This window comes from Ignavibacteriota bacterium (assembly GCA_016707525.1).
Classification (GTDB): Bacteria; Bacteroidota; Ignavibacteria; order UBA10030; family UBA6906; genus JAGDMK01.
In genome coordinates this window covers 57,672-115,342 of sequence record JADJHP010000002.1, presented here as the reverse complement: position 1 = coordinate 115,342, position 57,671 = coordinate 57,672, and the positions used below count along the sequence as shown (strand labels likewise).

Here is a 57,671-nt window from a genome sequence, read left to right as displayed (position 1 = left end):
GGATCTCTCCCGCTGCGCGTAGTCGTACCTGTTCACGCAGATCGGCGCCGCTCGCTTCCCGCGGACCTCGTGCCAATGGAAATAGTTCTCCCGATAAAATGACCAAACCCCGCCGGGAGGTACCACGACGGGAAAGAAAATCTAACGGTTTTTCCCCCGAAAGTCAAATTTGACTTTCCCCCCTGTTTCCGGTATATTTTTCCACACTTTCACCTCTTGAGGAGCAGTATGGCAGGCCTTCCGAACATGGCGGGGATGATGAAGCAGATCCAGAAGATGCAGGAGAAGATGGCACAGGTGCAGGAGGAACTGGAACACAAGACGGTGGTCGGCGAGGCGGGCGGAGGGTATGGTCAAGGCCACAGCCAACGGCAAGCAGCGGTTGACTGCCCTATCAATAGAGAAGGAAGTGGTCGTCCCGGATGACAAGGAGATGCTCGAAGACCTGGTCCTGGCCGCCGTCAACAAAGCCCTTGAGGAATCGCAGCAGCTCGCCGCCAGTGAGATGGCGAAGGTCACGAATGGGATGATGCCGAATATCCCCGGACTGAACCTCCCCGGCCTCTGAGAAGAGACCTCTACCTCTCGCCAGGGCGCTAAGGCGCAGTTCATTGGCTCTTTTCCAAAAGAGCAGCCCCTCTCGTAAGGGCGCCAGTGTGCTGTGTTCGTGCCCCTGTATCTGCATGTTCGTTGAGCGCCTTTAGAGAAACACGTTGTCTGGCGCTGAGCGCCTTTGCTGAGAGAACCGGGGCTTCAGCCCGGCGTTCTTCGTCCTTCTCTTGGTCTCAAGAGCCATCAACCTCGATACATAATGATCTATACGTCTGAAGCTCTCCAGCAACTCGTCGAAGAATTTGCCGGACTCCCTGGCATCGGCCGGAAGACCGCCCTCCGCCTCGCCCTGCACATTCTCAAGCAGCCCCGGGAAGACGTGGTCAAGATGGCACGCGCACTCGTGAACGTGAAGGACAGGATCAGCTGGTGCTCGGTCTGCTCCAACATCACCGAGACCGACCCCTGCGTGATCTGCTCCAGCCCGAAACGTGACCCCGGTATCATCTGCGTCGTGGAAGAACCCAGCGATGTGCTCGCACTCGAAAAGACCAATGATTTCAAGGGTCTCTATCACGTCCTCGGCGGCGCACTCTCCCCGCTGGACGGCATCGGGCCGGAAGAATTGAAGGTCGGCGAACTCCTGAAACGGCTCCCGGGCGAGGTCACCGAAGTGATCCTCGCACTGAACCCCAACGTGGAGGGCGAAGCCACGACCATGTACCTGACCCGGCTGCTCAAACCGCTCGGTGTCCAGGTATCGCGCCTCGCACGCGGACTCCCCGTCGGCGGCAACCTGGAATTCACGGACGAAGCAACGCTGTCGCGGGCACTCGAAGGAAGGATCACCCTGTGAGACGCCACCTTCCCGGTGCGTGGATCTCTGCGATCATTCCGTTGCTGCTCCTTGCCGGTACGGCCGGATGCGGCCTCTTTGAACCGCGCGACCCGGAGGATCCGAGCCAATCGTCGCTGAACTACCGCCCGCCCACCGAGCCGGCGATTGTGATCGCGAATCTCCAGAGCGCGGTGGACCAGCGGAACCAGGCGAATTACATCAGCTGCTTCAGCGATGCCGCCCGCGGCGCACAGCCCTTCGTCTTCATCCCATCCGCCGATGCGGCAGCCGCCTACGGCGGCACTCTGGCATTCTGGTCCCTCGACGATGAACGGTCGTATTTTCAGAACCTGATCGCGCGCAGCAGCCAGCAGGCCTATGCCTCGCTCACCCTGACGCTCAAGACCACGACCGTGACGTCGGACTCGGTGATCTCGGCCTACGATTATGTGCTGGTGTTCGAACACAATGAAGCAGCGTTCCCCCGCACTGCGCGGGGAAGCCTGCAATTCACCTTCCGCGAAGACGCGAGCAACTTCTGGGCGATCCAGCGATGGGTGGACTTCAAGACCACGAACGACGTGTCGTGGAGCGACTTCAAAGGGAAGTTCAGCAACTGACACGCTTACCTCTCGCCCGGGCGCTACGTCGCCAAACGGAGAGGTAGTGTACGCATTGGCGCCGGCGCCTGACGCAGAGCGTGGAAACGCCTCGCGAGATCATCGTTGCTTGTCATCATGCTCGGACTGACCGCCGTCTCGTGCATCAATCCGTTCGCACCGGGGTGGGACCTCTCACCGGCGGAGTCCACATGCGACCCGAACACGATCGAGGGGATCTTCCAGTGTTTCCAGGCCTCGTACACCTTCCGGGATACCACCGTGTACGGACAGCTCCTGGCCCATGATTTCGTGTTCATCTACCGGAACTACGACCTCGGCATCGATGTGACCTGGGGGCGTGACGACGAGATGCGGTCCACCTACGGGCTCTTCCGGAATGCACAGAAACTGGACCTCATCTGGAACAACATCATCTCCACCTCCGCGGAATCCACGAACGTGAACGTGATCCGCAGCTTCAATCTCACGCTCGTCTTCAATCCAAGCGACATCGAGCGCATCGATGGACTGGCGAACCTGACACTCCAGCGGAACCGCGTCACGGATCCCTGGCGTATCGTCCGGTGGCGCGATGAATCCAATTTCTGAGGAGGCGCACGCATGAGTCTTTCTTATACGCTCCGCGAAAGCATGTCGGGGTTCCGCCGGACGAAGCTCTCCAGCCTCCTGTCGATCATCACCATCGCGATCTCCCTCCTCCTCCTCGGCGTGTTCGCCGTGCTGACCATCCACGCGACACGCTTCATCGACGAGATACGCGCCCGCGTGGAACTCGAAGTATTCCTGGAAGAACCCATCACGCGCCACGACATCGATAGCCTGCGGGCGGTCATCACCGGCATCGACGGCGTGGGGTCCGTCGTGTACGTCTCCAAAGCCGATGCCGCAGCGATCTTCAAGAAGGAATTCGGCGAAGACATCATGAGCGTGCTGGACTTCAACCCCCTCCCGCCGTCGTACAAGATCGGATTGGCGGATGGGTACCGTACGGCGGCCCATGCGGAACGGCTGGAGCGCCGGCTCGCCAGCCTCACGGGCGTGGAGAGCGTGAAATACCGGAAGGAATTCCTCGAGATCATCGACGAGCGTGCGCGCATCGTCCACAATATCTCGCTCGGCCTGGGCGTGCTCGTCGGACTCTCGGCGATCGTGCTCGTCTCCAACACGATCCGCCTCGCGATCTCGGCGAAACGGCAGATCATCCGCACGATGGAGCTCGTCGGCGCCACGCGCATGTTCATCCGGACGCCGTTCCTGCTCGAAGGCATCATGCAGGGGCTCCTCGGCGGAGCGCTGGCGGCCGGGATCCTGTACCTCCTGCTTGCCTATGCTGTGCGGATCATTTCACCGGACCTTCCCGGACTCCTGCGCATCGAGAATGTGTATTATGCCGCGGTGGTCGTTGCCGGTGGCCTCCTCGGTTGGATCGGGAGCAGCATCTCGGTCATGCGGTTCATCCGTCCGCAGGGACGCTGAGGCACCTTTGTGGTTGCACTAGGAAAGGATGTTTCGTAGATTCACGTCATGCGGCGTGAAGCAGGCCGGTCCCACCGGTCCAGCATCTCCTTGAGGTCTTTCCCGTTCTTCACCCTCACCGACGTTCCTTGCATTCACTCATAGCTGAGAGCGGTTTCTATGAGCAAACCTGTTGCGTTCCTTTCGTCCTCCGTGGGCCGGAAAATGCTGATGGCATTGTCGGGCCTCTTCCTGTGCAGCTTCCTCCTCGTCCATCTGTACATCAATCTGTTCCTGTTCAAACAGGACAACGGCGCGGAGTTCGAGATGTATGGCCATTTCATGGCGACCTATCCCCTGGTCCGGCCTCTGGAGATCGTCCTGTTCGCGGGATTCCTGCTCCACGCCTTCATCGGGATCTGGCTCTGGATCATGAACCGCCGCGCCCGGCCCGTCAGGTACAAGGTGTCGAAGGCAGGCGAGAACAGCACCCTCTCCTCCCGGATCATGTGGGCCACAGGCACGATCGTGGGGATCTTCCTGGTCATCCACATCAACGGGTTCTTCGTCCAGTCGCGCTTCATCACTCCAGGACGCCCGATGTACGAGATCGTTCGCGAGGCGTTCATGAACCCCTGGCTCGATGCGTTCTACATCATCGCGCTTGGGTTCCTCGCGTATCATCTGAAGCACGGCTTTCAGTCAGCGTTCCAGACCTTCGGTCTCCGGCACTCCCGGTATGAACGCCTGATCGAGTTCGTCGGCATGCTGTTCTGGCTGCTCGTCCCGCTCGGGTTCGCCGCCATGCCGTTGTATTTCCTCTGGGCTTACTAAGGGATCACCGCCATGACACTCGATGCAAAGATTCCATCCGGTCCGATCGAAAAGAAGTGGGATGCGCACCGGTTCAACATGAAGCTGGTGAACCCTGCGAACAAGCGGAAGTACACCATCATCGTGGTCGGGACCGGCCTGGCGGGCGCCTCTGCCGCTGCCTCCCTGGCCGAACTCGGCTACAATGTCATCTCGCTGTGCTACCATGAATCCCCCCGCCGCGCCCATAGCATCGCGGCCCAGGGAGGCATCAACGCACCGAAGAACTACACGAACGACGGCGACAGCGTGTACCGCCTGTTCTACGACACCGTCAAAGGCGGCGACTACCGCGCCCGCGAAGCCAACGTGTACCGTCTGGCCCAGGTCAGCGGCAACGTCATCGACCAGTGCGTTGCCCAGGGCGTGCCGTTCGGCCGCGAATACGGCGGGATGCTGGACAACCGCTCCTTCGGCGGCGCACAGGTGTCGCGTACGTTCTACGCCCGCGGGCAAACGGGACAGCAGTTGCTGCTCGGCGCATACTCCGCCCTCGCGCGCCAGATCAATACGGGGAAGGTGAAGTACTACGCCCGCCGCGATATGCTGGATGTCATCATCGCCGACGGCCAGGCACGCGGTATCGTGGCCCGCAATCTCGTCACCGGAGAACTCGAGACCTACCTCGGGAACGCGGTGGTGCTCGCCACAGGCGGCTACGGCAACGTGTTCTACCTCTCCACGAATGCCAAGGCCAGCAACGCAACGGCCATCTGGCGCGCATACAAACGCGGTGCGCTCTTCGCCAATCCCTGCTTCACACAGATCCATCCCACCTGCATCCCGCAGGCCGGCGATTTCCAGTCCAAGCTCACCCTGATGAGCGAGAGCCTCCGGAATGACGGCCGCATCTGGGTGCCGAAGAAGAAGGGCGACACGCGCAACCCGGCGGACATCCCCGAGGACGAGCGCGACTATTACCTCGAACGCCTGTACCCGTCGTTCGGCAACCTGGTGCCCCGCGATGTGGCATCACGTCGCGCGAAGGACATGTGCGACAAGGGCTACGGCGTCGGGCCCACAAAGCTTGCGGTCTATCTGGACTTCGCCGATGCCATCAAGCGCACCAGCAAGGAATCCATCGCCGAGAAGTACGGCAACCTCTTCGACATGTATCACGAGATCACGGCCGAGGATCCGTACAAGACCCCGATGCGCATCTACCCCGCCGTGCACTACACCATGGGCGGGCTCTGGGTGGACTACAATCTCATGAGCAATGTCCCCGGTCTCTATGTCATCGGTGAAGCGAACTTCTCGGACCACGGCGCGAACCGCCTCGGTGCGAGCGCGCTGATGCAGGGACTCGCTGACGGCTACTTCATCCTCCCGTACACGATCGGCGATTACCTGGCCACCACGCAGTTCAAGGCGGTGCCGGATGCCCATCCCGCCGTGGCGGAGGCACGGGGAGCGACACAGGACCGGATCGCCAGGCTCCTGGCGATCAAGGGCAAGCGCACGCCGGACGATTTCCACAAGGCGCTGGGCCAGATCATGTGGAACAATGTCGGTATGGGACGGAACGAGAAAGGACTGCAGGAGGCGATGAAACAGATCGCCGCCCTGCGTGAGGAGTTCTGGAAGGATGTGAACGTGGTCGGGACTGCCGGCGACCTGAACGCCGAACTCGAACGTGCCGGACGTATCGCGGACTTCCTCGAACTCGGAGAGTTGCTTGCACGCGACGCGCATTACCGGGAAGAATCCTGCGGCGGCCACTTCCGCGAGGAACACCAGACCGACGAGGGCGAGGCGCAGCGCAACGACAAGAAGTTCTCGTACGTTGCAGCGTGGGAACACGCCGGCGACGGCAAGGAACCCAAACTCCACAAGGAGCAGCTCGAATTCGAATACGTGAAACCTTCCCAGAGGAGCTACAAGTAATGAACTTCACGCTGAAGATCTGGCGCCAGAAGAACCCGACCGAGAAGGGGAAGCTGGTCACGTACGCGGTCACCAACATCCCCCCGGATGCCTCCTTCCTGGAGGTGCTCGATGTCCTGAATACCGACCTCGTCCGCAAAGGCGAAGAACCGGTCGCCTTCGACCACGATTGCCGTGAAGGCATCTGCGGCAGCTGTGGCATCATGATCGAAGGGCGTGCGCACGGGCCGAACCGGAAGGCAGCGACCTGCGAATTGCGCATGCGCAGTTTCCCCGACGGCGACACCCTGACGGTGGAACCGTGGCGCGCACGCCCCTTCCCGGTGATCAAGGACCTTGTCGTGGACCGCACCGCGTTCGACCGCATCATGCAGGCCGGCGGCTACGTCTCGGTGAAGACCGGCCAGGCCCCCGACGCCAACGCGATCCCCGTCCCCAAGCACCATGCCGAAGAAGCCATGGATGCCGCAGCATGCATCGGGTGCGGCGCGTGCGTCGCAACATGCCCGAATGGCTCCGCCATGCTGTTCGTCGCCGCAAAGGTCTCCCAGTTCGCGCTGTTGCCGCAGGGACACGCCGAGCGGAAGGAACGCGTGGAACGTATGCTGGCGCAAATGGACAAAGAAGGCTTCGGCGCCTGCTCCAACACGTATGCGTGCGAGGCAGAATGTCCGAAACAGATCTCGGTGGAACATATTGCACGGTTGAACCGGGAATTCGTACGGGCGAAAGCGCTCTAAGTGCTCCTGCATCCCAACGACATACGACTCCTTCTTGAAAAGACCCGCTCCCGGGGCGCTGTGGCGTTCAGCGGGCTCCTCCGCGGCGGTGCCAGCCGCACCGAGGCCGTGTGGGATCAGACCGACACGTATCCGCGCCAGTGGACATCCATTCCGCTGATCCAGGAGAGGCTGCGGACCATGATCACCGGTTCGCCGTCAAAGAATATCGCTTCGTACGTGCGCGAACGGTACAGTACGCCGGACGCGCGGTGGCACGCCCTCTCACCCGGCTGCGGCACGGGCAGGAAGGAACTCGCGTGGGTCGCGGCCGGCGGCATCGCACTCCTGGAAGGGTACGACATCTCGAAGAAACGGATCGCCGAGGCAGAGCGGCTCGCAGCGTCAGCGGGAATGACCTCTTCGACGGCGTTCACTGCCGCCGATGTGCGGACGCTGGATCTCCCTGTTGCCTCCTTCGACCTCGTGATCCTCGATGATGCGCTTCACCATATCGCACCTCTCGGGCCCTTCATCAAGAAGATCCATTCCTGGCTCAGGCCCGGCGGTATCCTTGTCGTGAATGAATTCGTCGGGCCATCGCGGTTCCAATGGACCGACAGGCAGATCGAACTTGCCAACCGTTTGCTGGATGGCATGCCTGCACGCCTGAAAGTGCGGCCCGACGGAACACCACGTCCGCCCGTGTACCGCCCGGGCACGCTCGCCATGAGGGTGTTCGATCCATCCGAAGCCGTGGATTCCTCCGCGATCATCCCCCTGGTGCACGAGCACTTCGACATCGTCGAGGAGAAGATGTGCGGGGGAGCACTCATGCACCTCGTCTTCAAGGACATCGCGCATCACTTTCTCCATCCGGATGATGCAGCCCTCGCGGTGCTCAACACATGTCTCGCCACCGAGGAAGAAGAAATGAAGGCCGGCCGCATCGCAAGCGACTTCGCCTTCATCGCTGCACGGCCGCGATCACGCTGACGGGGCGCAGGTGAACAGGACCGGCCTCGCTCTCCTTCTTCTGCTCGTCATCCTCACACGCATTCCTTTCATCACCGCAGGCTATGGTACCGATCCCGACGCGTGGCGTGTCGCGGAGACTGCACTCCGTGTGTGGCACACGGGGATCTATGAACCATCCCGGCTCCCCGGGTACCCGCTTCATGAGATCGTCAACGCCCCGCTGACCGGGATGGGCGGTTCGTTGCTCTCCAACTCCGCCACCCTGCTCGTTGCACTCCTGGTGCTGATCCTCTGGAACCACATCGCACTCCGCGAGGCGCGTCACCCCGCCCTGCTCGTCGCCATTCTCGCGTTCACGCCGCTGTTCTGGAAGAACTCCGCGGTCACGATGGACTACGTCTGGTCGTTGCTGTTCATCCTGCTGGCCTTCCAGGCGTCCACGGAACGGCGAGCGTTGATGGCGGGCGTGTTCATCGGCGTGGCCGCCGGCTTCCGTCCGGGCAACGCCATCGCAGGCGCGGCATGCATGATCCCCTTCCTTGCCGGTCCGCGCCCCGTGCGCTCGATCTTCGTAATGGTCACGGCCGCGTGTGCGGTGACCGCGGCGGCGTTCGTTCCCGTCCTCCTCTCCATGGGAGTGAGCGGGTGGCTCTCCGCCACGTCCGCCCAGTTGGCAGCTGTACGGGCGAGCCAGACGTCCGGCATCGCAGCGGCCCTCTACCGCGGCACGTACGCCTTCGGGCCTCTTGCCGTGGCGTTCATTGCCATCGCGTTGTCCTCCGCCATGCGGACGATCCGCACGATCGAGTTCAGGAGGGAGCCCACAGTCACTGTTGCGATCGCCATCGTGCTGCTGTTTGCGGCGACGTTCCTCTGGTTGCCGATGGAGCGCGAGTACCTCCTCCCCGTCCTGCCCTTCCTCCTCCTCGCGCTCGACCGCGTCTGCACCCGCCGGCAGGTCCTCATCGCGGGCGCCCTCCTTGTCAGCTTTGCCTTCGTGAATCCGGATGTCGTTTCCCATGAGGGGATGACGGGGCACTACCAACCCGGCATGCGCCCCGGCATGGTCCTCGAGGACCTGGCAAAGTCGCACGCCCGGGAAGCACAACGTGCGGTCATCCTCTCCGCCCGTGCTTCGCACCCCACGCTCATCATCACCGGCTTCCCCGAACCCTACTGGTTCGCGGATGGCCAGATCGAACGCATTCCGTCCGATCTCCACGAGCAGCTCTTCAGGAACCGTGTCCCGGGGTCACCCTTCCACATCTATGCCCTTTCACAGCCCGAACTCTCGATCGCCCGGTCACAGGGCTATCATATCGCCGTTCTTCGGGGCTCGGAGCGTCTGGTGGAGCAGATCGGCGGGTTTTCCATCGCTGCCGAAGGCATCACCATCGTGCCCCCCCTGCCTTGAATGGCAGGGAAAATCATCGTAGTTTATACTTATAGTGGCTATGCGGGTGCCCCTGCAACCGACCGCCATGGGTGTCCGGACTACGGATGTACGGTGCAGAGGTGTACTGACCGTGTAGGGGCGGTGCATGCACCGCCCCTACAACCGCACCGCACAATTCGGGTGTCCGCAGTGGGCGCGCGTGCACCCACCGCCCCCCTTGATCCATCGGATGATCATAAAGGCCGTAATGAGAAATTTCTTCCTGGCACTCGTGCTGTGCGCTTTCGTAGCGCCGGCGCCCGCGCAGAACACCAAAGAGAACGCCGATTTCAAGCTTGCGATCAATCTGTACAACGACAAGTTGTACGACCTCGCCCAGGAGCAGCTCAAACAGTTCGTCGCGGCCTATCCCACGACCTCCCAGAGCGTCGAGGCCAGGTTCTACCTCGGCCTCACGCAGTTGCAGCTGAAGGAATATGAGGATGCAAGTATCACCTTTCAGACGTTCGCCCTCACCTACCAGGACAATCCCCGCGCACCCGAAGCATGGTGGAACGTGGGCGAGGCGCACGCAGCACTCGGCTCTCTGAAAGAGGCCGCACTCGCCTTCGAGCGCGTCAAGGTCTTCCACCCGCGCAGCAAGAATGCCCCGGATGCGCTCCTGCGTGCGGCGAAACTCTTCACCCAGACAGGCGAGCGCGACAATGCGCGCCGCACCCTGCGCGTGATCCTGCAGGAATACCCGACCAGCGGCGCGGTGAACTCCGCCCGTACCCTGCTCGGACAGATCTATTTCGAAGAAGGCAACCTCGACCTTGCCAGCAATGAACTCAAGCGCGTCATCGAAGGCGACCCCTCCGCCGATGCCCGCGCACAGGCCCTGCTGATCCTCGCGAACATCCATCAGGAGATGGGCCGGTTCGACCAGGCAAAGAGCGCGTACCAGGAGATCATCACCGCCTACAAGACCCCCTCGGCCGTGCAGGGCGCACATCTGCACCTTGCACGACTGCTCACCGCCAGCGGCGCCTATCCCGAGGCCATCGACAATCTGAAGCGCGCGCTCGGGCAATCCAAGGGCGCCGATTCCACGCAGACGAAGGACGCACTCTTCGCCCTTGGCGAGGCATACCTCGCCGCGGACGACATGCAGAATGCATCTTCCACTTTTTCGCGATTCGTCGATACGTACACACGGGACGAACGGATCCCGGATGCCCTGATGCAGCTGGCCTATGCGGCATCGAGGACCAAAGACCATGCCCGGAGCAATGACGCCTCCACGCGCCTGCTCAAACTCAATGCCCCCGAACCCCTGCGGCGCGAGGCCCTCCTGCGCCTCGCACGCAACGCACGCGAGGCCGGCCAGGCGGCATCCGCCGTCCAGCACTACACACGCTACACCGAACTGTTCCCCGATGCGGTGAACACACCCGCCGTGCTCTTCGAGACCGCGCGCGTGATCGAGTCCGACCAGCGGGACCTGCGCCGCGCCGGCGCGCTGTACGAGGTCATCACCACGCGCCATGCGCGCTCACCATTCGGCGATGATGCCGCTATGGGCGCGGCCCGATGCTACGAGGGACTGAAGGAGTACAGCCGCTCGCTGGAACTCTATCGCACGTTCATCACGATGTATCCGGCCTCCGATCTCCGCGGCGATGCGGAGGAGCGCATCCGCATGATCGAGGCATTCGAGGCGAAGGACAAGGATGCCGGACTGGAGAAGCTCGCGCTGCTGGTCGGCGATGTGGTGCAGGGTCAGGACCGTTCCGGTCTCGCGCGGCGTCTGGCGGAGATCTCCTTCCACCAACTCAAGAACTATCAGGCCGCGGCGGCGCAATTCGGCTCGGCGATCGAAGGCGGACTGCAACCGGCCGACCTGGTGAACGCGATGTTTCTCCGCGCACGGGCACTGGAACTGTTGAGCTGGCGGTCCCCCGAGCACCGCGCTCCGGCGATCGAAACGTACCGCGCCTATCTCACCCGGTTCCCCACCGATAGCAGGAACCAGGATGCGCTGCTCTCCCTCTTTGAACTGAGCGCGACTTCGGCCGCAAGCGCACAGCAGGCGGAAACTCTGGTCCTGTCCATCGACCCGCAGACCAAACACCGGCCGGCGATGGACCTTCGCACCGCGGCGCTGCTCGAGAACGCCGACAGCACCGCAGCGGCCCTGACGTTGTATGCAGCCATCACCCGCCAGTCACCCGGAGACCCGGCCGCCGAAGAAGCGGGATTCGCCCGCATGCGTCTGCTGCTGAAAGCGGGACTCACCGATTCCGCCGTCGCCGTCGGCACACCGCTGCTCGCCGCATTTCCGAACGGGCGGCACAGCGCCGTGATCATCGCGAACCTCGGACAGTTGGCGCAGAAGCGTGGACAGGCACTGCGTGCCGTGGAGCTGCTGGACCGGCTCATCGAAGAATTCCCGTACACCAATGCCGCTGCTGCCGCACAAGGCGATCTCGCCGACGCCTGTCTGGCCTCCGGCAACACTGCGCGCGCGATCGCGATGTACACGGCATTGCTGAGCAATGAAGGCGCACTCCCCGCGCGCGGCACCGCTCCCGACCCCGACATTCTGCTCGCCCTCGGCAAAGCACTCGCACAGGGCGGCGACGTCCGTGGCGCGAAACCGCGCCTGTTCTCCCTGCTCGCACGGGAGCAGAAGGGCCCCCGGGCCGCCGAGGCACTCACCACACTGGGGATGATCTACCGGAATGAAGGGTCCACGGACCTCGCCACATCCTATTTCCGCCAGGCATCCGCCGCCTCGCCGGCCACCGCGACATCGCGCGAGATCGCAGATATCCTCTTCGACAGCGGAGAATACACCGACGCGCTGCGCCAGTACACCGCGCTCGCAGCGGCGGGGAAGGACAAGAACGAACAGCGCGGGCTCGCGGCCCGCATCGTCGTCACGAACCTGAGGCTCAACGCGTTCAATCCGGCGGACAGGGACATTGCGGCGTTCCGCGCCGCGTATCCGGACAACGACACGGAGATGGCCGAGTTCGAATTGGAGCGCGGCAACGCCTTCTTCCGCCAGAAGGATTATGTGCGCGCATTGAAGTCGTTCCAGAACGTGACATCGTCGTACGAAGAAACGCCCTCGGCTCCGACGGCCATGTTCTGGATCGGCAAGGTCCACGAAGCCACCAACAAGCCGCAGGAAGCGCTCACGCAGTTCGAGAAACTCATGAAAGAGCATCCCGATGCTCCCATCATGCAGAAGGTCCACTTCGCGCTCGGCAACATCCAGTATCAGGCCGAAAAGTGGGACGAGGCCATCCGGAACTACCGCATGGTCACGGACAACCCGAATGCGGACCCGGCACTGCTGCCGTATGCCATCAACAACCTGATCGAGACCTATGAGATCGCCGGCATCTTCGATGCCGCACTCACCCTGACGAGACGGTACCTCGAACTGTATCCCAACGCCGATGATGCCTTCGACAAGCGGATCAAGATCGGCATCCTCTATCAACGCCTCGGCTACTACGACCAATCGGTGCTCCACCTCCAGACCCTCCTCGAAGAGGCTGGCTCCGATCTCGAGGGCGAGATCCGCTACTACATCGGCGAGGCCAATTTCGGCAAAGGCGACTATCAACAGGCTATCCTGGATTTCCTGAAGGTCCCGTATCTCGTGACCAAGAAGGGAAAGGTCGACTGGACCGCGACCTCGCTGTACATGAGCGGACAGGCGTATGAGAAGATGGGGCGGTCCGACCAGGCACTGACGATGTACAAGCAGATCATCGACCGCCCGGGGATCGACGAGACGTTCAAAGCGGCGGCGAGGAAAGAGATCGACCGGGTGCATGCGGTATTGAAGAAGACCAAGTGAGTATCCGGACGTCCCTGAGGAGAAGCCCAGAGCAACGAATCACGGCGGGGATATGCGTGCGACGGATCGGTGAGAAGGACGCAAAGACACGATGACGGCATTCGATAGCGATGAATTGTTGAAGAGGTTCCTGGAAAGCACCATCGGTGCGGACACGGACCTGCCGGCGGCACGCCTGGCGACCGCCCCCGTTCCTGCCGGGGTGAAGGCCTATCTGCGTGCGCACCTCCGGGAACGGCTCAGCGAAGAACTCAACCGGGCACCCTCCTTCAACCGCGTGCGCGCACTCTCGCCCTCCGCAGCACGCCTGCAGCACCTCTTCATCGAGCAGGCAGCGGATTCCTATGTGTATCCGCGCGGTGAATTCCAGGCAGACCTCGAGAACGCGGTACACTTCACGGAGAATTACGTCTGCCGCCCGCGCTGGACACTCTCCAGCTTCCTCTTCCACACCAGGGATGTCATCCCGACCGCGGAGTTGTTCGCAAAGCTGGAGTATGTGACCGATTACATCTATCTCCCGCAACTCCTGCGCAAGACTCTTGCGGCAAAGGGGCAGCAGGAGATCGACCGGGCCACCTGTACCGCGTTGATACGCCGGATCGATGCCGCGGTCACCAGGGAACATGCCCCGCGCGAGCTTGCAGCACTGGCGAAGCCACTCTTCGACTTTTTCAGCGCCGGCGACCAGGACGGCGCGCAGGAGATCGCCCTCCGGCCCGTCCTCCTGTTCTTCGATGACAAGGAAATGATCGGGGTGAAGGAGTACATCACGGGGATCTACCATCTTCGCAACCGTGAGACCATCACGCTCGCCGACCTTGCTGCGCTTTGCGACGATTTCCTCGGTGTAAAGGATGAAGCTCCTCCGGCCAATGAGACGGAACTGGTGGTGAGCGCACCCGCCTCTGACCCCGTCGCGAGGCCGGAGCTGACCGGCGACCCGGTGCCTGCGGATCCTGCGCCCGGCCAGAGTGACAACGCCCCCCCGGCATCTCTCCCTGAACCTGTGTACGAACTGCCGGCACAGATCCGGCTGTCGTGGCGTAGAGGGTCCCAGAGACCCCTTGGCGTCGCTGCGGGCTGAGTGCCGATGACGGTCCGGCAGGGGTGCAGGTGGCCGCACCTTCCGCTGGATCCGATCCCGACGGCGCACACACCGGTGATCCCGAAGAGGCTCAGGCCGCAGAAGAGTCCGCAGCGCCAGCGATGACCGGCGGCCCGGGAGAAGCAGCCAGAGAACTGTCGATCGGTGATCCCGGCATGGATATCGAAGCCCCCGCGGCCAGGATACTCCCCTTCCCGGCGCCGACCTTCGAACCGGAACCCGAAGAGCAACTGGAACTGCCGCTGGCGTCACCACCACCGGCGTCCCTCCCGGATCTGACCCTGGTCATCACGCCGGAGCAGAGAAAACGTTTCATCACGGTGTTATGCGATCGGGATGCGCAGTTCTACGACCTGATGATCGCACGGCTGAATCAGATAGGCTCGTGGCAGGAGGCGACCGGCTACGTGCGCGAGATCTTTGAGATCAACGCCATCGATCCCTTCCAGGACGAAGCGATCGCATTCATCGATATCATCCAACAACGCTTTGCAACGGGAACAGGACCTGCCGCGTGAAATTCGTTGACCTTGTACAGATCCAGGTGCGTGCCGGCGACGGCGGCTCGGGGATCATCAGCTTCCGCCGGGAAAAATTCATCCCTAAGGGCGGACCGGACGGCGGGAGCGGTGGGCGTGGCGGATCTGTGATCCTGCGCGCCAATCGTCACATGACCACCTTGCTGGATTTTCAGTACCGCCACAAGTATACCGCGGCCGAAGGTGCCCATGGCGAAGGAGCACAACGCACGGGGCGCAGCGGCGAAGACATCTATATCGAAGTGCCCGAAGGGACCCTCGCACGGGACACTGCCACCCAGGAGATCGTTGCCGATCTGCTCAAGCATGGCGACGAGTTCGTCGTTGCCCGCGGCGGGCGGGGCGGACGCGGCAACTGCGAGTTCGCCACATCGGTGGACCAGGCACCGCGCCGGTATGAACAGGGCGAGCCGGGTGAAGAACGCGAGCTCGAGCTCGAACTGAAGCTCCTCGCCGATGTCGGCCTCGTCGGACTCCCCAATGCGGGGAAGTCCACACTCATCTCCGTGATCTCCGCAGCACGGCCCAAGATCGCCGACTACCCGTTCACCACCCTGGTGCCGAACCTCGGCATCGTGCGTGTGGATGAAGGGAAGAGTTTCGTCGTTGCCGACATTCCCGGATTGATCGCAGGCGCACATCAGGGGAAAGGGCTCGGCCTCCAGTTCCTCCGGCATATCGAACGGACACGCGTTCTCGTGTACCTGCTGGATGCAACACGCGCGTCGCTCAAGGAGGATCTCGAGATCCTGACGAACGAACTGGGTAAGTACGACGCGACACTTCTCAAGCGGAAGTCCGTCGTCGTCATCACCAAGATCGACGCCATGGATGATGAGACACTCGGACTCCTGAAAAAGGAAGCCTTCGGCCGGAAAAAGGTCACGGCGATCTCTGCCGTGGCAGGGACCGGTGTGCGCGGCCTTGTGGAAGAGCTCTGGCACGCGCTCCACCCACGCGAGAAACGCGCGCCGCGCACGACAACGACACCACACCCGGCCCGCTCGGCCCGCAAGACCCGTCAGGCAGCAACAAAGAAAATGAAGAAGCGGAAATGAAACAGCTCCTTCCGGACCGGCGCTCACCGCTCACGCCACGCCGGCTGACGATCATTCTCGGGATCCTCACGGTGTTCCTTGCCGCGGCATCGTTGCTCGCACTCTCCGTGGGGAGCGTTGCGGTCCCCTTCCGCGCGGTGATCGGTTCGTGCACGGGGCTTTTCCCCGTGGACAGCATGGAGCGGCTCATCATCATCGACATCCGGCTGCCGCGTGTCCTCCTTGCATTCCTGGTCGGCGCAGGACTCTCGGTCGCTGGCGCCGTACTGCAGGCCCTCCTCCGTAATCCGCTCGCGGAGCCCTACATCCTTGGCATCTCCAGTGGCGGGACGATGGGCACGATCCTGGCGATCGCCCTGGCGTCGGGGATAGGACACTTCGTCGCTCCCGCGGCATCATTCGCGGGCTCGGCACTGGTGATGGTCCTCGTGTATGCGCTCGCGCACCGGCGCGGACAGATCGAGCCTTACACGCTCCTTCTTGCCGGTGTCATGGTCGGCGCGTTCTTCAACGCACTCGTCCTTCTCACCGTTGCGATGTTCAATCAGGAATTGCGCAATGCGTTCCTGTGGCTCATGGGGAACCTCAGCGGGGCAAGCATGGAGACCCTGCTCATCGCCGGCCCCCTCACGTTGCTGGCAACCGCCCCCGCATTCATGTACTCCCGTCAGTACAATCTGATCGCCACCGGCGATGAGACCGCGTTGCAGCTCGGCGTGGATGTGCGCGCCCTCCGCCGGCGCTCCTACGCCATCGCCTCGGTCATTACCGGCGCGGTGGTATCGGTGAGCGGGGTCGTCGGGTTTGTCGGGCTCATCATCCCCCATGTCACGCGGATGATCTTTGGCCCGGACCACCGGCTGTTGCTGCCGGCCTCATTCCTGCTGGGTGGCACGTTCCTGATCCTCGCCGATACGCTTGCGCGGACGATCATCGCCCCGGCCGAGATCCCCGTCGGAGCTGTTACGGCAGTGATCGGAGCTCCCGTGTTCATCTACCTCCTCCGCAGACGGTGACCCTCATACTCACGTAGGGGCGGTGCATGCACCGCCCCTACACGGACATTCTTTTCATCCTTCCTTTTTGCCCGCCTTTTGCGTATTTTCCACCCAAGAGGTTTTCTTCCAAAAGCGCTCCATCCCGGGAAGTATGGCCGTTCTTACGGTTGACAACGTTTCGTTCAGCTACGTCGCGGGCATCCCGACGCTGCGTAACGTGTCCCTCGCGGTCCACCGCGGGGAATTCCTGACCCTCGTTGGTCCGAACGGGTCCGGCAAATCCACACTTCTCAAGATCCTCGACCGGATCTTCCTCCCTGACGAAGGCAGCATTGCCCTCGACGGCACCTCCCTGGCAACATTCACCCGCGCGAACATTGCACGGAAGATGGCCTATGTGCCGCAGGACCGTGAAGGGGTGTTCCCGTTCACCGTCGAAGAGATCGTTCTGATGGGACGCGCGCCGCATACCGCGGGGGTGGTGTTCGAAGGCGAAGGCGACCGGGAGATCGCACGGAAGATGATGGGACTGACCGACATCGGCCATCTGGCTTCGCACCCCGTGACCAATCTCTCGGGAGGCGAACGCCAGCGTGCGTTCATTGCCCGCGCACTTGCCCAGCAACCCGAGGTGCTGCTGCTCGACGAGCCGACCGCCCACCTGGATATCGCCCACCAGGTCGATATCTTCCGGCTCCTCCGGAGCCTGAGCGGGGACACCGGACTGACTGTTGTATCCGTGACCCACGATCTGAATCTCGCCGCGATGTACAGCGACCGCATTGCCATGTTGCAGTGCGGTACCATCGCCGCGGCAGGCACGCCCTCCGAGGTGCTGACCGTGGACCGTATCCGTGATGTATTCCGCGCGGAGGTCGTTGTGGACCTGCATCCTGCAGCCACCGCACCCCGCGTGACCGTACTGCGCTAAGAAAGGACTGTTGGAAGGTGAGACGTCGCATCATTCGAGAGAAGGTCGTTCAGGCACTGTATGCCCACGAGATCGCAGGGGACCCGCTGGAGCATGTGTTCGCATGCGTGCTGACGGGCCTCGAGGACAACAAGGCCGCGCATGAATTCGCCAAGAACCTTGTCACACAGACGGTGAAGCACAGTGCGGACATCGATACGATCATCAAGGCGCGCGTCGCGAACTGGGACTTCAAACGCATCGCGATCCTGGACCGCCTTATCCTGCGCATGGGCATCTGCGAACTCCTCTACTTCCGGGAGATCCCGCCGAAAGTGACCATGAACGAGGCGATCGAACTCGCCAAGCTCTTCAGCACGGAACGGAGCGGACAGTTCGTGAACGGCGTCCTGGATGCCGTCCTGAACGACATCAAGAACGTCGGGCCCGAACAACTTGGCGACGGGGCCGTCACCAAGGCCGGACGCGGACTCTACGAAGGCGATACTGCCGAACGTCCATCCAAGACACGGAAGCCTGCGCCGTGAGGGAGCCGGCTCTCGTGCGGTCGTTCAGGAAACGGTCCCGCATCATCGGCTGGACGGTCTTCGATTTCGGCAACACCGCATTCTCCGTCATCATCGTCACCGTCATCTTTCCGCGGTACTTCATCGGCCAGATCGCCGGTGGCCAACGCTGGCTCTGGGGCCTCGCCGTAAGCCTCTCCATGGCCATCGCCGCCCTGCTCGCCCCCCCGCTGGGCGCCGCCGCGGATTTCTCCCGTAACCGGAAGCGCTTCCTCCTCCTGTTCACGCTCGCTGCGGTCGTCTGCACGGCTCTCCTCTCTCTCACGGGCCCGGGCATGATCGTCACGGCGATGGTGCTGTTCATCATCGCGAATGTCGGGTTCGAAGGCGGCATCGTGTTCTACGATTCCTTCCTTCCCGGCATCACCACACGCAAGAGCTACGGACGGGTCTCGGGATACGGGTACGCCATGGGCTACCTTGGCTCCCTCGCAATACTCGTCATCACGAGCATTCTCCTCCCCGGATCCGACGACCCCGGCTACCTGGACGCTGTACGCTCCACGTTCCTGCTCGCCGCCGCGTTCTTTTTCGTCTTCTCGTTGCCACTGTTCTTTGTGGTGCCGGAACCGCCTCTGGCCGGGCCGCCGCCGCCATCACTGTACCGTGCCGGGATCCAGCGGGCAGGCAGCACCTTCCGCGCACTGTTCATCGAACGCAAGCATCCCGCCCTCGCCCGTTTTCTCATCGCGTTCTTCATCTATAATGACGGCATCCTGACGGTCGTCGCGTTTGCGGCGGTCTTCGCGCAGCAGGTGCTGGCCATGTCGGACACCGAGATCATCGGGTTCTTCGCCGTGGTGCAGACCAGTGCCGTGGTGGGATCCATCGTCTTCGGCGTCATCACCGATAAGATCGGCCCGAAGCGGACGATCGCGATCACCCTGGTCATCTGGATAGCCATCGTCATCGGTGCGTACTTCGTGCAAACTTCGGCACAATTCTATGCCGTCGCCCTCGGCGCAGGGGTCGCCATGGGCTCATCCCAATCCGCCAGCAGAAGTCTGATGGCGCTCCTGACACCGCGGACCCGTGAGGCCGAGTTCTTCGGTTTCTTTGACGGGCTCTGCGGAAAGGCCTCGGCAGTGATAGGCCCACTGATGTTCGGCATCATGGCCGACCTCACAGGGGAACGCGTGGCGGCACTCTCGGTAGGGATCTTCTTCGTGGCAGGTCTGTGGCTCCTCCGTGGCGTACGGGAGGTGTAGTGACGCAACGGGGCAAAGGCCGCACAGGGGGCTCGAGGGCATCGCGGCCACTGCATCGCCCCATTTCCGGGCATTCTTTGCGCCTCGGCGTTCTTGCCCCCCATGGATACTTTTCCTAAATTGAGACCATGTCAGTATTCTTCATTTCCGACGTACATCTGGGGCTGGGCGACCGGCAGGCGGAGCGGGAAAAAGAAGACCGCTTGTTGTCGTTCCTGTATGGGGTTCTTCCGCAGGCCGGGGAACTGTGTGTCCTCGGCGACCTCTTCGATTTCTGGTTCGAATACCGGACCGTGATACCGAAGGGCTTCCACCGCACGCTCACAGCCCTGCAGGCATTCACCGACCGTGGCATCCCCGTCCATTATGTGGCCGGGAACCATGACTTCTGGATGGGGGATTTCTTCCCTACCGAACTCGGCGTGAAACTCTACCTCGACCCCTGCGAGCTTGTTCTCGACGGGAAGAAGGTGTTCCTCCATCATGGCGATGGGCTGGCAACGCGGGACCTTGGCTACCGGCTGATCAAGCCGGTGCTCCGGAACCGCATGGCGATCCGGGCGTATCGATGGCTGCACCCGGACCTCGGGGTATCCCTCGCGAGGGGATCGTCGCGCACGAGCCGGACGTACACATCGCACAAGGACTTCGGCGAAGAAGAAGGATTGCTCGCCTTCGCCACACAGAAGATCGCTGCCGGCAGTGACATCGTGGTGATGGGCCACCGGCATCAGCCGCACATCGAGCAGGTCGGCGCAGGCACGTACGTCAACCTCGGCGACTGGATCACGCATCACACGTATGCCGTTCTGAAGAACGGCACGATAACGCTTGAAACCTGGAACGGCAGCTAGGACGGCACAGGATGGGTAAGAAACGATCGGGGCCATTGTCCCCGGAAGACATGGACCGCTACTTCAACGATCCCGAGTTCCGGCGCCAGCGCGGGAACAAGACGCCTGCCGCTACGCCGCGCCGCTGGCTCCGCTCGCTCCTGATCTTCGGGCTTCCCGCAGCGATCATCCTCGGCGTGTACACCTGGTATCTGTTCTCCGGACTCCCCGGCCTCGAGAAGATCGAGAACCCGCGCCCGGAGCTCTCCACGCGCGTCTTCTCCGCTGACGGCGAAGTGCTGGACCAGTTCTTCATCAAGAACCGGTCGCAGGTCGCGCTGAAGGACATCCCGATCACCGTCCAGAACGCGCTCATCGCCACCGAGGACAAGGACTACTACAGTCACTGGGGCGTCGATGCGATCCGCTTCATCAAGGCGATGATCAAGAACGCCCTCACGCTCTTCCGCCGTCCGGAAGGCGCGAGTACCATCACCCAGCAGCTCGCACGCAACCTGTATCTCGGACACGACGACAAGAACGCATTCGACACGGTGACCCGCAAGATCCGCGAGTTCATCACGTCCATCCAGCTCGAGCGGAATTTCACGAAGGAAGAGATCCTCGAGTTCTATCTGAACGTGGTCTATTTCGGACGTGGCTCGTACGGCATCGCATCGGCTTCCCAGCAATATTTCGGGAAGACCGTTCAGGAACTCACGCTGCCGGAAACGGCGATGCTCATCGCCCTGGTCAAAGGCCCCGCGTACTACGATCCGACGCGGCACCCGGAACGCGCGGTCGGTCGGCGGAATGTCGTCCTCGGACAGATGCTGAAATACGACTACATCACAGAAGAGGAAGCGGAACGGGCGAAGGCGGTCCCGATCCAGCTCAAGGCCACCGACGAATTCGCACGCGCGGGGATCGCGCCGCATTTCGTGGAGTACATCCGCCAGCAGCTTTCCGAGAAGGCCGAGAAGTACGGCTTCGACATCTACCGCGACGGCATCTCGGTGTACACCACGCTCGACAGCCGGATGCAACGCCATGCCAACCATGCGGTGGAAGAGCATCTGGCGATCTACCAGGGCCTGTTCGACAAGGAATGGAACTGGTCACGCGAACGTGAGGCACTCAGCTTCGTCATCGACCAGTCCATACGCACGTCGGGCATGTACCGCAACGCCGGCACTGCGCGCGAACGCGACAGCGTCTATCAGGCACTCAAAGTGGACCGCCCCTGGCTGGATTCCATGATGCACGTCGCGCAACAGATCGAGATCGGATTCGTGGCGATCGACCCGACGTCCGGGGGCATCATCGCGATGGTGGGTGGCGCCAACTTCAAGCAATTCAAGTACGGACTCAACCACGTCACCCAGATCCGCAGGCAGGTCGGTTCGGCATTCAAGCCGTTCGTGTATACCGTCGCCATCGACAACGGGTACCCGCCGACCTTCGAGTTGCTGAATCAGCCCGTCACGATCTTCATGCCCGACGGCAAGCGGTGGACCCCCTCGAATTCGGACATGACCTTCAGCGGCAAGAGCACCATCCGCGAAGCCATCCGGATGTCCCTCAACCTCGTTGCCGTCCGCGCGGTCCAGTCCATTGCCCCGATCAACAAGGTGATCGATTACGCAAAACGCATGGGGATCACATCGCCCTTGCCGCCGTATGAATCGCTCGCGCTCGGCGCCGGTGAGGTGTCGCCCCTGGAAATGGCTGCCGCATTCGGCGTGTACCCGAACCATGGTGTCTACGTCGAGCCGTCGTCGATCCTCCGCATCGAGGACAAGGACGGGAACATCATCGAAGAGAATTTCCCCATGCAGCGGGAAGTGCTGAGCGAAGAGACCGCATTCCTGATGACCTCGATGCTCGAAGGTGTGGTGAACGGCGGTACCGGGAGCCACGTGCGCGACTACTTCCAGCTCCCTGCAGCCGGGAAGACCGGCACGACGTCGGAATTCGCCGATGCCTGGTTCGTCGGTTTCACGCCGCAGATCAGCGCATCGGTGTGGGTCGGCTTCGACAACAAGAGCGTGCGCTTCAAAACGTGGGATGGGCAGGGCGGCCGCGCCGCGGCCCCGGTCTGGGGACGCTTCATGAAGTACGTGTACGAGGACCCGGACATCGCGATGCCGCTCCAATACTTCGAGCGGCCTGCGGGGGTGCTGCAGGAGACCATCTGCACCGAGACGAAGAAGCTTGCGACACAGTATTGCCCCTCAACTACGACCGAATTCTTCACCACGAAGACGCTTCCCGGCCGGTGCGACAAGCATACCACGTCGAAATGGAAAGAGGGGGAAGAGGGGCAGGGGACGATCAGTTTCTAAGCAATAAAAAGAGAGAAGAACAGGGCCCGGCATGACCGGAACGCCTGCTCTTCTCTCTTGATGGTTCTCAGGTAGTGATTACTGCTCTTTCAGCTCCCATTCAAAGATATCATTCGCATCGCCGGCAACAGGCATCACCGGCTTCTTCCGGTCAGCCTTGCTGTTGGCGATGATCAGGGGGATGGTGGCAACTGCGATAAGTGCGGCGACTGTCCAGATCTTCTTCATGTTCGTTCTCTCTCCCCTGTTCGTTGAGGTGTTTAGTACAATGTAGCTTTTCAGACCCCCGACCGCTGTGACATCGGTCACATGAATATACGAACTCAGTGCAGCCGATGTTACTTAATAATTCTTAACCATCCACTTTCTTCTCATGCGCCCCGACATCGATCAACTCATCACCACCCTCCGCCGCGGCAAGGGGTCGCACGTGCCGAACGTCGAGCTCGGCATCCATCCCGTGATCAAGGAGCGCTTCCTCGGCCGCCCGGTTGTCACGCTGGCAGACGATGTGGAGTTCTGGCACACGGCCGGCTACGACTACATCAAACTTCAACCCATCGTCGATTTCAACCCGGGGAAGGCCGGGGGGAACGCCAATGTGATGACCTACGGCGACGGCACAGTCGTCCGCAAGTGGGCATCAGAAGGGACCGGGGTCATCACATCCATGGACGACCTCCACCGCTACGTATTTCCACGTAGCGCGGACATCTCCTACGAACGGTTCGATGCGGTCCGGGCACTCTTGCCGGCGGGGATGGGGGTCTGCGGACAGTACGGCGACATCTTCACGATGACCTGGGAGATGATGGGGTTCGAGAACTTCTCCATGGCGGTCTTCGAAGAGCCCGGACTTGTGGAGGAACTCAACAACCGCGTGGGCGCGATCGTCATTGCGATGTTCGAGAGGATGGCCGCGCATCCGGCGGTGGACATCCTCTGGTACAGCGACGACATTGCGTACGCCTCCGGGTTGATGGTCTCCCCTGCCTTGCTCCGGAAGTATTTCTTCCCGTGGCTGAAGAAGGTCGGCGACCTTGCCCGCGCAGCCGGCAAGCCCTTCATCTATCATACGGACGGTGTCCTCTGGGATGTCATGGAGGACATCATCGCCTGTGGGGTGGACGCGTTGCACCCCATCGAGCCGAAGGCCATGGCCATTGCCGAGGTGAAAGCGCGGTATGGCGACCGGCTCTGCCTGATCGGGCATGTGGATGTGGATATGTTGAGCCGCGGGACGGAGGAAGAGGTCCGCGCGCAGGTCCGTCGCAACATCCGTGAAGCCGGATACAATGGGGGCTATTGTGCCGGGTCGGGGAACAGCATCCCCGAGTACGTCAGCTACCCGAATTATATGGCGATGCTGGATGAAGTGCGACGGACCAACGACGCCGCCGGTTGACGAGTCTGCCGCACCCTCTCCCCGCAGCATCCCGCCGCAAGCATTCGATCCCGCTCCATCTCCGGGCACTGGCAGGCAGCACCGCCCTACGCCCAGAATTCGTATTCCACGCCCAGGATCGGCAACATCCCGAATTGATACTCCGTATCCGGCGACGCCGTGATCTTGTTCCAGAAATACGACGCCACATTCTGACGGTCGTACACGTTCCATGCGCTCAAGTACACCACCAGGCTGGACCTGTCGAAGTTGAACCGCCGGTCCACCCGCACATTGAGCGAATGATACGCCGGAAGCCGCTCACCATTCACCCGCGAAGCATCCAGCACACCCGCATTGATCTTCCCTGACGCAACGATGTCGAGAGGCGTGTACGGCACGCCGCCGCCATAGACCCACCGCAGACTGAAGTCCCACTTTTCATTCGGCTTGTATCCCCCTTCCATGCAGAAGGAGACCCGGTTGTCGAAGACCCTGTCACGCCAGACGCCGTCGAGCGCCTTGTACTGCGACCGCCCGAGCGACAGGCTTGCGAGGCCATAGAAGTCGCGTGCGAGCTTCTTCTGAAGCATCACCTCGATACCGTACGCCCTTGCCTCGCCGGCATCGCTGATCGCAGCATGGTTCCCAATGAACGTTGACCCGGTAAAGATCTCGTCAAGCAGGAAGAGCTGGGGCTGGGCCACATCAACCGGAAGGTGGCGGGATCCTTTCCAGTACCCTTCAATGGTCAGACGTGTATCCTCGGACAGCAAGTGGCCCACACCAAGGACCAGGTGCCGGGCATCGGGCTCACGCAGGGCCGACGTGGACGCCGATTGCGACAGGATCACGTGGGGGAGCGATTGCACATAGAGGCCCGCGGCCGCGCTCAGCGTCGTGAGATCGGACACCTTGTACATGACCGCCAGCCGCGGTGAAAGCCATGTCCGGCTTGAAGAGCCAAAGTGATCCACCCGCACTCCTGCCGTCGCGGTCAGATCCTTCACCGGCTCCACGGAGAGGCTCGCGAATGCACCGGCCGTGGTCGTGGACAGGTCGCGGAGGATCCGCACTTCAGGTGTGGGCGTCCCGAGCTGATCCGTCGTGGCTCCGAACCTGTTGTCGTACGTGGACACCTCCCGGCGCAGGTCCACCCCGCATTCGATCGACCCGCTGCGGCCCAGGGCGAACCGATTGGTATTGCGCAGGTCCAGGCTCTGCTCGTCCGATCTGTTCGCAAAGAGGATCTCCTGCGAGCCGATGTCCCGGAAGGTCTCCGTGAACTTCATGACCGTGTGCGAAAGCGTGAGGTGTGAGACTCCTGCAGCGCCCCAGAGGTGCCGCCAGGTCCCCCCTGCTGAATTCTGAAGGTTGTTCTGGTCCCCGTAGTACATCATCTCGTTCTCCACCGCCGTGGCGTGATCGGTCGAGAGGCGGTCCTGACTGAACATCTCGAGCACATTCACCTGGTCGTTAGGCGAGAGGTCGATCGTGACCTTTCCCTGTCCATCCATCATGCGTGGGGCAACGGTATTCCCCACCGAGAACGCATGCACAAGCAGGTCCAGATAGCTGTGCCGGAACGACAGCAGCCACGACGCGGACGAGTCGGCCAGGGGCCCTTCGGCAACCCCACCAAAACCTGTCATATCCATGTTCACCTGAGCCGCGAACCCGTCGCGGGACCCTTCACGCAGATGCATCTCCATGACCGATGAAAGGCGGTTGCCCCAGGCGGCGCCGAACCCGCCGGCATTGAGCGTGACACTCTCGAGCAGGTCCACATTCAGCATACCGAGCGCCCCCCCCGTGGCACCCTGTGTAGCGAAGTGATTGATATTCGGAACGGGGATATTATCGATGTAGAACGCGTTCTCGAACGGGCTGCCTCCCCGTACGGCCAGACTGTTCCGCTGATCGTTCACGCGGGCCACCGAGGGGAGCGCCGTCATGATGCGGCTGACATCCCCGGCCGACCCTGGCGAGCGCCGCACTTCTTCGAACGAGAATGTGGCGGCACTCAGCGCATCGACCGAACCCGTTTGGAAATACCCCGCGGTCGTGGTCACCTCTTCCCCTTCGATCGGTGCGGGGATCAACCCGGCATCCACCGTGGTCGTGCGGTCCGGACGGACAACGACGTCGGTGGACACCAACCGCTCGTACCCCACCGACCTGAATTCCAGGACATACATTCCGCGGGCAACTGCGGGATGGCGTAACCGCCATCGGCGGCCGTGGCCGCACCACGTTGAGTGCCGCGGACGATGACGTGGGCGCCTGGAAGTGGCGATCCCGACACACGGTCGGTAACGGTCCCCTTGACCGTGCCCGCCGAGGGTGCCTGGGCGCGGGCGGGATGTGGCAACGCAAGCATGATCGCAGTCAGGACTATGATGATCGATGAAACTGATGTACGCATAGAGCTCTTCCGTTGGTTGTTGAACGTACGAAAGATACGAAGCCGGGAAGAGTTGGGGTATCGGGAGAAGGGGTGAATGGTATCCGCGGGGGCCGACTGGCGAGGAATCGCCAGTCGGGGGATCAGCTGTTTCTGACCGCTTTGGCCAGTTCCATCTTGCTCTTCACGCCTGCCTTGCGGTAGATGTTCGTCACATGCGACTTCACGGTCTCATGGGCAATGAACAGCTTTTCGGCGATCTCCTTATAGCTACAGCCGTCGAGGAGGAGGGACACGATCTCCTTCTCGCGTTCGGAGATCTCGAACAGTGCGACGAAGCGCTCCAGCGACCTGTCGGCGTTGACGAACTGCACCACCGGGAATTCGATGTGGCGGCTCACAAAGTAGAGCCAGAGCAGATTGATGATGCCGTAGAACAGCGAGAAGGAACTCACGGGGACGAAGAATGAGCCATGAAAGAACCCGCTCCCTTCCCAGAGCATCACGGGATAGAACGCGGCCTGCACAACGGCCAGCAGGCGCAGCATCCTGCGCACTTCATCGGACACGATATTCTCTGCGGCGCGCCAGAGGTACCATGCCACGGCGACCAACGCGACATAGAAGGACGCCAGCTTGATCGCCTCGATCACATCGAGTGCGGAGCCCCAGAGGGGATACATCCTCGCGAGGAGGGATGTCGGGATGGGGGCAGTGAGGGCGCAGAGCGCCATGAGGACGGTCATGGTCCTTCCCGGGATACGCCGGAAGTAGGCGTGCAACAGACGAATAAGGAGAGCGGCGAACACGCCGCTGACGAAATAGCTCGCATCGTTGATCGCGGCGTTCACACCCGGGTTCACGACATGGAGGATGGCATTCAGATAGAAGAATGCGATCAGGAGCGACTGATTGATGGTCCAGACGCCGAGGGTGAGCGCATGATCGGCGATCAGCGGGCTGGGCGTGCGCATATAGACCAGCACGGCAAGCAGGATGCCCGAGAGGCCTGCCGCCAGGCAGAGGAGATCGATCGCGAGCCTGAGGGATTCGAGGAGCATGGTTGTTCAAGGTAAGGAACCGCCCGCGGGGACGCAACGGGGCGTTCGACTCGCTTTTGTGAGGCAACGGGCGGGACAGGAATGCCTCCGGGACCCGGGCCCTGCCACGGCACGGATCGGGCCCTACCATGGGCGCAGGGCCGTGTGGGGGCGGTGCATACACAGCCCCCACGATTTTCCGTCGGAGACCTTGAATATTTCGATACAATGCCGTATCTTGATAAACGTTCAATCCGCCCGGATGGCGAAATTGGCAGACGCGCTAGCTTCAGGAGCTAGTGGCCGCGAGGTCGTGCAGGTTCAAGTCCTGTTCCGGGCACACATTTGATTGAGAGACCCCGTTTCGGAGAGATTCCAGAACGGGGTTTTCGATTCTCGGTATCCGGACCAGATTGCAGACCATCTCGTCCGCCTTTCGGTTAACAACGATCCCATCCTCACACTTCCTTATCATCTTTTTCTCAAAGATGGTTGCATGATCCAGGTTCTTCCTCAAACCCGAGATAGATCGGGCGGCTCCACTGGTCGCATCCTCGACCGCAGCTCGGTTCGAACAAATCTTCTTGATCTTGCCATATTCCGCGCACAACCGCTCCTTCTCAATTTCAGGTCCTCAAACGAGGTAGAACCGTCTCTCATTTGATCCCCGTTTCGGTAAGCCGTAGTATCTCCCGAACGGAATCCTCGTTCCTCTGAAGCGCATGCGACATGGCATCCAGCTGTTGTTCAAGGGGGCTTACCCCTCGGCCATCGAAAGAGGTGGCTAGAAGTTCATGAAGCGATCGGTACCCGAGCACCTGCGATCCGACAACGGTCCGGAGTCCATCGCCGACTCTGTTCGCGAGTGGTTGAGTAGCGTTGACACCAGAACGTTGTTCATCGAACCGGGAAGCCCCTGGGAGAATGGCGACATCGAATCATTCAACGGAAACCTGAGAGTGAACTGCTCAACGGTGAGATCTTCGACACGGTCACATTGAAACTGATCTCCGAATCATCTGACGGAAAATTCCCTGGGCACCGGCGGACCGTTCGAACCCATTTGCCACATCACCAGAAGGAGAATGATGAGATCCTCGTGCTTCTCAGCCCGCCATATGAGGTACATGTTGTCGACCCTTGTCCTGGGTCTCTGGGCTTCCTGTTCGCCACCCCCCCCGGCGAGGAGGCCAGACGGGCATCCGGATCATTCCCAAGCCCAACGCCATCGTGATGACCGATGGAGAGTTCCGGATGACCGAGGAAACGTCGATTGAAGCCGATGGCGAGCTGCTTGCACAGGCAGAGCTCCTGAGAGGGTTCCTTTCACCCGCGAGCGGCTATGCACTGCCGGTCAATGTGGCAGGGTCGGGGACAAACATCATTCAGTTGAAATTGGCGAAGACCTCTCCTCGGGCAATGAAAGTTACGAACTTCGCATCACACCAGACGGGGTGCGCCTCACCGCTCCTACATCCCGCGGGATCGTCTGGGGATCCAGACGATGCGTCAGCTCTTTCCCACAGAGATCCTGCGAGATTCACAGACCGCGGGAGTCGAATGGAGCCTTCCCTGCCTCACGATCATCGACGCTCCGCGCTTCTCCTGGAGAGGCCTGATGATCGACTACAGCCGCACCTTCTGGAACAAAGAGATCACCAAAAAGTATATCGATGCCCTTTCGTTCTACAAAATGAACAATCTTCACATGCATCTCACCGATGACCAGGGGTGGCGGCTGGAGATCAGCAAGTATCCCGCGCTGACCGAGACGGGATCGAAATTCGACCCGTCGTTCCGCGAGCGACCGGAACACGAAGGCTTCTATACAAAAGAGGACATTCGCGAACTGCTCCGGTACGCCGGCGAGCGGAATGTCGAGTTGATACCCGAGATCGAAATGCCGGGCCACGCCCTGGCCGCCATCGCCGCATACCCCACGCTCTCCTGCACCGGGGAAAAAGTGGTCATCCATCCCTTCACGATGAGGCCCGGGGTTCATGAAGAGGTGTTTTGCCCCGGAAAGGAATCGACGTTCCGCTTCATCGAAGACGTGCTTGGGGAGGTCATCGAACTCTTCCCTTCCCCGTATGTTCACATCGGCGGCGATGAAGTCCCGAAGACAAAGTGGAAGGCGTGCCCCGATTGTCAAAAGGCGATCAGGCAGAACGGATTGAAGGACGAAGAGGAGCTTCAGAGCTGGTTCATAAGGCGCGTGGAAACAATTCTGAACGCCCGGGGAAAGAAACTGATCGGCTGGGACGAGATCACGGAAGGGGGACTCAGCCCGACGGCGACGGTGATGTTCTGGCGCGGGTCCGGTGACGGCACCACAAGCTGGTCGCACGAGGGCCTTCTCCAATCGATCATCAGGGCTAACGACGTCATCATGTCACCGACCTCCCACTGCTACTTTGACTACTCCTACGAGACGACCCCAACGAACAGGGTGTACGGCCTCCAGCCGGTCCCGGGTGGTGCGAGCCCGGAAGAGGCAGCCAGGATCCTGGGGGTGCAAGCCAATTTCTGGTCCCATCTCGACCGGACCGAGCCTCGGATGGACCGGCAGATCTTCCCGCGGCTGCTTGCCCTCGCAGAGGTGGGTTGGAGCGATGAAAAGAAGGAATGGGACGAATTCACCACAAGGTTGAAAGAACACTATGAGGCATTGGACCTTCTGAAGATCAAGCAGGTCTGGATCGAGCTGCCGACGTTCACGATGGTCCCTTTTTCATCGGGGGACAGCGTCGAGATTTCGTTCCGGAGAAACGATCCTGCCGAAGGGGCGACCGTGCGGTACACATTGGATGGCTCGGCGCCAAACAGCAACTCCCCGGAGCTCACCGGGACCACACGCTTTGCCCTACCGTTCAACTTCAGGGCAGGCATGTTCTTCGCTGATGCCGCTGTCGGGACCGAAACATCGTTTGGGATCACGGATGCATTCCGGGCTCCTATCCACTTGAAGAACGAACCGAGTTCAAAATACGGAGGGGCGGTGCCACATTGACCGACGGGATCCTGGGAGGCATGAGCTTCACGAACGGGACCTGGATCGGGTTCGAAGGAGAGGATTGCGAGGCGGTGGTGGACCTTGGAAGCCGGAAGACGATTCAGGAGATCTCTCTGGGGTACCTTGTCAATGCCGCCAGCTGGATCTTCGAGCCGACACAGATCGTCTTTGAGGTCTCCGCGGACGGCAAGCAGTTCAGCTGTGTGGATCGCTGGACAAAGGATCCGAAGAGCCGGGACCAGGAGACCCGCGTTGGCCGGTACACGAAGCCGTTTCAGCCGGTCGAGGCCCGATACGTGAAGGTTACCGCCCGGAACCCCGGCACTTGTCCCCCGAACCACCCGGGCAAGGGGAGCAACGCGTGGATCTTCCTTGACGAAATTCTTGTGCGGTAGTGACCTGACCCTGTGCCGCTACCAATGTTGAGTTAGTAATTTGCTTTTCTTCAGGCATTGACCGTCTGGAGAAAGGCACAGCCCATTGATATCAGGTATGTGCCGATCCTGTTCCGCAGCGATTGTGGCTTCATGCCTTCTATTCCTGTCGACCTGGCACAGTCAGCGACACCGCCCAGCGGCGATCATTTTCACGGCAAACGCCATCAGAATCTCCGAGAGAATCAGAAGAATGATGATCCATTCAAGATACATGGCGCGCTGGGATTCGAGTCGGGACACCACAAATGTGCTGAACCTCGAAATGATCGAGATCTTCTGCTGGATGATCCGTATCCGGTCTTCAAGGTCGAACTCCCTTTTCAGGCCCGCGTACAGCTGTTCCACTCTTGAACCACCATCCCAGAGCGTATCGGGATCATCGAGAATGGCAACGTCATACGCCAGATCGTATTCCACCGACAGCGCAAACCCCACTTGCTTCACGGCCTCCCGCTGACGACGCGGGATCCATCCTTTTGTCGCCAGCGTCGCAATGGTCTGCTGGAATTGCTCAAGGGCGTCTCCCACAAGCTTCTCATAGTATTCCAATGAGACTGACCTGCTCAGCACAACGCCCACAACAAGAGCCATATCGCGATTGAATTCCTTGATATGCCACTCGTTGGTCCCCTTGGGTTTCTTCTGCCGGTTCGAAATATACAGGAGAAAATCGTCTTCGCTGCTGATCTTGTTCTCTCTGCTGGCGCTTGGTTTCAGATGTGCGGTGAGGCGCCGCATCTGGATCGGCTCGATATTAAAGAAGACGATCGCGCCGTACCTGAACACCATCAGCATCTTCTTTTCTTCGAACTGAACCATCAGCGGATCAGGTTTGACAACTTTTGCCGAGGGTTCTCTCTCCAGGATCTCGCGCGCTTTGGGCAGATCGTACGAGGATGCTATGTCGAACGCTTTCACAGCGATCGTTTCGACGACCGCTTTTATCGGTGCAGAGTCGTTCATGCTTTTCTCCGTTGAGTCCGTGCGGACAATATACGAAGAAAATGGTTGTTCCGGGGCGGGGCACAGGCTGTGCCGGGAGCGATGTCCCTCGTTCACTGCGCGTGCCGGCTCGCATGATTTGAATCACGCGTTTACCATCAACGCACGTGAAGGATGTTCAATCAGTGGTCGAGGTGCGGAGCTCCGTCGGCTGTAACTCGTTGCCCTGCGGAGCACAACTATAGATTCAGCCCCTTCATTGAAGCCTCAGAGTAGCGCGTGCCGGCGGCAACGTCGGGAGGCATGACCTCTTCGAGTGAGGCGACTTCCGACGCTGACAGCTCAGCCTCAAGAGCGGCAACGTTCTCTTCGAGGTGCTTGCGCCGTGTTGTTCCAGGGATGGGAACAATGTCGTTACCCTTCGCCAGTACCCATGCGAGGGCAAGCTGGCGATACTGGTCACTCGCTCCACCAACTCCAGGTTCTTGGGGAAGTTCGCCTCTTGAAATCGTGGCAATTGACGCCGAAAATCATTGGGAGCCAGATCTTCGAAACGCTTGATCTGGCCTGTCAGGAAGCCCCGCCCCAGCGGACTGTAAGCCACAAGGCCTATGCCCAACTCGCGGAGAGCAGGCAGGATCTCGGTCTCGATGTCGCGGCTCCACAATGAATACTCTGTTTGAACAGCGCTGATGGGATACACCCGGTGCGCACGGCGGATGGTTTGTGCGCCCGCTTCAGACAGCCCGAGAAAGCGCACCTTGCCCACCTGCACCAATTCAGCCATTGCGCCGACCGTGTCTTCGATCGGCACATGCGGGTCTACCCGGTGCTGATAGTAGAGGTCTATATGTTCTACCCCTAAACGGCGCAGAGAAGCATCACACGCAGAGCGCACGTAGTCGGGCCGTCCATTGATGCCCAAATACTTTCCTTGTTCGTCCCGATGGATTCCGAATTTGGTGGCAATGATGACCTCATCGCGTCTGCCCTTGAGGACTTTTCCAACGAGCCGTTCGTTGGTGAATGGACCGTACATGTCAGCGGTGTCGAGAAAGTTGATCCCCAGATCGAGAGCACACTGGAGACTTGCGATTGATTCGTTCTCATCGGCCGTCCCGTAGAACTCAGACATTCCCATACAGCCCAAGCCGAGCATCGATACCTGTAACCCCTGTTGCCCCATTCTACGTTGACGCATGATGTTTGTCCTTCCATTGCTCTGAATGTTGGATCCAGCATAGAGCCATACAGACTGATGGGCGAAGTATGGCAGTGATCCAGACGCCCACAATCTGCCGTGATTCTCTGAACGCGCAGAACACCCGGGTGCTGGTCAGTCGGTATCATGTGCTGCGATGAAATATCACATATCCAACTTCATCCTTCAGATCCAGAACATGACACCCGCCGTGTTCTTTTCTCAAAGTCAACACAAGCAAGATGTCTCCGGATCCAGCCGCGATGAAGCAAAGACCAAAAAGCAAGATGTGAGAGTTGACAACAACGAATGAGAGAGCGGAATCATTCCGAGAATGACCGTCGGTGCTAGTGAAAGCAATGAACCAGGGACTGGCCGAACAATGACAATAGGGTGTGATATATTGCCACAGTACTCCGAACGAGATCGCTTTCCAACCATTGTGCGCGTAGAGCGAGAAGAACAACCCATGAATCAGTTCATGAGCGAGAATCCCTCCGATCAATACGAGCAGTATGATCATGCTCTCCAGCAGCCCGGTATCCAGTGCAGCGAGAATCACATCTTTGACATGAATGTCAGCTCTCAATGCGAAAAGAAAAAGAGAAGGGACACCCAGGGCAACAAGCACCGCGATTGACAGACCATTAGCATGCAGAATGCTTATGGTGCGCTTTGTCGATGAAGAGGCACCCCATTGACCGCAATTCCCAGGGCTCATATACGCGTTCCTTGTGAATCATCTGCCTTCCTTGTTTCATGGTCTCTTCGTGATCATCAAGATACTCACGATCAAGACCCGATCAACACCGCTCGGAGTGAATATCCTTCGCCATGCCATGCCGGTGTTGCATGGCATCTGTTCACACCGTGACCGTGCTCATTGATGCAACGCCCTATCCTTGATCACATATGTCGTTGAAGTAATGTGGGCCGGAGTTGGTGTATCGTAGATCTGTAACATCAATACAGGCGCATTGGCATTCAACGGCTGACCGGATACGTACCACTGTAGGCTGGCAAATCGAGATGGGCTCTTGTGAATAGCTCATTCGGATCCTGGGCACCACCAAGATGGCTGATCCAAACCTCTGACTGGACGATCGTTTTTTCTCAGTTAACTATCGACGGATCGTTGAGAAAATACGGTTCGTAAGCAACGAAGTGTCACGAAGAGGTATGTCATGTTACGCACGGAACCCAGTTACGGAAAATCCTGCATAGGAAGCAAGTTATGTTACTGAAGCCATCGATTCAGTCAGTCTGGGATCACCCATGCGTCAGTCCAGGTCAGATATCGGGGCACGTTCCTTTCATCCCACATGGCGTGCTCCCCGGCACGATCCGCATTCTGCAGTATCGATACCGGTCCGGGGCCCTCTCTTGGGAGCGCATCACTCCTACCCCGAAACGTTTCGCAAAGTATGATCTTTCCGTTACCGGCACTGAGTTGCTGCAATACGGCATCACATCTTGTGAATGTAGTTGTTGCCTGCAGAAAACCCTGACGTTTTGCTTCTCGCTTCAATCCGCCTTACATTTCCCGCATTCACGTTGCTTCACCTTCAAGCCTCTCACATCAGATGAAAACGCATCCGACTAATATGACCACTGCACACGGATCGATCCTCCGGATCTTCCTCTCCGCAGTATGTGTTGCGGCATTGATCACGTTCACATCCTCGGCACAGACACGCATGAATACCAGGTTGAAAGATATCGTCATCGTGTTCAAAACACATTTCGACAATGGTTATACCGACCTGTCGGAGCGCGTGCTGGACAAATACGGCTCCACCCTGATCGAAGGAGCACTCCAGGGGATCGAGAATACCGCCCGTCTCGGGAAGCAGCAACAGTTCACCTGGACGCTCTCCGGGTATCCGATGAAAGAGATCCTCCGGCGAAACCCCGCTCTCCGCAGCAGGGTTGGCAACGCGATTCGGAGGGGGAAGTTCGCCGTGCATGCGCTTCCGTGCACGTTCGAGACCGAATCCATGACACCCGAACTTCTCGTTCGCGGATTCCGGTTCTCGGATGAGATCGCCCGAAGCTACGGTCTGGACCTGCCGATCGATGCCAAGCTCACGGATGTTCCCAGTCATTCTTGGATCCTCCCCACCGCCCTGAACCAGGCCGGGATCAAGTTCCTCCACATCGGCTGCAATGCCGCGTCACGATCGCCCGAAGTGCCGTTGCTGTTCTGGTGGGAAGGACCGGATGGTTCGCGCCTGATGACGCTCTACTGGGGCGGATACTATGGGACCGACCTTATTCCGCCGGAAGGATGGCCGTTCACATCGTGGCTCGCCATCATTCACACGAATGACAACCTGGGTGCGCCGTCGCTCAAAGAGATCAAGGAGACGCTCCGGAAAGCCCACGAGCTTGCACCCAACGCCCGGATCCGGGTGGGACGCATGTCTGATTTCTATGACGCACTCATGAAGGAGAAGCCGAAGCTGCCTGTTGTCCGCGGCGATATGCCGGACACTTGGATCCATGGCTACATGTCCATGCCAAAACAGTTCGGCCAGTACAGCCGTACGTTGCAGGACCTGAAGAGTGTTGAAGCAACGTCAACGCTCAATAGCCTGCTCTCCAGGAGAACTCCTGTCCCCGAACCCGCCCTGAACCCGGCGTACGAAGACCTGCTGCTGTTTGCGGAGCACACGTTCGGCATGGCGATGAGCCACGGGCATTCCGGCATCTGGCGGTATGATGATGACTTCCTCGCGCATCGTGCGCTCGGTGACTATGACATGATCGAACATTCCTGGCAGGAAAAGGAAGACCACGTCCTCCAGGCAGCGCGGAGAACGGTCCCTGCGCTGCAGAAGCACCTTGCAGCCTTTGCCGCCAATGTGAACGTGGAGGGCAACAGGATCATCGTCTACAATCCGCTTCCGTATCCCCGTTCAGGGATGGTGGAGCTGCGTGCCCACTCCGGCACAGGAATCCGGGCATTGAAGGATGCCGCAACGGGCGACCTGGTCCCACTCGAGAACAAGGATAATGTCTACCGGTTCGAAGTGCGGAACGTCCCGGGAATGGGGTACCGCACGTACGTCCCGTCGGATGCCCCTGCATCAGCCAAGACTACAGCGGTTTCCCATGACTCAAGTCAGGGCATACTCGAGAACGAGTACCTCGCTGTGAAGCTGGACCGGGAGAGAGGGAGATTGGTATCGGTCATCGAAAAGGCAACTGGCCGTGAAATGATCGCAGCATCAAGCAAGAACTTTGCCGGTCCCACGTTGAACGCACCCGAAGCCGCCTGGCCTTTTGGCGGCTATGTCTATCAGAAGTTTGACAAAACACAGGTCGATGCATACGCCAAAGCGTACATCAAGGGTGGTTGGGACTGGGCTCCCGCGGAGCTCGGGCGGCCCAACCTGGACGACCGGCCCGGCTTCGTTGCAGCCGGTACGGCTCCCGTGATCCGCTGGGAGGCCGACAGAAACCGCATTGCCGCAGTGGCGTTGTTCAGATCCACAGACAAGATCCCGCACGCATACACGCTTGTGTATGAGCTGGAAGCCGGCAAACCTGCGCTGAAGATCACATGGAGCATGCAAGCAAAGCCGGCGGAGCCGTGGCCGGAGGCCGGGTGGTTGGCCTTCCCGTTCAGTATCGACGATCCGGAATTCCGCGTCGGGAGGCTGGGTGGCATTGCCGACCCGTCAAAGGATTTCGTCAAAGGGAGCAACTTCGACTATTACATGACCCAGCACGGAGTGGCGCTTTTTGACAAGAATGGTGCCGGGTTCGCCGTCACCTCCCTTGACGCCCCCGCGGTGAGCCTGGACCGTCCCGGGCTCTGGACCTGGAGCGGGGATTTCATTCCAAAGAGGGCGAACGTGTATTTCAACCTCTTCAATAACCAGTGGAGCACCAATTTTACAGAATGGATCGAGGGCTCCTGGTCGGCTCATTTCTATCTCTGGCCTTTTAGGAAATACGATCCGGCGACGAGCCTGGTCGTGCCCTCGGAAGATCTCATGACGCCGTTCTACGCCGCACTTGCATCCGGCCCTGCAGGCAAGCACCCGCTCACATGCGCGGGAGTGGAAGTCTCGGAGCGGAGCGTTGCGGTCACAGCCTTCGGGCCTGTGGAAAACGCGGAAGGAGTGCTCTTGCGCCTGTGGGAGACATCCGGACGGCATGTACACTGTGACGTGAGGCTGCCTGAAGGCAGCACATTCCGCAGCGCGACCCCGATGAACCTGAGGAACCAGAGATCCGGCAAGGCGATCAGGATCAAGGGAGGAACGTTCTCGATCGAGTGTCCGGGGAACGGACCGGTAACACTGCTTCTGAAGTAGCACCTGGCAACGGGTAGCTATACCCTCGGGTCGTTCGGCCTGGGCAAAGTGTCAACAGTATTCTGTGACGGCATTGTGAACATCATCACGCCCCCCTGGCCGGGTGACCGTGAATCATGCTCGTTCAATTGCCACTGGACGACCTCCGCTGGCCATGACTCTCAGGTGGATGAATCACCGCCTTTCGGGCGATGACATGGATCAGGCGCCTGAAGATGAGTGCGTGTACAGGATAGATACCGTACCAGTAGGCGAGACCCGCGAGACCGGCCGGATCGAATATCGCCGTCTGTCTGATCGTCGACCCCTCCCCGACGGGCTTCACTTCATACTCGAGCCATGCCCTGCCGGGAACTCTCATCTCAGCCGCAAGGCGCAGATGGAATGGTGGATCATCCTTCCACCCGCCGCCCGCGGCCCCCCCGTGTAAACACTCCACAGACACCCAACCCCGAAATCTCACAGAAGATTCATCCCCACCGCACACCCCCACAACCCGAATCCGAAAACAGTATGCGTCATCAGACTCTTCAACCTCGTCTGTGCGGGCTTGGGAGTACGAGCCCCCGCAAAACCCAAACCGAACGCCGGCTGCATGATGAAGAGCGGGAAGACCACAGTACTGATGCCGTAGAGAAGCGCCGGTAGCAACGTCGGCAGGACCAGCCACTCCCCGGGGACAAGCACGATGAAGGCGAACGCGAGCGCGATCCCGATGGAGTAATGTGCGGTCCGGCCAACGACGCACTCAAAACGCCTGCCGGGTGCGGCAGCGATGCTCTTATGCATGAACGTCCCTGACGGCATATGAAGCAGCCAGCGCCCCAGGAGGCAGAAGTCCAGAGATGGAATGCCGAAGAATGCCTTCAGACAGAGATTCCACAGATCTGTGAGGAGCGTCGCACCAAGGCCAATGGCAGTGGCGCCTAGAATGACCTGAGCGTCCATACCATGCCTCAATGCTGAACTGCAAGTTCACCAGCCACAGATATCGGCCTGAATCCTTTGACGATGGCATAGAAGGTTATCGAAAGCTCCCAGACGATCTCGAAAGCAGTAAGAGCGAACAACCCGACGCTCATTTGCTCGAGAACTCCGAACAACACCAGCACACCACCAAGGAACGCCAGCGGTCCGCCAACGAGACCAAGAAGCGCCATGCGCCGCGGCACGAGCCCGGACCGGTACATCAAATACCCAAGCAACAAGCCGTTTCCGAAACCGGAACAGAACTGCGGCCCCAGCATGAAGGTCCAGTCGTGGAACGCAACAAGCATCTGCCCCGCAAGGGAAAGGACCTCCGGGCTGACCTGCGGAGGCGCGGTAGCCCGCAACGTCACGACCGACATGAGACTGATAACGCCTGCAAGGATCAGGACGGACTCGACGGTGCGCACCGCGACATACCCGAGGCGACGGTCTCCCGGACACGCTTGACGAGGGGGAAGAGCACGATCGCGGTCGCGATGTTGCAGATGGCAAGGAAGATCTCCAACAGCGCGCCCGTCGCGACGCGTGTATCGAACCCCCCTTCGAGGATATAGCCGGAGTTGTGGAGTATCAGGTCGTAGAACGGGAGTGCGGGAATCGAAAAGATGAAGGTACCGGCGAAGAAAAAGCCAAAAATGAGCGAGGATCTCCTGAGCGGATCCATCTTTATCCCTCCTTCCAACGGTGATGGGCTTCTGCCTCAAAGCCAGTGCAATCGGGGCCCCGGAGTGCGGGTGCGGAATGACCGGCAGAGCCCCTCGTCAAGAGATAGGAGAACAGGTCCGGGCTCCTTTGTCCGAACATTCTTTTTTGGGAAAAGTTCCCAGAGCCCGCCGTTCTTGCCTGGCAATGCCTTCCCCATCCACATCCTTTGCTCCCATGAAGAACAGGCCACCGCTGAAAGTGATCAGATCGTACTCCCCGATGGGAAAGACCGGTGGAAGTTGATTTCACCGAATCAACTCCGTATACTCTGAACACGCTCCAGCACTCCGGCAGTCACCCAAACCACCGGCTTCAGGGCGAAGAACCGCCTGTCACGACAAAGGTCCGATCATGACGCACCTTGGAATCCTCAGCATCCTCCCGCCCGTCCTCGCCCTCATCCTTGCCCTGTGGAAAAAGAAGATCATCCCCGCCCTCCTCGTCGGCGGCCTGGCGGCAATGTTCCTGCTGTCCATTTCCAAAACTGCCTTCGTCGTCGAGTACCTCGAACGGGTGATCAAGGTCACCGGCGACCGGGGCAACCTCCAACTGATCCTCTTCGGGATCTTCGTCGGGGGACTGATCAAGCTGATGGAGACCTCCGGCGGATTCAAAGGCATGGTCCGCCTCCTGGAATCCTTGAATATCCGCAGCCGGAGACCGGTCTTCCTCCTCACCTGGGCGATCGGTCTGCTCATGATCCTCGAAAACTACTCGAACATCATGGTCAACGGCACCACCGTCGGTAGCCTCTACGACAGACTCGGCATACCCCGCGCAAAACTGGCGTACTTCCTCCACAGCATCAGCATCAACTGGGTCGCCACCATCGTGTTCAACGCATGGGGGGCATTCTACATGACGCTCCTCGTCGCCCAGGGGATCACCGACCCCTTCAGCGTCGTGGTAAGCGCCATGCCGATGAACTTCTACTGCATCGTCAGCCTGATCGTGATCATCCTGACGATGACCTTCGGCTGGAATATCGGCGCGATGAAGAAGTACACCGCGGCGGTCACGGAAAAGGAGACCATGGATGACCTGACGGACCATGCAGCCGGCGACCCCGCCATGGCCGGCGGGACTCCCGCAATGAGCCTCCTGGTGATCGTCCCCGTGCTCGTGCTCGTGGCAACAATGCTCATCGCACTCGTCGTCACCGGCAACGGCTCGATGCTCAAGGGGGATGGCACGGCATCCGTCTTCTATGCGGTCCTTGCTTCCATCGCCGCCCTTGCACTCATGGTGCAGTTCCGCCCCGCCGCGGAACGTCCGCCGGTCGAAAAATCGGTGTACGCCGGGTTCGGCGACTTCATGGAAGTGGGTATCCTGCTGGCACTCGCCCTCGCACTCGGTTCTCTGTGCAAGGAGATGGGGACGGGTCACTACATCGCAGGGCTCGCTTCAGGCAACGTCCCGGCCTTCCTCATGCCGCTGATCTTCTTCTTCGTCAGCTGCCTTATCTCATTCGCTACGGGGACCTCGTACGGAACGTTCAGCATCATGGTCCCGCTGGCCGTCCCGGTCTCCCAGGCCATGGGGGTTCCGCTCCCCCTGATGTTCGCAGCGTGCATCTCCGGCGGCGTGTTCGGCGACAATACCTCGCCCTTCTCCGACACGTCCGTGGTGACGGCGATCTCCGCGAAGACGACCGTGATCGAACACGTGGAAGCCCAGTTGCCCTATGCACTGGTCTCGGCAAGCATCGCGGCAGTGCTCTTTGTCGTTGCCGGACTCCTCGCCTGAGCGGGCTTCGCTGCCGGCCCGATCCCCGCTCACGTCATTGGTACATCGAACTCACCCAGCCGCAGCGGGTATGTTCCGAACTCCCTCACGAGTTTCACGATGTAGTCGTACGCCTTTCCCGGAACGGCGCTCGAGACCGAGTGGTCCGACTGGAAGATGAACCCTCCCCCTTTCGCAGCATTGAGTTTCCGCATCACATCTCTCCGGATCAACTCCAGATCCCCGGTCTCCCAGATCTGGATGTTGTTGTTCCCGCAGTAGGCGATCTTCGTCCCGTACTTCTTCTTGAGCTCCACCGCATCGAGCCCTGCCTTGGCCTCCAGGGGATTGTAGGAGTCCACGCCTATCTCGATGAAATCCTCGAAGATCAGCTCAACATTGCCGCAGCCGTGATAGATCACGGGAAGATGATGCTTGTGGCACTCCTCCACCATCGCCTTCACCCAGGGCTTGAAATATGTCCGCCAGTACTGAGGACTGAAGAGCAGGGTCTTCTTGTAGGCAACATCTCCCCAGATCACGAATCCATCCAGCAGCCCGTCCGCCGCCGCGATCTGCGCCTTTGCGGTCTCCAGGTAGAATTCCCCCATTGTGTTGATGCACGCACCCAGTTCGTCGGGGTACATCCCCATCCACATCAACGTGTTCTCCTGTCCGACCAATCTCGTCAGGCATTCGGAACACTCGAGGGTGCTACCGTACACAGGGATGGTCGGATGCCACGTCCGCACGGTGTCCACCCAGGCGGGCGAGTTGCGCACGAACCCGTCGCCGACACCGGAGATCTGGTTGTCTCCCGCTTCGAGATACCGTCGCCGGTCCCAGGGATCGTCGAACGCAAAGGCCTGCAACTTCTCGATGGTGTCGACATCGAACCCCATGTACTCGGGCATGGGATAATCGAACCGCTTGCGCAGCGTGGCACCGAAGCCGGTCTTGACGACGACCTCCTGCGCATCCTCCCGTACGGTCTGGAACGGCCGGATGAGCGGATCCAGGTTCGGATTGGTGACGATCCAATCAAGATCGTAATAGGTGTAGGGATCGGCACTCTCCGGCAGGCCCAATTCCTGCCGCCAGCGCTTCACGAAGCTTCCCCAGAAGAAATCGCTGATAGGCACCCGGTCGGCCTCTTCATGCCGCAGCGTTCTGTTCATCCGGTCAAGTTTCGTAAGACAGTTTGAAGTCCTCTCCATGATCCGCTCCTATGCGCATGATGCATCAGCGTGCCGTCGTTGCCGCGGGCACGTACGATCATCCCTCTCCGAAGGCGTCAGACGCCTCAGTCCAGGTGAAAGACTTCTTCCATGGTGGCCCACCATTCGCCCGGGGCGCGGTTGGCAACCGGCCGCTGCATGGGCATCATGACATCCCACCACTCCTGCGTCTTCGGATCGGCAGCCATCTTCGCCATGTCTGCCGCGAAATCGTTCCCCGTGTACTCCATGTATGCAAAGAGCTGCCCATCCTTATGGAAGATGGAGTAGTTCTCGATGTTGCATGCCTTGATCATGGCCAGGATCTCCGGCCAGACGGCGGCATGGTACTCCTTGTACTTCTCGAACTGCGCGGGATCGACCCCGATGATCTGTCCGAATCGTTTCACGACGAATGTCTCCACTATTAGTGAGTGGTCACCAGCTGTTCACCGTAGTAGCTGCCATAGGAGGTGATGACGAAAGAAGCAACAAGCAGCACCAGCGCTACCACCAGTAAGCCATAGGTGCTGCGGCGTACGCTGGACCACTCCTTCATGATCACTCCCACACCATAACTGAAGAATATCAACATGGACATGTGGAGCACCCAGCTAGCGAACCGGAAGGAACCCATCTGCACATGCCCCAGTCCATAGAAGAAGAATTGCATACTCCAGAGGATCCCCGCGAGCGCCGACCAGAGCGCGTTGCGTGTCCGGAGGCCGACGGAGAGTCCGGAGCTCCCGGCGAGTTCTTTCAACGTGCCATCCTTGATCCCCGCGACAAGGAACCACACGGCATTCACGATGAAGCAACCGGCGGTGGAGACGATCTGTTTCGCGTTCCCCTGAAAGTTCCCGGCGCCATTCTGTGCCGCCATGTCGGCGATCGGCTGGCCTATCTCCAACGACACGTTGAAGACCCCTGAAAGCACACCGGCAAAGATGGTGAGGAACAGACCCTTCGCCATATTGAACTGCACCGCCCCTCCCTGCGCCGCCGTCAGGTCCCGCTCCTTTCTGAACCCCGCCCAACCGCATACCAGGACGCCCACCAGAGAGAGCGCCATCCCGACGAGAACGATCCCTCCGCCCGGCCGGGAGAAGTATTCCGTAAGACCCCCGAAGATCATCAGTGGGAGAATGGTCCCCACCACCGCGGAAATCCCGATCGAGATGGTGTAGGTAAGCGAATACCCCACATGCTTGATGGCCAGGCCGAACGACATCCCGCCGAAACCATACAGCCCTCCAAGGAGGAACGCGCCCCAGAAGGGACCGGAAGGAGCGCTGGCAAGTATGCCGAAATACCCGGGTACCGTGAGGACGCCCAGCACGATCGGCATGATGATCCAGGCGAACAAGGCCTGGACGAGCCAGAACGTCCCCCAAGACCAGTTCTTTGTCCCTTGAAACGGCACGTAGCATGTCGACGCGGATACTCCGCCGAGTGCATGCAGTCCGGTGCCGACGATGGGATTCGACCCTATCATCTATTGGGTCCTCTTTCTAGGATTGGAAGAGCAGAGACCACCACCGAGGCCCATCGCACTGTTTGCTCACGGCGTCGGAGGTAAGAGAGTGAAGGTGGAACAGAAGAGATCCGGCGCACATCCCGGACGTTTGCAACATAGCCCGAACTTGCACAAAAGTCAATTCCCGGGCAGCCCCCCGCCCCCCCCCCCGCCCCGCCCCCCCGCGGGGCCCCCCCCCGCCCCCGCCTTTCCCGGGGGGGGGCCCCAAACCCCCCCGGGGCAAAAAGGCCGGCGGGTGGGGCCCGGGGGGGGCGCCCCCCCCGCGGGGGGGGGGCCCCCCGCCGCCCCCGCGGCGCCCCTCCCTTCCCCGGAACCCCCCCCCGCAGCCCCCGGAAAAGCCCCCCCCCGGGGGGGCCCCCCGCCGCCGGCCCCGCGGCGGGGGCGCCCCCCCCCCCCCCGCCCGGGCGGGGGCCCCCCCCCCCCCCCCCCCCGGGGGCCCCCCCCGCGCCGCGCGGGGGCGCCGGGGACCGCCGGGGGGGGCCGGGGGGGGGGGGGGGGGGGGGGGGTGGCCCCCCCCGGGGCCCGGGGGCGGGGGCGCGCCCCCCCCCCGCCGTCGGGGGGGGGGCGGCCCCGGGGCGCGGGCGGGCGCGGGGCCGGCCGGCCGTCCCCCTCCCGGCGGTCCCCCCCCCCGGGGGGGGTCCCGGCGGCGGGGGGCGGGGGCGGGGGGGGGCCCCCCCCCGGGGTAGGGGCCGGGGGGCGCCGCGGCCCCGCCGGGGGGCGCCGGCGGTGTCGCCCCCGGACCTCTTGTGGGGTTCCGGGCCGGGGCCTCCCCCGCCGGCCCCCCCCCCCCATCGGGGGGGGCGGTGCGGCAGGGGCCACGGGGCGCGCCCCCCCCCGGGGGCCGGGGGCGCCCGGCGGGGGCGGGGGGGGGGGGGGGGGGGGCGGGGGGGGCCGGGGCCGGGGCGGGGCGGGCCGGCCCCGGCCCCCCTGCCCGGGCCGCCCCCCCCCCCCGGCGGGGCCCCCCCCCCCCCGGCCCCCCCCTCCCCCCGCCGGGGGGGCCGCCCGGCCCGCGGGCCGGGAGCACCCCCCCGCCCCCGGCCCGGGGCGGGGGCGCCCCCGGGGGGGGCCCCGGGGGGGCCGGGGCGGGGGGTCCCCGGCCCCCCCCCCTTCCGGGTCTCGGGGCGCGGCCCCCGCGCGGGGGGCCCCCCCCGGCCCCCCCCGGCCCCCCCCCGGGCCCCCCGCGCCGCCCCGCCCCCCTCGGCCCCCCCGCCGCCGGGGGCCGCGGGCCCCGGGGGCCCCGGGCCCCCGGCCCCGGTTCCCCCGCCCGCCCCGGCCGGCCCGGCCCCCGGCCGGGGGGCGGGGGGGGGCGGGGGGGGGGGGGGGGGCGCGGGTGCCCCCCTTCTCCGCGGCCCCCCGGGCGGGGCGCGGGCGGGGGGGGGGGGGGGGGGGGGGGCGGGGGGGGGGGGGGGGGCGGTCGGCGCCGGCGGGGGGGGCGGAGAGGGGGGCGGGGGGGGGGGGCCGGGGGGGGCGCCGGGGGCGCGGGGGGCCCCCCCTGTGGGGGCCCCGGGGGCCCCCCCCGGGGGCGGGCCCGGGGGGCCCCCCCCGGTCCGGGGGGGGGCGGGCCCTCGGCCCCCGGGGGGGCCGCCGCGGCGCGCCGCGGGGGCGGGGGGGGGGGCGGGGGCCCCCCGGGCCCCCTGGGGCTCGCGGGGGGGGGGGGGGGGGGGCGCCGGGCCGGGCCGGCTCTCGGGGGTGATTCTCTCTCTTCAGGATTAGCTATTCTTTCATCCTCTCAGCCGATTCAATCCGAGGCCCGGGTCCGGTATACTACAGCTACAGATCCGCAGAGGCCTCCGGTCTCGATCGTTCAACCAGGCTCGAAAGGGCACTTCAATGTCGGTCAACCTCGCGATAATTATGGTCTTCCTGTGGGTCCTGGGGGTCATCACTTCGTATTCCCTGGGGGGTTTCATCATCATTTTTCTGATACTTGCGATCTACGCTGTCGTCGCGAGTACGGCGAGTCGTGAGACTCCCATATCGCATCATTCACTTTGAGGAAGGCTTTCGACATGAGAATACTTCGACGATGTCTGTCTTTCTGCCGTGGTCGCCGTGGTGTCAAACTGCCTCGTCACCTTAGAAGTCCAAGAACCTAGCGGGCGCTGCGTGGCCGGACAGAAGCTCGTGTCTCCCCAGAACGGCCTCACACTCAAAGTGAGTCAAGAACGATATCAACGGCTACGGATCCCGGTGGCACTCCTTCCATGATCGGCACAGAAGGACCAGTTTCCCTCCGCGTCTTCGAGGAGTCGGCATTCATCGTTACCAGGAGCCCCGGGAGCATGAAGGATATTCACCAGTCCCCGGGGTGGCGCGGTGGATATCCTCATCTTCTTCGCGGACGTCCAGTACGAATGGTCGCTGAGCGATGTGAGCTCGGTGAGCACTATTGATATCGGGAAGGGCCGTGCATTCTTTGCGAACGCAGGCCTCCGGCTCGCATTCTGAGACGGCTTCGAGCGGAGGATCGACAAGATCGGGGGCAGGGTCCACGGGATCCTGCCCGTGCAATGGTTTTCCAACACCAATGGAGGTTACATGAAAGCTTCTCATCTCTTCTTGACAGCGAGTCTGGTACTCGCCCTCATCGTGGCGGCAAGTTCATCGCAGTCCTATGCGCAGGTGCGCGGCGATGTCCGCGTGGGACTCTTCACAGAGGGGTCGGATGTGACGCTCGGCGGTGGCATCATCACGGGCATCGCACCGGATCTGTACATCAACCCGATGATCGAATATGTCTTTATCAGCGGGGCCACGAGCCTGTTCATGAGTCTCGACGGACACTATGATTTTCCCATCCGCACGGATGCGCACGTCTGGCTGGGCGGCGGTCTGGGTGTGATGTATATCAGCGTGAACAGCTTTTCGGACACCAATGTCGGGCTGAATCTTCTGACCGGGTTCGCCCTGGGGACTCGTGAGTCCGTGTATCCCTACTTCCAGCTGAAGGGATTTCTTTCAAAAACAAACAATCTCCAACTGGCGATCGGATTGCGCTTCTGACCCTCTATTCCACAAAGATTTCATCGACGAACATCCACGCAGCCCCGCCAGCCGACGTGTGCCAGTCGGGGCATGTGCCGTAGTTCTTGACCCGTATCTTCAGATACCGCGCCTCTATCGTGTTCAACGGTATTGAATACTTCTGACTTGGATAGGTCTCCTGGGGGACCCCATTCTGAACGCTCGACGCCGGAGTGAACTGCTCTCCGGTGTTCGACGTGCTTACCTCGATCGCTTCCGGCGTGAATATCCATGACCCCGGATTGCTCAAGAACCTCATGATGACCGAATGGATCTCCGTGGTCTTCCCCATATCCAGCACCACGACCATGTCCCCTGCTTCGTAGCCTGCCCACTTCTTGTCGGTGTACGACAGCGAACCCTCTTCGCCATCGATCAACGTCCGATCCCCACGCGCCGGAAGATACTTCGATGAGTATGGGGTCAGGAATGTGATGCCCTGTACCGGGATCCGCTCGCGATGAATGTCGAACTCCGCCTTCGCTTCGTAACTCCCAGTGTATCCTTCCTTGAAGGCCCGGGCACGCACGACGCAACTCTTCCCAACCTCGAACGGGTCATGATAGATCTGCGACGCGCCGTTAGGGGGTGTATCGTTTGTCGTGAAACGCACCGTCGCCCCCGGTGTCTCGCAGGTGATCCGGATCGGGATCGGGCGCGCATCGGATAATCGCGGCGCATCAATGCGTGGCGTCGCTACGTTGAGCGGGGGCTCCACCACCGCAAAGCCTGTCGATGAAAAGTGGTACCGTCCCGAAGCGATCTGAATCACCAGCTTTCCATCCTGCATCCCGACGATCCTGTGGTCTCGTGTCTGCGAGATCGGACGACCATTTTCCGTGACGTCCTCCGGTCTTCCTGCCGGGATATGGACCGTCGCAGTGACATTCACGGGAACGGTGATATCCCATGAGAACTGTTTGTCCGCAACACGCCAGGCGCTCAGGATGGGGCCGTAGGGAGAGACATGTGATGCCTGTACAGAATCCAGGCCGGCGATGAGGGTGGGATTCATGACGAGTTCTTTGAAGCCCGCTTCCCCTTCACGCGTTCTGATGCCTGCAAGATCCTCATAGAACCACGAGAGAAGGTCGCCAAGGAGCATCACGTGGTTCTGCGAATTCATGGCCGGGTCGGCGGTGTTCCCGTTCCACAGTTCCCAGATGGTGGTCGCGCCGCTCCGGGCCATGTATCCCCAGCTCGGGTAGTCCGTCTGTGTAGCGAATCGATGGGCAATGTCAGCCCGGCCGATCCGGGTCAGCGTTCTCATCAGGAACTGGGCACCAACGAGCCCGGTGGGGATGTGCCCCCTGAACCGGGTCTCGATCACCTCGACCAGATTGTCGGCGACCGTCTTCCTGTTGGCGGGCTCCACCAGGTCGAACGCAAGGGCCAGAATGCTCGCGGTTGCGGTGTTGTTGCTGTAGGTCCGTGTCTTCTCATCAAAGTAGGTCTTGTTGAATGACGCTTTCATCCGTTCCGCCTGGCGGGCAAAGGAGGCCTCGTCATCCTTCTCGCCCAGAAGCTGCGCAAACTTGCTCATCGTGGTGGTCAGGAAATAGAAATAGGCGCTGCCAATATATGATCCGGACGTTCTCTTTGAAGGATCGGCGGAATGGATGGCCTCGGGTTCATCGGGCGGGACACACCAATCCCCATATGTGTCGCGCGGCATCAGGTCATTCCTAAGATACCTTCCCGACATGTAGGCATGCCATTTCTTCATGGAGGGGTATGCTTGCCGGATGATGTCCATGTCCGCATACTGTTCCCTCAGCATTGCCAGCAGAACGATGGGAGTTCCGTCCCAGGTCACATTGTCCGAGTACAGATCCCAATACGCCGGGCAGACATCGGGAATGGAACCGTCGGCTCTCTGTGCATCGATGATGTCCCTGACCCACTTCGCGTAGAGACTGGCGATGTTGAAGACATAGCTCTCGCCCTTCGATCCTGCCGCTCTGTCCCCGAGCCAGCCCTGTCGCTCATCTCTCTGTGGGCAATCGGTCGGGAAGCTCCTGTAGTTGCCACGGATGCCCCATATGGCATTTCTGAAGGTCCGGTTCATGACGTCGTTCGAACAGGCAAACCGTCCGATCCTTGTCACATCATCATGAACCACCGCCCCTTCAATGGTCGCCAGATCGGGTTCGCCCGGGAATCCCGTCATCTCCACGAATCGGAATCCGTGATACGTGAAGCGTGGCTGCCATTCCTCCAGCGCGCCCCCTCTGCAGATGTATTCATCTGTGACCTTCGCATCACGGATATTGGCCAGGTACAGGGAGTCGCCATCCAGCGATTCCGCGAAACGCAGACGGATCCTGGTACCGGCATCGGCGCGCGCCCGGAGTCTCACCCAACCGACCATATTCTGCCCCATATCGAATATGTAGAGACCATGCCGGATCTTCTTCACACTGATCGGCGTTATGGTTTCGGTGATGCGTATCGGCTCGTTCATCTGGGCCACGAGGCGGTCCGATGGCGCACGAAGGACCTCGGCACTGATCCAGGCCGCATCATCGAACCCGACCTTGTCCCATCCCTTCATTTCCTTCCGCGCATCGTACTTTTCGCCATCATATTCGTTATTCTCCGTGATCGGCCCGTCCCCGGTGATCTTCCATGTCCCATCGCTCGCTATGATCTGTCTCGTTCCATCATCAAAGACGATCTCCACCTGCAGGACCATCTTCGGAAACCCGAAGTTCGCATTCTTGGACTTCCGCATGGTGAAGTATCTTCCATTACCCAGAACGACGCCTATGGCGTTGGCACCTTTGGTGATAGAACCAGTTACGTCATAGGTGTTGTACAGGACCGTCTTGTTGAATTGTGTCTGGGCAGGGACGAGGACCTCGTTGCCAACCTTCTTCCCGTTGATGGACAGTTCGTAGAGTCCGAGCCCACAGATGTACGCGGTCGCACTCTGGATGCGCTGTCCTACCTGAAATTCTTTCCGGACATACCGTGCCGACAGTCTGGTGTATTCGGTCGTATCGTCCATGCCCACAGGCTTGTCCAACCCGATCCATTGAGTCTTCCAATCATCCCTGGTCAGAAGGCCCATACTCCAGAATGACGGACTGCTCCATGCCGACGCCACCCCATCCTTATCCCAGGCCATGACCTTCCAGAAGCACTTCTGGCCGGACCTCAGCGGGGCCCCGCCATACGGGACATTCACGGACTGTGATGAGTGCACGATCTTCGTATCCCAGACATCTCCCACATGCGCATCCAGGAGCTTCGTACTGCTCGCAACGAGGATCCGGTACCTCGTCTGGTTCTCGCCATTCTCCTTGCTCGCGAGTTCCCAGCTCAGTCGGGGATGCAGGGCATCGATACCCACGGGGTCCGGACGGTATTCACACTTCAGGGCTTGCGGACGCAGGGCCGCTGACACCATGGAACCACATCCCTGAACCAGCACAAGGCCGCATAGTAGTATGATCTGCTGTGCTCGTGATCTCATCATTTCCTCTTATTTTGAACGGGACCCGGCGACCGGACGTGGAGGGTCGGTGGAAGAGCAATGGAATATAGGGGCAGGACGATCCAACATCAAGACACGCGCCTGACACGGTTCGCTTTCCTGTCAGAACCACCGGTCACCAGGAACCAAGTTCTTGCCTTGTGTGTTAGTACTTTTCAATTATCCCGCACTTTGCCCCAGGATGATCGCAGGCGAAGTCGCACGTCCCCGAGCGACTTCCGGTGCCCGTCATTGCTCTGAACCATCATGACCGATGCCACGAAGGTTCCCATGTACATCATAGCAACCCACGGTTCACACATCCACACAGGAGGCACAACCATGTCCAGATCCCTGCTCGCACTTGCTGCACTCCTCATGCTCGCCGGCTGCGGTTCATCACAACTGTCCAGCTACAAATCCAGGACCGCCGAAACACCATGGAACATCACTGCAAGCAAAGCCTCCATCACCAACACGATCTCCATAGCCATCAATGACAGCGTGGTCGTCGCCGCGAAGCCCGCTCCGTTCGCCAATACGATCGATGCGAAGGGAACCTACCGGGGGGTCGTGGTGCATTTCTTCTCGACGTACAACAGCGGGATCCTGGGGATCTTTGGCACCGGCTGGGAAACGACCGTCCTCGTGGACAACGAACTGGCCGCACGCTTCACGCTCTAAGGTCACACGCATCCAGTCAACGGTGGTGTTTCACCACACCACTCTCAGCCTACGGAGGATCCGCGAAATCCGCACGAGAGGGAGACTCATGGGAAGCTCCGGCGCCGTACTCTACGGCATGGCTTCAACATGTCATGGCCTTCACCGGGGCCCCGATGAGACCGGGTCCCCTGCAACCTGGCCCTGTACCTCTCCGTACACCTCCAAACAGTTGTTCTTTCCCATAGAGACGAGTGGAGGATAGAGTGGGCTACGCCATCGAACCAGCACGCGCGCTGGACGGTCAGGCCTCATTCGAGAGGCTGAAAGGGACGCTCCATGGGCGGGTCATCATCCCGCAGGATCCCGGATATGATGATGCCAGAAAGGTCTTCAATGGATGGGTGGACCGCCGGCCCTCCATGATCGTGAGGGCCGCGGAAGTGTCGGATGTCATCCGTATCGTGCACTACGCACGTGACAAGGGAATGCGGCTTGCCATCCGCAGCGGAGGACACGACATCGCCGGCAACAGCGTCGTCGACGGTGGCATCGTGCTGGATCTGCGCGACCTGAATTCGATGGAGATCGATGCGGGAACGCGCACCGCTTGGGCCGGCACCGGCCTTACTGCCGGAGAATATACGCTTGCAGCTGCGCAGCACGGCCTCGCAACCGGGTTTGGCGATACTGCCAGCGTGGGGATCGGCGGAATCACCCTCGGCGGCGGGGTGGGGTTTCTGACGCGCAAATACGGACTCACCATTGACCAGCTGCTGGCTGCCGAACTCGTGACGGCGGACGGCAACCTCATGCTCGTGGATGCAGACCACCACCCGGATCTGTTCTGGGCCATCCGGGGCGGGGGTGGAAATTTTGGCGTCGCCACCCGGTTTCGATTCCAGCTCCATCCGGTCGATCACGTGTTCGGCGGTATGCTCCTGCTGCCCGCTACTGTCGATACCGTATGTGGTTTCGCTGCCGCCGCGGAAGCTGCTCCGGACGAACTCTCCGTCATTGCCAATGTGATGCATGCACCTCCCCTTTCCCTTCATCCCCCCTGAGCACATTGGCAAACCCATCATCGCGGCCCTGATCATGTATGCGGGCGATGCGCCGGAGGCTGAACGCGCCGTGGCGCCGCTGCGTGCGATCATCCCTCCGATCGTCGATATGCTCCACCCCATGAACTTTCCGGAGATCTATCAGTTGAAGGGACCCGAACCGGCGAACGTCGCGGTCCGCTCGCTCTTTCTCGATGCGATCGACGAGCACGCCGCACAGACGATGATCCGGGCTCTGCAAGCTTCCACAACCCCGATGGCGGTCGCACAGATCCGCGTCCTGGGAGGCGCCGTGTCGCGCGTGCCTGCCGATTCGACCGCATATGCCCATCGAGCACGGCGGGTCATGGTCGGCATGCTGGCAATGTATGACCGTCCCGAGAGCCGGACAGTCCATGAGGCCTGGGCTTCGTCTGTCGCACACGCCCTGGGTCAGGGAGACGAGGGAGTGTATGTGAATTTCCTTGGAGATGAGGGGGCTGCACGGGTTCGCCAGGCGTATCCCGGTCCGACATGGGATCGTTTGCGGGCGATCAAGCGCCTCTACGATCCGACAAACCTGTTCTGCATGAACCAGAATATTCCGCCGTCGACCCCGTAGAAGATCACCATTGACTGAAGATGTCAGCCGACGAGGCCACCCTGGATCCCAGAGTGGCTTCGTGGTTTTTACCCGGGAGGGAGAGGGGCTACTCCCGCACCAGGTCGTGACCATCAGCACAGGGCGAAAACGCGTGCGGGTACAGCCTGTCCCGGCCATTTACCTTTCCTCCTCCCGCAGCATCAACCTCCAGAAGCCCAGTGTCACCCAGAACAAACACGAGGAGGTACAGTATGAAAACCGCTGCCGGGACCCTGCTCACACTGCTGTTCGCGGCCCAATCCCTCGGATTCTCGCTTCCCCCGGGAGACAGGATCGCCGTTACCGGTCACCTGACCTGCCCCGCGGTTTCCACGGCCGGCGGAAAGGTGTACCTGCGACTTGCCATCGCTGCCCACCACCATCAACGGTCCACCCGCAAGCCGGTGAATCTGTGCGTCGTCCTCGACCGGAGCGGCTCCATGTCCGATGAATCGAAAATGACCTATGCCAAAGCAGCACTCTACACCCTCATCGACCAGCTCCACCAGGAGGATATCTTCTCGCTGGTGATCTATGACGATGTGGTGGAAGTGCTCCGTTCCGCATCACGTGTGGGGCGCGACAAGGACGGGATCCGTGCTCTTGTTGATGAGATCTCTCCCCGTGGCTGGACCAATCTTGGAGGGGGCATGGTGGAGGGGTTCCATCAGGTAGAGAAGAACACCGGACGCGAGTACATCAACAGGGTGATCCTGCTGTCGGATGGTCTGGCGAATCAGGGCATCACCGATCCACAGCGACTGCAGAATATCGCCCGCAAACAACGGGACCATGCGATATCCCTGTCCACCATCGGTGTGGGGTTGGAGTATAACGAGAACCTCATGGTCGGGTTGTCGGAGAACGGCGGGGGGAACTACTACTTCCTCGAGAGCTCGCGCAATCTCGCCTCGGTGCTGCGCAAGGAGTTCGACCGCCTCGGCGACGTGGTGGCGCAGAACGTGACCATCGAGATCGAACTTGGCCGCGGCGTGCGGTTGCTCGATGCCATCGGGTACGAACACAGCATCAACAAACAGACCGCATCGATCCCGATGGGCGACCTCTACGGCGAGGATGTACGGGACATCACACTCGAACTGGATGTCCCCCGGGGTCCGGGTCGCTGGCGCTGGCGAACGGCAAACTGGTGTCACGGACATCATCCGAAGGGGTCACCCTCGGCTCGTTCCAGAACGGGATCCGTTACGAAGCCAATACGGCGTCCGTTGAACGCCAGCGCGACATGACGGAACAGGCGCGCGCGGATGTGGTCGTCTCCACCCGCGATGTGCACAAGGCAATGGAATCCCTCGACAGGGGCGACCGGGAGGAAGCGACCCGGGCATTATCCGGCGCAGGTCAGGCCTTGATGTCGTCGCCGGCGGCTGCTGCGCCGGGGCCGGCGGGCGATGCCATCCGTGAGCAGGTGCAGAGACTCCGTGGATATTCAGACTCGCTCAGGAGCGATGACAAAGGGGGTCGCCGCGCCAAGAAGGCGATCCAGTACGACAACTACCAGCAGCAGAAGCAGAAGTAACAAAGCGCAGGACACCCCGGTCGGAGGTCCTCTCCCTTCCGGAGAACAGCGAAAGCCACCTTGATATTCAAGGTGGCTTTCGTATTTTATATCCTCTTGTCCTGGAGAGGTACAGACGGTGAAACGGTTCAGGCTTCCGGCTCTTCTCGCACTGACGGTCGTTATTCTCTACGCCCCGCTCGGTCAGTACGGGTACGTGCACGACGACCGGGTCATGATCCAGAACATCGTCTCGTCGGGCATGCCGGATCTGTCCCCCATCGGCAAGACCTTCTACCGCCCCCTGGGATCGCTGTACTGCTACGCCGTCTACACCGCGTTCGGCGCGAACGCTGTCGGGTTTCACGTCCTCGCGCTCCTGCTGCTCCTCGCCACCGCTCTGGTCGTCCGGCTCGTTGCCCGGGCACTGACGAATGACGACGGGGTTGCATGGGGGTCGGCATTCCTCTATGCGGCCGCAGCGAACATCCATCTGGATGCGCAGATGTGGATGGTCGGAATATTCGACAATGGAGCGGTCTTCTTCGCGCTCCTCTGTCTGTACGCATTCACACGCGGCCAGCACCACCTTTCCGCCCTCTGGTTCGCGTGCGCACTCGGCTTCAAGGAGAGTGCAGCACCCATACTCCTCGTGCTCATCGCGTATACTCTCCTCTTCCGCCCTCCTGCGAAGGGACCGCTGCGGGCCTGGCCGCACGTTGTGGTCGCCGCGCTCTGGGTCGCGATGAAGTCGCTCGGGGCATCAGGTGCAGGACTCCCGGACGGGGATCCCTACGCGTGGGGTCTTGTCGGCTGGCATGTGGTCGAGAACGTCGGACGCTATATCACCTGGTTCGCACCGGTGCCATTGGCAACTCTCGTGGTGATCATCATGATGGGATGGGCTTGCTTCAGGCAGCCACGCACGGGTTGGTTCCTTGTGGCGTGGGCATTGCTCATGCTTGTCCCCCCATCGATCCTGCTCCATCACGCGTTCCGGTACTATGCCATTCTCGCTCTCCCCCCGATCGCCATCGGCATGATGGTGGGATTCCATGAGTTCCCCGTCGCGAAGGAGTGGCGGAGGAGGATGGCCATTGTTGTCGTCGGGGCGACCATCCTCGCCAATCTTTTCTTCATTCAGGGACATGTCCGCAGGGGGATCAACGACGATGTGCCGGCGAGGGATGATGGATACAACCATCTCATCAGGAGATCGCTGCAGGGGCAGTAGGAGCAGGGGCGGGCACCGATCACCCGCCCCCTATGACGAAGCTACGCGGACGCTGGCTTGGATGTCGATCTCATCAACGACGCAACCACTCCCGCCGCCAGGATGAGGAGCACCATGCCAAGGAGATAGAGGTTGAAGTACTCCCCGAGCACCTCTTTGAGCCAGCCGTGGATCAGCATCTTGACGCCCACAAGCACCAGCACGAGCGCGAGTGAGACCTTTAAGTATCGGAATTTCTCGATCATCCCCGCGAGCGCAAAATACAGGCTCCGCAATCCCAGGATCGCAAAGACATTACTGGTAAACACGAGGAATGGGTCCGCCGTGATCGCGAAGATCGCCGGTATCGAATCCACGGCGAAGATCAGATCGGTGAACTCGACGATGACAAGTGCAAGGAACAGGGGTGTCGCAAGGAACTTCCCGGCGGGTGCCGTATCCACGACCTCGTCCCGCTCGGGCTGCTCCCCGGGTGTCGATGCCTCCAGCGACCAGGCGGAGCCTGCACGGACGAAGAAGTGCTGGCCGTGATACCTCTGCGTGATCGGGAACAGACGACGCGTGAGGCGCACGATGACGCTCGAGTGCGGGTCATCGTTCCCCCCTTTCAAGACAAGCATCTTGATCCCCGTGACGACGAGGAATACACCGAACACGTAGATGACCCACGCGAACTCCGCGATCATGGCAGCACCCACGCCGATCATCACCCCGCGCATCACCAGCGCCCCGACGATCCCCCAGAACAGCACCCGGTGCTGGTAGATCGGCGGTACGGCCAGGAAGGAGAAGATCATGCTGATGACGAAGATATTGTCGACGGAGAGCGACTTTTCGACAATGTACCCGGTGAGGTACTTCATCGTCGCCGATGGGCCGTCGTTGAACACCTCACCCAGGCCGACCACGCTACGGGAACTCCCTCCCATAAGGTCAGGAGTGAGTCCGAGCCCCATCCAATGATTCTCATAGCCGTAATAGATGACTACCGCGAAGGAAAGGCCGAGAGCGATCCAGAAGGCTGACCAGCCCAGGGCCTCCCGCACCGATACAACGTGCGCCTTCCGGTTGAAGACGCCAAGATCAAGTGCCAACAGCATGAGGATCAACCCTGTGAAGCCAGCATAGAGCCAGAACATCCTTCAGTCCCTTCATGGGTGGATAAGACAGATGTGTGCCCCATTCTAACCACCGGAGGGTGTCGGGAGTTCCGTTCAGGGGGCAGGAACACCAGCGCCGTCTCGTTTTGGGGCGTTTCGCGTACATCCAACAGTCTTCACTTCGACAGAGGTCAGGGCTTCACAAACAGCCGCACCTCCCCGAACTGCATCGACAACCTGTGCTCGCTCGCTGCCGGCCCACCCTCCGCGGGGGCCATCGGCCGGGGCAGCCGGAGTACGCGCTCACCCTCATCGGCGGCACAGATCATCGCCGCACCGGCCGTGGCCCGCACGTTGTCCTCTCTCGAACTCCACATCCTCACCCCCGCCCGTTCTGCTATCCACCGGAGCAATTCCACCGGCACCGGCACCGCCACCTTTTGCATGGGCGCACTGTAGTCGGGCAGCCATCGGCAGCCGAGGTAGTGCCACTCGCCCGTGTGCATGCCGGACACATGGTCGCCCATGATCCTGCTGATCAGCGGAGATGCTTCCATATATCTCAGGAACTGCCGGAGGGTATCCCCCGTTTCCTTCTTCCAGACGGCGGAGGCGAACGATGCACCGTACGGATCGTTCAATGCCCAAAGGTACTCTAGTGCCGGTGCATTATCAACCTCGTGATGAGTATTTTGCGAGAGGCGACCGGCCCGTGAAGCCCCAGGTCCCGGCAGTCACGACGGCCAGTCTCCCACCTCCTGACCCTGTGAAAAAGGACGGGGTTGTATTCATACCACTTGCAGTACACTCCCGATATTGTTTTATTCCGATGTCAACAACGCCGGAGCCCCATGTCGAGCACGCACTCCCTGACAATTTCCTCGCACCTCGCTCGCATAGATCTCCACCGTGCCCCCGTCAACGCACTCGATCAAGAATTCGTTCTCGCGCTGACGCACACAGCCCGCCTCCTTGCCAAACGAAAAGACGTATGGCTCATTTCCATCACGTCATCCTCCCCACGTTTTGTGCGGGTGCTGATCTGAAGGAGCGGGCAACTCTCCCCGTTCACCAGGTGGCCTCATACGTGCAACGGATCCAGCGGATGGTCCGCGCCTGGCTCGCGATCCCTCAACCCGTTGTCGTTGGCATCCGCGGGGCTGCCCTTGGAGGAGGATTCGAGTTCGCTCTGGCTGCAGACCTGATCGCGGTTTCCGACGATGCACTTCTCGGATTCCCTGAGGTCACACTCGGGATCATCCCCGCCGCGGGCGGATCGCAGCT

47 protein-coding genes, 1 tRNA gene and 4 pseudogenes (1 of these 52 only partly in view) are annotated in these 57,671 nt (G+C 61.0%); 35 read left to right on the top strand and 17 right to left on the bottom strand.

Annotated elements, in window-relative coordinates; all coding sequences use genetic code 11:
* Positions 1-228 precede the first annotated feature (228 nt).
* The 20 genes and pseudogenes from IPI01_04085 (at position 229) to IPI01_03990 (ending at position 22,763) form a co-directional block, all read left to right on the top strand.
* Positions 229-568, top strand: a pseudogene (locus IPI01_04085) (YbaB/EbfC family nucleoid-associated protein).
* Positions 569-814: 246 nt separating this feature from the next.
* On the top strand, positions 815-1,408 hold the full coding sequence (gene recR, locus IPI01_04080; protein MBK7256987.1) for a recombination protein RecR: 594 nt from the start codon (positions 815-817) through the stop codon (positions 1,406-1,408).
* On the top strand, positions 1,405-2,010 hold the full coding sequence (locus IPI01_04075; protein MBK7256986.1) for a hypothetical protein: 606 nt from the start codon (positions 1,405-1,407) through the stop codon (positions 2,008-2,010). The genes recR and IPI01_04075 overlap by 4 nt, the downstream gene beginning before the upstream one ends.
* A gap of 105 nt (positions 2,011-2,115) precedes the next feature.
* Positions 2,116-2,601, top strand: coding sequence for a hypothetical protein (locus tag IPI01_04070; GenBank protein MBK7256985.1), 486 nt, complete (start codon positions 2,116-2,118; stop codon positions 2,599-2,601).
* A gap of 12 nt (positions 2,602-2,613) precedes the next feature.
* A complete protein-coding gene (locus IPI01_04065) occupies positions 2,614-3,489 on the top strand; it encodes an ABC transporter permease (protein MBK7256984.1) in 876 nt (291 codons plus the stop codon).
* A gap of 159 nt (positions 3,490-3,648) precedes the next feature.
* Positions 3,649-4,302, top strand: coding sequence for a succinate dehydrogenase cytochrome b subunit (locus tag IPI01_04060; GenBank protein MBK7256983.1), 654 nt, complete (start codon positions 3,649-3,651; stop codon positions 4,300-4,302).
* 12 nt (positions 4,303-4,314) lie between these two features.
* A complete protein-coding gene (locus IPI01_04055; GenBank protein MBK7256982.1) occupies positions 4,315-6,228 on the top strand; it encodes a fumarate reductase/succinate dehydrogenase flavoprotein subunit in 1,914 nt (637 codons plus the stop codon).
* Entirely contained in the window at positions 6,228-6,968 is a 741-nt protein-coding gene (locus IPI01_04050) for a succinate dehydrogenase/fumarate reductase iron-sulfur subunit (protein ID MBK7256981.1), read from the top strand. The genes IPI01_04055 and IPI01_04050 overlap by 1 nt, the downstream gene beginning before the upstream one ends.
* Positions 6,969-7,943 carry a class I SAM-dependent methyltransferase gene (locus tag IPI01_04045; protein ID MBK7256980.1) on the top strand — a complete coding sequence of 325 codons (975 nt, stop codon included), beginning with the start codon at positions 6,969-6,971 and terminating at the stop codon, positions 7,941-7,943.
* Between the two features lie 10 nt (positions 7,944-7,953).
* Entirely contained in the window at positions 7,954-9,339 is a 1,386-nt protein-coding gene (locus tag IPI01_04040) for a DUF2029 domain-containing protein (protein ID MBK7256979.1), read from the top strand.
* Between the two features lie 229 nt (positions 9,340-9,568).
* Complete coding sequence (locus tag IPI01_04035; GenBank protein MBK7256978.1) at positions 9,569-13,177, top strand: tetratricopeptide repeat protein; 3,609 nt, start codon at positions 9,569-9,571, stop codon at positions 13,175-13,177.
* A gap of 91 nt (positions 13,178-13,268) precedes the next feature.
* Complete coding sequence (locus IPI01_04030; GenBank protein MBK7256977.1) at positions 13,269-14,264, top strand: hypothetical protein; 996 nt, start codon at positions 13,269-13,271, stop codon at positions 14,262-14,264.
* Between the two features lie 29 nt (positions 14,265-14,293).
* A complete protein-coding gene (locus IPI01_04025) occupies positions 14,294-14,803 on the top strand; it encodes a hypothetical protein (protein ID MBK7256976.1) in 510 nt (169 codons plus the stop codon).
* On the top strand, positions 14,800-15,882 hold the full coding sequence (gene obgE, locus IPI01_04020) for a GTPase ObgE (GenBank protein ID MBK7256975.1): 1,083 nt from the start codon (positions 14,800-14,802) through the stop codon (positions 15,880-15,882). Before IPI01_04025 ends, obgE begins: the two co-directional genes overlap by 4 nt.
* On the top strand, positions 15,879-16,898 hold the full coding sequence (locus tag IPI01_04015) for an iron ABC transporter permease (protein ID MBK7256974.1): 1,020 nt from the start codon (positions 15,879-15,881) through the stop codon (positions 16,896-16,898). Before obgE ends, IPI01_04015 begins: the two co-directional genes overlap by 4 nt.
* A 133-nt stretch (positions 16,899-17,031) precedes the next feature.
* Complete coding sequence (locus IPI01_04010; protein MBK7256973.1) at positions 17,032-17,811, top strand: ABC transporter ATP-binding protein; 780 nt, start codon at positions 17,032-17,034, stop codon at positions 17,809-17,811.
* 17 nt (positions 17,812-17,828) lie between these two features.
* Positions 17,829-18,338, top strand: a complete 510-nt coding sequence (gene nusB / locus IPI01_04005) for a transcription antitermination factor NusB (protein ID MBK7256972.1) — start codon at positions 17,829-17,831, stop codon at positions 18,336-18,338.
* Positions 18,335-19,585 (top strand): MFS transporter, encoded by a 1,251-nt coding sequence (locus IPI01_04000; protein MBK7256971.1) that lies wholly within the window; start codon positions 18,335-18,337, stop codon positions 19,583-19,585. The genes nusB and IPI01_04000 overlap by 4 nt, the downstream gene beginning before the upstream one ends.
* A 128-nt stretch (positions 19,586-19,713) precedes the next feature.
* Positions 19,714-20,439 carry a UDP-2,3-diacylglucosamine diphosphatase gene (locus IPI01_03995; GenBank protein ID MBK7256970.1) on the top strand — a complete coding sequence of 242 codons (726 nt, stop codon included), beginning with the start codon at positions 19,714-19,716 and terminating at the stop codon, positions 20,437-20,439.
* Positions 20,440-20,450: 11 nt separating this feature from the next.
* The gene (locus tag IPI01_03990) at positions 20,451-22,763 is read left to right on the top strand and encodes a PBP1A family penicillin-binding protein (protein MBK7256969.1); all 2,313 of its coding nucleotides are present in this window, start codon (positions 20,451-20,453) and stop codon (positions 22,761-22,763) included.
* 78 nt (positions 22,764-22,841) lie between these two features.
* Here the strand turns inward: IPI01_03990 and IPI01_03985 are convergent, their stop codons facing one another.
* Complete coding sequence (locus tag IPI01_03985; protein ID MBK7256968.1) at positions 22,842-22,991, bottom strand: hypothetical protein; 150 nt, start codon at positions 22,989-22,991, stop codon at positions 22,842-22,844.
* Between the two features lie 145 nt (positions 22,992-23,136).
* Here IPI01_03985 and IPI01_03980 point away from each other — a divergent pair, with 145 nt between their 5' ends.
* Entirely contained in the window at positions 23,137-24,168 is a 1,032-nt protein-coding gene (locus IPI01_03980; GenBank protein ID MBK7256967.1) for a nucleoside 2-deoxyribosyltransferase, read from the top strand.
* A gap of 86 nt (positions 24,169-24,254) precedes the next feature.
* Here IPI01_03980 and IPI01_03975 read toward each other — a convergent pair whose 3' ends face one another.
* The 3 genes and pseudogenes from IPI01_03975 to IPI01_03965 all read right to left on the bottom strand — a co-directional run bounded on the left by IPI01_03975 (position 24,255) and on the right by IPI01_03965 (position 27,297).
* A complete protein-coding gene (locus tag IPI01_03975; protein ID MBK7256966.1) occupies positions 24,255-25,943 on the bottom strand; it encodes a TonB-dependent receptor in 1,689 nt (562 codons plus the stop codon).
* A gap of 390 nt (positions 25,944-26,333) precedes the next feature.
* A pseudogene (locus IPI01_03970) lies at positions 26,334-26,527 on the bottom strand (carboxypeptidase regulatory-like domain-containing protein).
* 167 nt (positions 26,528-26,694) lie between these two features.
* Positions 26,695-27,297 (bottom strand): helix-turn-helix transcriptional regulator, encoded by a 603-nt coding sequence (locus IPI01_03965; GenBank protein ID MBK7256965.1) that lies wholly within the window; start codon positions 27,295-27,297, stop codon positions 26,695-26,697.
* 550 nt (positions 27,298-27,847) lie between these two features.
* Here IPI01_03965 and IPI01_03960 point away from each other — a divergent pair.
* From IPI01_03960 to IPI01_03940, 5 genes are all read left to right on the top strand, one after another.
* Positions 27,848-27,931: transfer RNA gene (locus tag IPI01_03960), tRNA-Leu, on the top strand.
* A 454-nt stretch (positions 27,932-28,385) separates the two neighbouring features.
* Positions 28,386-28,592, top strand: a complete 207-nt coding sequence (locus IPI01_03955) for a transposase family protein (GenBank protein ID MBK7256964.1) — start codon at positions 28,386-28,388, stop codon at positions 28,590-28,592.
* Positions 28,593-28,824: 232 nt separating this feature from the next.
* The gene (locus tag IPI01_03950; protein ID MBK7256963.1) at positions 28,825-29,316 is read left to right on the top strand and encodes a hypothetical protein; all 492 of its coding nucleotides are present in this window, start codon (positions 28,825-28,827) and stop codon (positions 29,314-29,316) included.
* The gene (locus IPI01_03945) at positions 29,210-30,601 is read left to right on the top strand and encodes a family 20 glycosylhydrolase (protein MBK7256962.1); all 1,392 of its coding nucleotides are present in this window, start codon (positions 29,210-29,212) and stop codon (positions 30,599-30,601) included. Before IPI01_03950 ends, IPI01_03945 begins: the two co-directional genes overlap by 107 nt.
* A gap of 20 nt (positions 30,602-30,621) precedes the next feature.
* Positions 30,622-30,999, top strand: a complete 378-nt coding sequence (locus tag IPI01_03940) for a discoidin domain-containing protein (GenBank protein MBK7256961.1) — start codon at positions 30,622-30,624, stop codon at positions 30,997-30,999.
* Positions 31,000-31,161: 162 nt separating this feature from the next.
* Here IPI01_03940 and IPI01_03935 read toward each other — a convergent pair whose 3' ends face one another.
* The 3 genes and pseudogenes from IPI01_03935 to IPI01_03925 form a co-directional block, all read right to left on the bottom strand.
* Positions 31,162-32,004, bottom strand: coding sequence for an RMD1 family protein (locus tag IPI01_03935; GenBank protein MBK7256960.1), 843 nt, complete (start codon positions 32,002-32,004; stop codon positions 31,162-31,164).
* Between the two features lie 218 nt (positions 32,005-32,222).
* Positions 32,223-33,184, bottom strand: a pseudogene (locus tag IPI01_03930) (aldo/keto reductase).
* A 145-nt stretch (positions 33,185-33,329) separates the two neighbouring features.
* Positions 33,330-33,905: a DUF3267 domain-containing protein gene (locus tag IPI01_03925; GenBank protein MBK7256959.1), complete on the bottom strand. Its 576-nt coding sequence runs from the start codon at positions 33,903-33,905 to the stop codon at positions 33,330-33,332.
* 883 nt (positions 33,906-34,788) lie between these two features.
* On the opposite strand from IPI01_03925, the gene IPI01_03920 reads away from it, so the two are divergent.
* Complete coding sequence (locus tag IPI01_03920; GenBank protein MBK7256958.1) at positions 34,789-37,509, top strand: hypothetical protein; 2,721 nt, start codon at positions 34,789-34,791, stop codon at positions 37,507-37,509.
* 124 nt (positions 37,510-37,633) lie between these two features.
* Here the strand turns inward: IPI01_03920 and IPI01_03915 are convergent, their stop codons facing one another.
* From IPI01_03915 to IPI01_03900, 4 genes are all read right to left on the bottom strand, one after another.
* Complete coding sequence (locus IPI01_03915) at positions 37,634-37,870, bottom strand: DUF2867 domain-containing protein (GenBank protein ID MBK7256957.1); 237 nt, start codon at positions 37,868-37,870, stop codon at positions 37,634-37,636.
* Positions 37,871-37,968: 98 nt separating this feature from the next.
* Positions 37,969-38,457, bottom strand: coding sequence for a DUF2938 domain-containing protein (locus IPI01_03910; protein MBK7256956.1), 489 nt, complete (start codon positions 38,455-38,457; stop codon positions 37,969-37,971).
* Positions 38,458-38,465: 8 nt separating this feature from the next.
* Positions 38,466-38,906 carry a DUF4386 domain-containing protein gene (locus IPI01_03905; protein ID MBK7256955.1) on the bottom strand — a complete coding sequence of 147 codons (441 nt, stop codon included), beginning with the start codon at positions 38,904-38,906 and terminating at the stop codon, positions 38,466-38,468.
* Positions 38,882-39,163, bottom strand: a complete 282-nt coding sequence (locus tag IPI01_03900) for a hypothetical protein (protein MBK7256954.1) — start codon at positions 39,161-39,163, stop codon at positions 38,882-38,884. The genes IPI01_03905 and IPI01_03900 overlap by 25 nt, the downstream gene beginning before the upstream one ends.
* A 392-nt stretch (positions 39,164-39,555) precedes the next feature.
* On the opposite strand from IPI01_03900, the gene IPI01_03895 reads away from it, so the two are divergent.
* Positions 39,556-40,950, top strand: a complete 1,395-nt coding sequence (locus IPI01_03895; GenBank protein ID MBK7256953.1) for a hypothetical protein — start codon at positions 39,556-39,558, stop codon at positions 40,948-40,950.
* A 29-nt stretch (positions 40,951-40,979) separates the two neighbouring features.
* On the opposite strand, the gene IPI01_03890 is transcribed toward IPI01_03895, so the two are convergent.
* The 3 genes from IPI01_03890 to IPI01_03880 form a co-directional block, all read right to left on the bottom strand.
* Positions 40,980-42,146 (bottom strand): hypothetical protein, encoded by a 1,167-nt coding sequence (locus tag IPI01_03890; GenBank protein MBK7256952.1) that lies wholly within the window; start codon positions 42,144-42,146, stop codon positions 40,980-40,982.
* A gap of 86 nt (positions 42,147-42,232) precedes the next feature.
* Positions 42,233-42,556 carry an L-rhamnose mutarotase gene (locus IPI01_03885; protein MBK7256951.1) on the bottom strand — a complete coding sequence of 108 codons (324 nt, stop codon included), beginning with the start codon at positions 42,554-42,556 and terminating at the stop codon, positions 42,233-42,235.
* Between the two features lie 17 nt (positions 42,557-42,573).
* Positions 42,574-43,641 carry a rhamnose:proton symporter gene (locus tag IPI01_03880; GenBank protein ID MBK7256950.1) on the bottom strand — a complete coding sequence of 356 codons (1,068 nt, stop codon included), beginning with the start codon at positions 43,639-43,641 and terminating at the stop codon, positions 42,574-42,576.
* 2,580 nt (positions 43,642-46,221) lie between these two features.
* Here IPI01_03880 and IPI01_03875 point away from each other — a divergent pair.
* Positions 46,222-46,686 carry a hypothetical protein gene (locus tag IPI01_03875; protein MBK7256949.1) on the top strand — a complete coding sequence of 155 codons (465 nt, stop codon included), beginning with the start codon at positions 46,222-46,224 and terminating at the stop codon, positions 46,684-46,686.
* A gap of 4 nt (positions 46,687-46,690) precedes the next feature.
* Here IPI01_03875 and IPI01_03870 read toward each other — a convergent pair whose 3' ends face one another.
* On the bottom strand, positions 46,691-50,119 hold the full coding sequence (locus IPI01_03870) for a family 78 glycoside hydrolase catalytic domain (protein ID MBK7256948.1): 3,429 nt from the start codon (positions 50,117-50,119) through the stop codon (positions 46,691-46,693).
* A gap of 408 nt (positions 50,120-50,527) precedes the next feature.
* On the opposite strand from IPI01_03870, the gene IPI01_03865 reads away from it, so the two are divergent.
* The 5 genes and pseudogenes from IPI01_03865 to IPI01_03845 all read left to right on the top strand — a co-directional run bounded on the left by IPI01_03865 (position 50,528) and on the right by IPI01_03845 (position 55,287).
* A complete protein-coding gene (locus tag IPI01_03865) occupies positions 50,528-50,869 on the top strand; it encodes a hypothetical protein (protein MBK7256947.1) in 342 nt (113 codons plus the stop codon).
* Positions 50,870-51,270: 401 nt separating this feature from the next.
* Positions 51,271-52,513, top strand: a pseudogene (locus tag IPI01_03860) (FAD-binding oxidoreductase).
* A gap of 233 nt (positions 52,514-52,746) precedes the next feature.
* A complete protein-coding gene (locus IPI01_03855) occupies positions 52,747-53,784 on the top strand; it encodes a VWA domain-containing protein (GenBank protein MBK7256946.1) in 1,038 nt (345 codons plus the stop codon).
* Positions 53,781-54,074: a hypothetical protein gene (locus tag IPI01_03850; GenBank protein MBK7256945.1), complete on the top strand. Its 294-nt coding sequence runs from the start codon at positions 53,781-53,783 to the stop codon at positions 54,072-54,074. The genes IPI01_03855 and IPI01_03850 overlap by 4 nt, the downstream gene beginning before the upstream one ends.
* A 118-nt stretch (positions 54,075-54,192) precedes the next feature.
* Complete coding sequence (locus IPI01_03845; GenBank protein MBK7256944.1) at positions 54,193-55,287, top strand: hypothetical protein; 1,095 nt, start codon at positions 54,193-54,195, stop codon at positions 55,285-55,287.
* Positions 55,288-55,328: 41 nt separating this feature from the next.
* Here IPI01_03845 and IPI01_03840 read toward each other — a convergent pair whose 3' ends face one another.
* Both IPI01_03840 and IPI01_03835 read right to left on the bottom strand, forming a co-directional pair.
* Positions 55,329-56,426, bottom strand: a complete 1,098-nt coding sequence (locus tag IPI01_03840; GenBank protein ID MBK7256943.1) for a TerC family protein — start codon at positions 56,424-56,426, stop codon at positions 55,329-55,331.
* A 152-nt stretch (positions 56,427-56,578) separates the two neighbouring features.
* Positions 56,579-57,028 (bottom strand): hypothetical protein, encoded by a 450-nt coding sequence (locus tag IPI01_03835; protein ID MBK7256942.1) that lies wholly within the window; start codon positions 57,026-57,028, stop codon positions 56,579-56,581.
* Between the two features lie 350 nt (positions 57,029-57,378).
* Here IPI01_03835 and IPI01_03830 point away from each other — a divergent pair, with 350 nt between their 5' ends.
* A protein-coding gene (locus tag IPI01_03830; protein ID MBK7256941.1) for an enoyl-CoA hydratase/isomerase family protein crosses the window boundary here: on the top strand, positions 57,379-57,671 show its 5' portion. Its footprint extends 340 nt past the window's final position; the window shows 293 of its 633 coding nt (coding positions 1-293); it begins with the start codon at positions 57,379-57,381; its stop codon lies beyond the right edge, outside the window.

Excerpts from the sequence above, each read along its gene's own strand:
- IPI01_04065 (MBK7256984.1), top strand. The coding sequence starts at position 2,614 with ATGAGTCTTTCTTATACGCTCCGCGAAAGCATGTCGGGGTTCCGCCGG.
- IPI01_04060 (MBK7256983.1), top strand. The coding sequence starts at position 3,649 with ATGAGCAAACCTGTTGCGTTCCTTTCGTCCTCCGTGGGCCGGAAAATG.
- IPI01_04055 (MBK7256982.1), top strand. The coding sequence starts at position 4,315 with ATGACACTCGATGCAAAGATTCCATCCGGTCCGATCGAAAAGAAGTGG.
- IPI01_04050 (MBK7256981.1), top strand. The coding sequence starts at position 6,228 with ATGAACTTCACGCTGAAGATCTGGCGCCAGAAGAACCCGACCGAGAAG.
- IPI01_04035 (MBK7256978.1), top strand. The coding sequence starts at position 9,569 with ATGAGAAATTTCTTCCTGGCACTCGTGCTGTGCGCTTTCGTAGCGCCG.
- IPI01_04030 (MBK7256977.1), top strand. The coding sequence starts at position 13,269 with ATGACGGCATTCGATAGCGATGAATTGTTGAAGAGGTTCCTGGAAAGC.
- IPI01_04015 (MBK7256974.1), top strand. The coding sequence starts at position 15,879 with ATGAAACAGCTCCTTCCGGACCGGCGCTCACCGCTCACGCCACGCCGG.
- IPI01_04010 (MBK7256973.1), top strand. The coding sequence starts at position 17,032 with ATGGCCGTTCTTACGGTTGACAACGTTTCGTTCAGCTACGTCGCGGGC.
- IPI01_03995 (MBK7256970.1), top strand. The coding sequence starts at position 19,714 with ATGTCAGTATTCTTCATTTCCGACGTACATCTGGGGCTGGGCGACCGG.
- IPI01_03990 (MBK7256969.1), top strand. The coding sequence starts at position 20,451 with ATGGGTAAGAAACGATCGGGGCCATTGTCCCCGGAAGACATGGACCGC.
- IPI01_03985 (MBK7256968.1), bottom strand. The coding sequence starts at position 22,991 with ATGAAGAAGATCTGGACAGTCGCCGCACTTATCGCAGTTGCCACCATC.
- IPI01_03980 (MBK7256967.1), top strand. The coding sequence starts at position 23,137 with ATGCGCCCCGACATCGATCAACTCATCACCACCCTCCGCCGCGGCAAG.
- IPI01_03975 (MBK7256966.1), bottom strand. The coding sequence starts at position 25,943 with ATGCTGAATGTGGACCTGCTCGAGAGTGTCACGCTCAATGCCGGCGGG.
- IPI01_03965 (MBK7256965.1), bottom strand. The coding sequence starts at position 27,297 with ATGACCGTCCTCATGGCGCTCTGCGCCCTCACTGCCCCCATCCCGACA.
- IPI01_03955 (MBK7256964.1), top strand. The coding sequence starts at position 28,386 with ATGAAGCGATCGGTACCCGAGCACCTGCGATCCGACAACGGTCCGGAG.
- IPI01_03950 (MBK7256963.1), top strand. The coding sequence starts at position 28,825 with ATGACCGATGGAGAGTTCCGGATGACCGAGGAAACGTCGATTGAAGCC.
- IPI01_03945 (MBK7256962.1), top strand. The coding sequence starts at position 29,210 with ATGATCGACTACAGCCGCACCTTCTGGAACAAAGAGATCACCAAAAAG.
- IPI01_03940 (MBK7256961.1), top strand. The coding sequence starts at position 30,622 with ATGAGCTTCACGAACGGGACCTGGATCGGGTTCGAAGGAGAGGATTGC.
- IPI01_03935 (MBK7256960.1), bottom strand. The coding sequence starts at position 32,004 with ATGAACGACTCTGCACCGATAAAAGCGGTCGTCGAAACGATCGCTGTG.
- IPI01_03925 (MBK7256959.1), bottom strand. The coding sequence starts at position 33,905 with ATGAGCCCTGGGAATTGCGGTCAATGGGGTGCCTCTTCATCGACAAAG.
- IPI01_03920 (MBK7256958.1), top strand. The coding sequence starts at position 34,789 with ATGACCACTGCACACGGATCGATCCTCCGGATCTTCCTCTCCGCAGTA.
- IPI01_03915 (MBK7256957.1), bottom strand. The coding sequence starts at position 37,870 with ATGAGAGTTCCCGGCAGGGCATGGCTCGAGTATGAAGTGAAGCCCGTC.
- IPI01_03910 (MBK7256956.1), bottom strand. The coding sequence starts at position 38,457 with ATGGACGCTCAGGTCATTCTAGGCGCCACTGCCATTGGCCTTGGTGCG.
- IPI01_03900 (MBK7256954.1), bottom strand. The coding sequence starts at position 39,163 with ATGGATCCGCTCAGGAGATCCTCGCTCATTTTTGGCTTTTTCTTCGCC.
- IPI01_03895 (MBK7256953.1), top strand. The coding sequence starts at position 39,556 with ATGACGCACCTTGGAATCCTCAGCATCCTCCCGCCCGTCCTCGCCCTC.
- IPI01_03890 (MBK7256952.1), bottom strand. The coding sequence starts at position 42,146 with ATGGAGAGGACTTCAAACTGTCTTACGAAACTTGACCGGATGAACAGA.
- IPI01_03880 (MBK7256950.1), bottom strand. The coding sequence starts at position 43,641 with ATGATAGGGTCGAATCCCATCGTCGGCACCGGACTGCATGCACTCGGC.
- IPI01_03875 (MBK7256949.1), top strand. The coding sequence starts at position 46,222 with ATGAAAGCTTCTCATCTCTTCTTGACAGCGAGTCTGGTACTCGCCCTC.
- IPI01_03870 (MBK7256948.1), bottom strand. The coding sequence starts at position 50,119 with ATGGTGTCAGCGGCCCTGCGTCCGCAAGCCCTGAAGTGTGAATACCGT.
- IPI01_03865 (MBK7256947.1), top strand. The coding sequence starts at position 50,528 with ATGTCCAGATCCCTGCTCGCACTTGCTGCACTCCTCATGCTCGCCGGC.
- IPI01_03855 (MBK7256946.1), top strand. The coding sequence starts at position 52,747 with ATGAAAACCGCTGCCGGGACCCTGCTCACACTGCTGTTCGCGGCCCAA.
- IPI01_03850 (MBK7256945.1), top strand. The coding sequence starts at position 53,781 with ATGACGGAACAGGCGCGCGCGGATGTGGTCGTCTCCACCCGCGATGTG.
- IPI01_03840 (MBK7256943.1), bottom strand. The coding sequence starts at position 56,426 with ATGTTCTGGCTCTATGCTGGCTTCACAGGGTTGATCCTCATGCTGTTG.